Consider the following 57,041-nt stretch of genomic DNA (forward strand, 5'->3'; position numbering starts at 1 on the left):
ATCTCCACCGGCAGTGCACCGATCCGCGCCCGGAACAGCAGGTCGTTCAGGCAGTGCCCGAACTTGCTGACCATGAGCACGATGCGCATCTTCTGGTCGGCCCGGTGGATCTGCCAGGACATGCGGAAGGAGTCGCCGATCGCGGCGAAGCTCGCCCGCAGCTTGTCCACCGTCACCGGCGCCTCGGCCGAGAAGTGGACGCGCATGAAGAACAGTCCCGTGTCGTGGTCGCCGAACTGCTGGCTGTCCTCGATGTTGCAGCCGGTCATGAACAGATAGCTGGACACGGCGTGCACGATGCCCTTTTTGTCCGGGCAGGAGAGCGTGAGGACGTACTGATCGGCCGGCGCGGCGGCGGAAGGGGCGGACTGCTCAGTCATGCACTACAGGGTCCCATACCGGCCACCCGCCGGGGTGCCGGCGTCCGCTACGCGGACCTCGTCAGGATCCGCAGCACGTCCAGGCTCTTCGGCGGCGTGTCCGGGTCCTCCCCGTCGCTGACCGACATCCGTACGTGCGCGTCGCGCGCGGCCTGCACCGCGTCCGGCCAGCCGGCGTGCTCCACGTACGCGGTGACCGGGGCGTCCGGACCGACCTGGTGCATGATCCGCAGCACCCGCAGCACGGCGGTGTCGACGAGCGCCGCCTCCTGCGAGTCGCGGAATATCGTGCCGACGTACTTCTCCGCCGACCAGTTGTCCAGCCAGGTGTCCTCCACCAGCCGGTAGACGGCGTCGGTGACGTCGCCGTAGCCGTCCGCGCCGGCCAGCCAGACGTCCCGCTGGAACACCGGGTCGGAGAGCATGTGCAGCGCCGAGCGCACGTTGCTGCGCCACCGCCACCACGGCATGTCGTTCAGGGGCATGCCGCCCATGGTGGAGGAGCGACGGCCGCGACGGGAAGAGTTCTCCGAACCTTGCACGGTCATCGATCGTACGTTCTTCGCACCACCGCCATCACGGAGCCCCGTAATTCACCTCCATGTCACTTCCCGTTGACCACCAGTCACTCGCCGGTTCGTGGTGTGAGGGAATGGTGCGTGTCCATGACCGGCAGGCGACGCACTCGCGACACCCCTCGCACCACCCTCTCCCGGCCCGTCAGAGCCATCGCCCTCGCCGCGGGCGCCGTGGCCGTCTGTGCGTCGCTCGCAGCCGCATACGGGCTCGTCCCCGGTGCCACGGGGGGCTCCGGGGACGAGCCGGTCAAGGTGATGACCTGGGCCCCGCAGGACACCGACGCCACCAACAAGCCCGGCATGCCCGCGATGGCCCTCGCCTACGCGAAGTGGATCAACGCGCACGGCGGCATCGACGGCCGCGAACTCGAAGTGCTGACCTGCAACGACCACAACGACAGCGTGGGCGCAGCGAAGTGCGCCCGGCGCGCGGCGGACGAGAACGTGGTCGCGGTCGTCGGCTCCTACAGCCAGTTCGGTGACTCCTACCTCGCTCCGCTGGAAGGCGCCGGCATCCCCTACATAGGCGGCTACGGCGTCACCAACGACGAGTTCACCGGCGCCATGTCGTACCCGGTCAACGGCGGCCAGCCCACCCTCCTGGCCGGCCTCGGCAAGGCCCTCGCCTCGGCCGGCTGCGGCCGCGTCACCCTGGTCCGCCCCGACAGCATCGCCGGCGACGAACTGCCCGCGATGCTCGACTCGGGGCTGAGGTCCGGCGGCCACGCGGACGCCGGCGACCAGCTCGCCGCCGAGGACGGTACCGAGTACGGCGACCAGGCCGACCGGGCGCTGCGCCACGCCACCCGGGACGCGGCGCGCACGGGCTGTGTCGTGCCCGCGCTCGGGGACCGCACGGACACCTTCATGGACTCCTTCCGGCGGGCCCGGCAGAGCTACCCGGCCGTGCGCACGGCGACCGTGCTCGGCAGCGTCGACCAGACGGTGATCAACACCACGGGCGGGGCGTCCGGCCCGTACGAGGGGGCGTACATCACCAGCTGGTACCCGGTCGCCTCGGACCCCCGGTGGGACCCGATGAAGAAGGTGATCAACGAGGAGGCCTTCGGCGACAACCGCATCGACCCCGCGGACGCCGGTGTGCAGACCACGTGGATCGCCTACACCGTGCTCAAGGCCGTCCTGGAGAGGATCGGCGACGGCGAGGTGAGCGCCGACTCCGTGCGGCACACCCTCGACGACGGCCTGCGGGTCTCCACCGGCGGCCTCACCCCGCCCCTGCGCTGGCCCTACGAGGGCAAGCTCGCCGGGGTCGGCTTCCCCCGGCTGGTCAACGCCGACGTCACCCTGCAGGTGGTCCAGGACGGCACGCTGGTCGCGGCCCGCAAGGGCATCGGCGGCGACGACGGGATCGCCGACATGACCACCGTCCTGGAGCGCGCGGACGTGCCGTGACGAACCCCGTGGCCGGGGCCCCGCACGGCGGCGCCCGCCGTCACAGCTGGGTCGGCTGGCGCTGGGTCAGTCCGTACTTCTGCGCGATCGCGTTCCACATCGCCGCCGCCTTCGTCTTCTGGGCGCTGGCGGTGCCGCTCTCCCGGTTGCCGGCCTGCGTCTCACCGGTGGTGCGGGCGTGGCCCTTGTGGCAGCCCTTGTGGCCCTTGGCCTGACCGGCCCAGGCCGCGTAGTGGTTGTCCGCCGCGGCGGACGCCTGCCACGCCTTGGTCAGGGCGTCCCTCAGCTGCCCCTGGGCGTGGAGCTTGTCCGTGGTCAGCTTGCCGAGCCGGGCGACCAGCTGGTTGCGCTGCGCGGCCGCGCCCCGCAGGGTGCCCGCGGCCTGGTCCAGCTTGTCGCACTGCTTGACGTCGGCCACCGCCTGGATCACCGAGGCCCGGCTGCTGCCGCTGTCCGCGAGCAGCTTGTCCAGCTCGACCGCCTGCTGCCGGGCGGGGTCGACGGCGGGCGAGGAGGAGCCCTGGGTGGCCGGGGAGGTGGCGGCGACCGTCTGGCCCTTGTCGTCACCGCCCTGGTCCTTGCCGCCGCCGGCGCTGAGGAGGGCGCCCGCGCCGACGCCGACCACGATGAGACCGACGCCGACGGCGGCGATCAGCGGCACCCGCGAGCGGCCACCCCGCCGCCCGCCGCCGTCCGGCTCCGCGTCGTACGACGGCTGCGCCGGGCGGTACGAGGACTGCGCCGGGCCGGGGTAGGCGTCCGGCTGCTGGACGAGCGGCAGCTGCTGGGTGGAGCCCGCCGGGCCGTCGTCGGCCGCCGGGCCACCGCGGAAGAGGTTGTCGAACTCGGCGGGCGGCTGCCGGTCCGCGCCCTGCGCCTGCCCCTGGGCCGCGTAGGGCGGTATGTACTGCGTGGCCTCCGCGTCGGAGGGCGCGGGCGCCGTCTGGCGGGGCACCTGGCCGAGGTACCGCGTCTCCTCGCCTTGCGACTCCGGCGGCAGCGCGCCGGACGCCACCGGCGGGATGTACTGGGTGGCACCGTCGGCCGGAGCGGCCTGCACGGGCGGCAGGTACTGGGTGGCGCCCTCGTGCGCGGGGGCACCGGCGCCGCCGGGCCCGGCCGGGACCGGCGCGATGTACTGCGTCGCGGCGTCGGCCGGCGGGGGCAGCGCGGCACCCGCGGCCGGGTAGGCGTCCGGCAGCGGGGCTCCGGGCTGCGCCGGATACGGCTGCTGGGCGGGCTGCTGGTGCTGCTGGTGGCTCTGGTAGGGGTCCTGTGTGCCGTACGCGGGCGGCTGCGCCGCGCCGTAGCCGCCGGGACCCGCCTGGGCGCCGGGCCCGTGCTCCGGGGCCTGACCGCCGTAGGCGGACGCCTGACCGCCGTAGGCCGGTGCCTGACCGCCGTACGCGGGTGCCTGGCCGCCGTAGGCCGGTGCCTGAGCGCCCTGGGACGGGGTCCCGCCGCCGTAGGCCGGCGTCTGACCGCCGTACGCGGGTGCCTGGCCGCCCTGGGACGGGGCCCCGCCGCCGTAGCCCGGCGCCTGACCGCCGTACGCGGGTGCCTGGCCGCCGTACGACGGGGCCGGGGCGCCCTCCGGCGGCAGCGGGCCGGGGCCCGCGGCCGCCGGGGACTGCTCGGCGCCGGACCACTGCTGGGCCGCCGGGGGCCAGCCCTGACCCTGCTGGGGCGCCTGCTGCTCGGGACCCCAGGTGCCGCCCCATGCCTGGCCGCCGGCCGGACCGGCGGGCGCGGGCGTCGGGGTCGTGCCCGGCAACAGGGGCTCGCCTCCGTCGGAGGGCAGCACGATGCCTTCGCGCGCGGTCCGCGCCGAGGGCTCCTCGCCCTGTCCACTCTGCGTCACCGGGACTCCTACTAATGGGGGACCTTGTGAATCGTCGGCTCACGCTACCGGGTCCCCCGAGCCAGGTGCCACGCAGCTCAGGGCGTGATCTTCCTTCCTGTGACAGCAGTAACAGAACCGCGCCCCCAGGCGCTGTTCTATGGCACCCGGCGCACACCGGGTGCCGTTCCCCGCGCGTTCACCGGGCCGCGGGACCCGTGCCGAGGCGTTCCGCCGTCCCGCGGAACGCCGTTCAGGCGGCCTGCTGGAGGTCGAGGCGCGCCCCGAACTCCCTCACCACCGCCTCGTCCCGGAACGGCTCCAGGCGCTGCTGGAGGTCGTCCAGGTACTCGGCACCCCGGTTGGAGCGCAGTGTCTCCAGCAACTCCACCGCTTTCAGGCCGGTGTTGCAGGCCTGCTCGATCTCGCGTTGCTGCACCTGGGCCGTGGCGAGCAGCACATAGCCGATGGCGCGTCGGCGGGCCCGGGACTCGGGATGCCCGGCCAGCGACTGCTCGGCGTACCGCGCCGCCTCCCCGGCCTGCCCGAGGTCGCGGTGGCAGTGCGCCAACTCGTCGGCGAGGTACGCCTCGTCGAAGTGGGCGATCCACACCGGGTCGGCACCGGAGGCGTCGTCCGCCCGCTCCATCGCCGCGACCGCCCGCCCGCCGGACGCCTGCGCCGCCCGTACGTCGCCGAGCAGGGCGTGCCCGCGCGCCTCGGCGGCGTGGAACATCGCCTCCGCGCGCGGGGTCACATGCCCACGCGCCCCTTCCTGCGCCGCCCGCGCCAACTGGGCGATCTCACGCGGGTTCCCGAGCTGGGCGGCGAGGTGGCTCATGGACGCGGCGAGGATGTAGCCGCCGTAGCCACGGTCCCCGGCGGCCTGCGCGAGCCGCAGCGACTGGATGTAGTACCGCTGGGCCAGGCCCGGTTGGCCGGTGTCGACGGCCATGTACCCGGCCAGTTCGGTCAGCCGGGCGACGGCGGCGAAGAGCTCCCGGCCGACCGCCTCCCGGTAGGAGCCCGCGAGCAGCCCGGAGACGACGCTGTTGAGGTAGTGCACGACGACCGGCCGCACATGCCCGCTGCCGTACTGGTGGTCGAGGTCCACCAGCGCCTGGGTCATGGACCGGACGGCGGCCACGTCGGCCTGCCCCACGCGCGGGCCGGCCTGCCGGGCCACCTGGGCGTCCGGCGCGGAGATCAGCCAGTCGCGGCTCGGTTCGACCAGCGCGGAGGCCGCGACGGAGGAGCCGGACAGGAAGTCCCGGCGTCCCACGTCGCTGCGCCACAGCTCGCAGACCTGCTCGATGGCGCCCAGTACCGTCGGCGAGAACTGGAGGCCGACCCCCGAGGCGAGGTTCTTGCCGTTGGCCATGCCGATCTCGTCGATCGTGACCGTACGGCCGAGCTTGCGCCCGAGCGCCTCGGCGATGATCGCCGGGGCCCGGCCCCGCGGCTGCTGGCCGCGCAGCCAGCGGGCCACGGACGTCTTGTCGTAGCGCAGATCGAGCCCGTGCTCGGCGCCGCACATGTTGACCCGCCGGGCCAGCCCGGCGTTGGAGCACCCCGCTTCCTGGATGAGTGCCTGCAGCCGTTCGTTCGGCTGCCTCGCCACGAGAGGCCTTGCGGCCATGTGCTTACCCCCTGCGTTGCGATCCCCTGGAGCGTGAAATTCCGGTCGGGTGTACCCGGCCGACGATCCGGTCGGGAAGATCACTGCCCAGCTGACATACCGTCAATGCACGACATGTGCGGTTTGCCGGGGTAAAGGCTGATGCCATCCCCAGCCCTGGCTACCCACATCCCGCGCCGCTTCCTCCCGCGCGCCCCCGACCGTGCATCCATGCGCCCCGACTGCCCGGGCGATGCCCCTCCCCCGCGCGCGCCGCGGCCGTAACCCAAGGTGAGTGCGGGAGTTGAGTGAAGCGTGGAAGAGACGATCGCGGGCGCCCAGAACACTCAGATTTCCGGTCAGATTCCGCAGCAGCGCGGGGAATCACTGCTGGAGACCGCCGTACGGTACGCCGAGGAGCGGCACTGGGACGTGTTCCCGGGCACCTGGCTGGAGGCCGCCGACGGGTCGCAGCGCTGCTCGTGCGACGACGCCACCTGCCCTGCGCCGGGCGCGCACCCCGCGCGCCCCGACTGGGCGACCCAGGCCACCGGCAGTGCGACGGTCGCGCGCCGGATGTGGCAGAAGCAGCCGACGGCGTCGATCCTGCTGCCGACGGGGCGGACCTTCGACGCGCTGTCCGTCCCGGAGAGCGCGGGGTTCCTGGCGCTGGCCCGGATGGAGCGGATGGAACTGACGCTCGGGCCGGTCACGTTGACGCCGGACCGGCGCATGCACTTCTTCGTGCTGCCGGGGGCGTCGGCGAAGGTGGCGGATCTGGTGCGCAAGATCGGCTGGTCGCTGTCGTCGCTGGACCTGGTGGCGCTGGGCGAGGGCGGGTACGTGGCGGCTCCGCCCACCCGGTTCGGGTCCCGCGGAGCGGTGCAGTGGGCCTGCCGGCCGACACCGGCGAACCGGTGGCTGCCGGACGCGGAGGAGTTGATCTCACCACTGGCCTACGCGTGCGGCCGGGACCGCTGAGCGCTCCGCCCACCCGTCCGCCCACCCGTCCGCCGGCCCGGCGCACACCGCCGCCCTCAGTCGCCGGGCACCTCGGCACACGCCGATGCCGCAGTCGCAGGACGCCCCGGCACACGCCGACGCCTCAGTCGTCGGACAGCCCGGCGAGGAACGGCGAGACGGCCTCCTGCCAGGCCGCCGGCAGGTCGTAGTGGGCGAGGTGTCCGGCGTCCGGAACCTCCGCGTACCGGCCCCGCGGCAGCACCCGCACCATCTCCTGCGCCTCCGCCCGCCCCAGTTCGCCGTCCACGCCGCGCACCACCAGCGTCGGGCACCGCACCTGGGCCAGTTCCTCCCAGTGGGCGTCGTAGACCCACGTCTCACGGGAGCTGAGCATCTGCTCCGGGTCGAACACGGGCCGCCAGCCGTCCTCGCACTCGTGCATGACCTCGGCGTAGAACGCGCCGCGGGCCGGGCTCGGCCGCTCCACCCAGGGGTCGTCCTCGCCGAACCACTTGCGGACGTCGGCCAGGCCGGCGAAGGGGACGGGCCAGGAGCGGAACCAGTCGGCCCACTCGCGCTGCGAGGCCGCGCCGAGCGCGGAGGCCCGCATGTCACAGATGATCAGGCCGCACACCAGGTCGGGCCGTTTGGCGGCGAGCTGCCAGGCGGTCAGCGCGCCCATGGCGTGGCCGATGAGGAGGGCGGGCCCCAGGCCGAGCTGTTCGACTGCGGCCTCGGCGTCCTCGACGTAGGCGTCGCGGGTGTACGCGTCCCGCGCGGGCTTGTCGCTGCGGCCGTGGCCACGCTGGTCGAGGGCCACGACGCGATGGCGGCCGGCGAGCCAGCGGGCGGTGGCCGTCCAGTGGGAGGCGCGGCCCATCAGTCCGTGCAGTAACAGCACTCCCGGGGCATCGTCCCGCGCCTGCCGTGCCGGGGTGTCCGGAGCCGCTCCCGGAGGGGCCGGCTCCGCCTCCGCTTCCGGCGGCCCGGCGAACTCCCAGGCGGCCAGGCGCACGCCGCCCGCTCCCGTCACATCGATACGCCGTGCCATCGACCTGGCACCCCCCAGCCTCCGCCTGCCTCGTCGTCCAGCTGCCTCAGATTATCGAATGCCCATTCGAAGATTCCGTATCTGCGGACAACACCCCTCATTCGAGTGACACCTCCCCGGGCATGATCGCCGCAGCCGAGGGGATCTCTTCTGGCGGGAGGCGGACCGCTCGGGGAAAAGCCGGTCCGAGGGGAATGACCCTGGGAGCTCGGGGCTCCGGGTCAGCACAGGGGAGGACGGGTCCCGGCGCCGCACGGCGCCGGGACCCTCTCCGTCTCAGCGCTTGGCGACGAACACGTGGGAGGCGACTTCCGCCTCCAGCTCGGCCGCCTCGCCACCGCTGCCCACCAGCACACCGCCGGGCGACTCCGTCACGCTCACCACCGAACCGGGCTGCACACCCGCCCGCCGCAGCGTGTACATCAGCTGGGCGTCCGTCTGGATCGGCTCGCCGATACGGCGGACGACGACCGTCTTGCCGTCGGCCCCCGCGTCCAGGTCGGCCAGCGAGACCATGCCCTCGTCCAGGAACGGGTCGGCCCCGTCCTTCTCGCCCAGCTCCTCCAGGCCCGGGATGGGGTTGCCGTACGGCGACTCGGTGGGGTGCCGCAGCAGTTCCAGCACCCGCCGCTCGACGGCCTCGCTCATCACGTGTTCCCAGCGGCACGCCTCCGCGTGCACCTGCTCCCACTCCAGCCCGATCACGTCCACGAGCAGACACTCGGCCAGGCGGTGCTTGCGCATCACGCGCGTCGCCAGCCGGCGCCCCTCGTCCGTGAGCTCCAGGTGCCGGTCGCTGGCCACGGAGACCAGGCCGTCGCGCTCCATCCGCGCCACCGTCTGGCTCACCGTCGGCCCGCTCTGGTCCAGCCGCTCCGCGATCCGGGCGCGCATGGGGACGACGCCTTCCTCTTCGAGTTCGAGGATGGTGCGGAGATACATCTCCGTGGTGTCGATCAGTCCGGACATACGTGCCCCTCGATTACCTCTGCCGGCCGCCCGGCCGGCGTGCGCTGGCCCTGACATCAATTCTGCCGGATCCCACTGACAAGCGGGCGGTACCGGGAAAACGGAAGACCCCTCGGCAGGACGGGCCGTATTGACACCGTACTGGTCCAGACCGCACCGTGATCCGCGACACAGACGCTGCGAAGGGGCACCGCATGAGCGACGGCACGCCTGCCGACCTGTTCTTCGACGCCGCCATCGGCCTGCTGCAACGGGTCCGTGACGAGGAGGCCGAGGCCATCACCGCGGCTGGCACCCTGCTCGCCGACACCGTCGCGGCCGGCGGCCGCCTGTTCGCCTTCGGCGCCGGGCACTCCTCGCTGGCCGCGCAGGACGTCGTCTACCGCGCCGGCGGCCTGGCCCTGATGAACCTGCTCGCCGTCCCGGGCGTCGTCGGCGTCGACGTCACCCCGGCCACGCTCGGCTCCGCCCTCGAACGGGTGGACGGCCTCGCGGGCGCGGTCCTCGACACCTCGCCGCTGCGCGCCGGCGACGCCCTGGTGATCATCTCCCTGTCCGGCCGCAACGCGCTGCCCGTCGAGATGGCCCTGCACGCCCGCGCCCTCGGCCTGCGCGTCATCGGGGTGACCTCCGTGGCCTACGCCGCCGAGACCACCTCCCGGCACACCACCGGCACCTTCCTCAAGGACCACTGCGACATCGTCCTCGACTCGAAGATCGCCGTCGGCGACGCCGAACTCACCCTGGACACCATCCCGGCGCCCTTCGCCCCGGCCTCCACGGTCGTCACCACCGCCCTGCTCCAGGCCGTCATGGCGACCACCGCCGCCACTCTCGCCGACCGCGGCATCGAACCGCCCCTGCTGCGCTCCGGCAACGTCGACGGCGGGCACGAGTGGAACGGCCGGGTCATGACGGAGTACGGCGACCGGATCTTCTACCGCCACTGAGGCCGCCGAGCCGACGGACCGACGGGACCGACGGGAGCAGCAGGGCCGACGGAAACAGCAGGATCAGCAGGATCAGCAGGATCGACGTAACCGGAACCGACGGGACCACGGAACCGCGGGACCGTCGGCACCACCGGCACACGCTTCGGCCACCGGCACCACCGGCACCACCGGGACACACGGGACCACAGCATCGAAGCCCTGTCCGCAGCCGCACCCGCTGCCGCCCCCCACCCGCTTCGCCCCTCCACTCGGCCCACAGGCCCGCGCACCGGCCCGCACCGGGTCCGGCCCGCGTCCGGCCTGCCTCCCCCGGCCTTCGGCCCTACCGGTTCCGCTCCCCCGGGCTCCCCGGGTTCCCCCGCACCGCCTCGCCGAGGTCCAGGGCCGCCGCGATCCGCAGGGCCACGTCCTCCGCGTGGGCCACGTCGGACCGCTCGAAGCGGCTGCGGCCCGCGGCGCGCAGGAAGGTCACCACACCCAGGGTCCGCCCCCGGCTGCGCAGCACCGCGCACAGCGCGTGCACCGCGTCGCCGGGCCACTGCCGCCGAAGTGCCCACTGCCGCGCCCGCTCGGCCGGCACCGACCCGGCGTCCGCGCGCACGCTCCCGGCCCGCTGCACGCACTGCAGCGCCGGATGCCCCTCCTCGTAGCGCGCGGGCAGCCCCGCCGCTCCCGTGACCAGGCTCGGGCCCGGCGCTCCCGCCGGCGTGGCCGCGAGCCGTACCAGCCGGACCGGGTCCGGGGCCTCCTCGCCCGCCGCGCGCGCCCCGCCCGCCACGACGTCGACGAGGGCGTGGTCGGCGAAGCCGGCGAGCGCGAAGTCCAGGTGGACGGTGGCCGCCTCCACCGGGTCCTCGCACTCGGCCGCGGCCCGGGCCGCACGGTGCAGTTGATTCGTCCGGAACCGCAGCAGCGACGCCTCCTGCTGCTCCTGCCTCGCCTCCGTGACGTCCAGGAACAGCCAGCCGACGCCGAGCGGGACCGGCTCCTCCGCCAGCGGCGAGGCGAGCCGCAGGAACCCGCTCCGCCAGCAGCGCCGCTCCTCGCCCCCCGGCGTCCGCACGGCCACCCACATCTCGGCCGGCGCGGGCGGGGCGCCCTCGGCCAGCACGTGCGTCAGCGCGGCCTCCAGCTCCTCCACGCCCGTCGCCAGCAGCTCACCGAGCGGCCGGCCCAGCACCGACGTCCGGCCCACGCCCAGCGCCCGTGCCGCGTACGCGTTCACCACGGCGGGCCGCAGGTCGGCGTCGACGAGGACGACGCCCCAGGCCGCGTCCTCGAACAGCGCCTCGCTGAGCGCGATGGACCGCTCCAGGTCGATCTGCGCGTGCACCTCGCTGAAGGCGCAGTACAGCCCGGCGGGCTTCCCCTCGGGGCCGCGTACGGCGGCGGACTGGGTGCGTACCAGCACCCGCCCGCCGTCCTTGGTCACCAGCGCGAACTCGTGCACCTGCCGTCCCGGCGCGTGCATCGCCGACATCAGGCGGGCCTGCACCTCCTCGGCGTCGGCGCTGCGCACCGCCCACCCGGCGAAGCCGTGCCGCCCCACGGCCTCGGCGGCCGTCCAGCCGAGGATCCGCTCGGCCTCCCGGTTCCAGTGCGTCACGACCCCGTCGGCGTCGAAGGCGCACAGGGCCGCATCCATCCCGTCGAGCAGGGCGGCGAGCAGCTCGGATCCCCCCGGCTGCTCGGGCTCGTCCGGCCCCAGCTCGTCCGTGGTCCCACTCCGCCGCGAAGCACTCACCTGGACCCCCTGGAGGCTGCGTCCGCGCACGTGGACACGGCGCTCGGTTCGCTCACTGGCCCTTATTCAACTGGAACGTGACACAGCCCACATCCTGTTCCCGCAAGATGGCGTGGATCAATGCCGCGGCCCGCGGAGAACAGGCGGCACGAAAAAACAGTTGAGCGTCTCCCGGAGCCTTCTTAGGGTGTCGGTACACGAGAAGGGAGGTGGTTCGGCAGATGTATGGAAACCGGACGCGTGAGGTGACTGCGGGCTAGCGCCCGTCACCACACCATGTGCGGTGCCGGATCAGCGTGTGCGAACACGCCGCCGGCCCAGTCTCAAGCAGTCACCCGACCCGCGGGCTGCCGGTACGTCCGGCCGGCTCCTCTCCGAGGAACCCAGCCCGCGGGTCGTCTGCGTCGTGCGGCCGCTTCGCACGGGCCCCGGCGTCAGGGGCTGAGGCGTTCGACGTCCCAGGTGCCGTCCGGCCGGGACACGTAACGCAGGCGGTCGTGGAGGCGGTTGTGGCGGCCCTGCCAGAACTCGATCGTCCCGGGGGTGACGCGGAAGCCGCCCCAGTGCGGCGGGACCGGGACCTGTTCGTCCTCGGGGTAGCGGGCTTCCAGGTCGGTGTAGGCCGCGTCGAGTTCGCTGCGGGAGGCGATCACCGTGGACTGGGCGCTGGCCCAGGCGCCCAGCTGGGAGCCGTGCGGGCGGCTGCGGAAGTACGCGGCCGTCTCGTCGCGGCCGGTGCGGCGGGCGGTGCCGGTGACGATGACCTGGCGGGCCAGCGGATGCCAGGGGAAGAGCAGCGAGACGTGCGGGTTCTCCGCGAGGTCGCGGGCCTTGCGGGAGTCGTAGTTGGTGTAGAAGACGAAGCCGTCGGTGTCGAACTGCTTCATCAGGACCGTGCGCGAGCTGGGCCGGCCCGCCGCGTCCGCCGTGGAGACGACCATCGCGTTGGGCTCGTAGAGCGTGCCGTGCAGGGCCGCCCGGGCCGCGTCCTCGAACCAGCGGGCGAACTGGTCCATGGGACGGGTGGCGAGGTCCTCTTCGGCGAGGCCGTCGGCCCGGTACTGCTTACGCATGGCGGCGGGATCGAGGACGGGGTCCAGAAGCGGATCGCGGTCGGTCACGCGGCCATCCTGCCGTATCGAACGGGTATGGCACTCAGTGTCGTGTGGTCTCCCCAACCATGGCACCGGGGGTTATCGTGCTGCTCCCCCCTTGCGGTGGGGTTCACCACGGGTGACCACCGGTGGATCGGGGCATCACCGGGGTGACCGCCGCCCACACATCATTAGGAGCCGCCTGATGTCCGATTTCGTACCCGGGCTCGAAGGTGTCGTCGCGTTCGAGACGGAGATCGCCGAACCGGACAAGGAGGGCGGTGCCCTGCGCTACCGGGGCGTCGACATCGAGGACCTGGTCGGGCACGTCTCGTTCGGGAACGTGTGGGGGCTGCTGGTGGACGGCGCCTTCAATCCCGGCCTGCCGCCCGCCGAGCCGTTCCCGATCCCGGTGCACTCCGGTGACATCCGCGTGGACGTGCAGTCGGCGCTCGCCATGCTGGCGCCGGTGTGGGGGCTGCGGCCCCTGCTGGACATCGACGAGGGGCAGGCGCGGGACGACCTGGCCCGGGCCGCCGTCATGGCCCTGTCGTACGTCGCCCAGTCCGCGCGCGGGCAGGGCCTGCCGATGGTGCCGCAGCGGGAGATCGACAAGGCGAACTCCGTGGTCGAGCGGTTCATGATCCGCTGGCGGGGCGAGCCGGATCCGAAGCACGTCGCGGCCGTCGACGCCTACTGGACGTCCGCCGCCGAGCACGGCATGAACGCGTCCACGTTCACGGCCCGCGTGATCGCCTCCACGGGCGCGGACGTGGCCGCCGCCCTGTCGGGTGCGGTGGGCGCGATGTCCGGGCCGCTGCACGGCGGTGCGCCGTCGCGGGTGCTCGGCATGATCGAGGAGATCGAGCGCACGGGGGACGCGGAGGCGTACGTCCGCCAGGCGCTGGACCGGGGTGAGCGGCTGATGGGCTTCGGGCACCGGGTGTACCGGGCCGAGGACCCCCGCGCGCGCGTGCTGCGCCGCACGGCCCGGGAGCTGGGCGCCCCCCGTTTCGAGATCGCCGAGGCGCTGGAGAAGGCGGCGCTGGAGGAGCTGCACAACCGGCGGCCCGACCGGGTGCTCGCCACCAACGTCGAGTTCTGGGCCGCGATCATGCTGGACTTCGCCGAGGTTCCGGCGCACATGTTCACGTCCATGTTCACGTGTGCGCGGACGGCGGGGTGGTCGGCGCACATCCTGGAACAGAAGCGCACCGGCAGGCTGGTACGGCCCTCCGCCCGGTACGTCGGGCCGGGGGCCCGGCGGCCCCAGGACATCGAGGGGTTCGGGGACATCGCCCACTGACGGGTCCGCCGGCGTCGCCCACTGACGGGTCCGCCGGCGTCGCCCACTGACGGGTCCGCCGGCGTCGCCCACTGACGGGTCCGCCGGCGTCGCCCACTGACGGGTGCGCCGGCGTCGCCCACTGACGGGTGCGCCGGCCTCGCCCGCTCACCGGCGGCGCCGGCACCGGCGTCGCCCGCCCCTGAAGAAGGGCGGGCGCTTCGCGCGCTGTCCTTCACGCGGGCGTGAGCAGGCCGCTGTGGTGCCGTTCCGCCGCGAGCGGGTGGGCCCGGAGCTTGCCCTTCAGCTCGTTGTAGCCGTACTCCGCGTACAGCGGGTTGGAGGGGTCCGTGGTGATGCCGGGGGCCGCGGAGGCGTGCGGGAAGGGCAGCGGGTCCACCTTCGCGTCCAGGCGGGGGTTGTAGAAGAACGGCACCGAGAAGCGTTCGGTGGCGCCGGGCGGGCTGACGACCCGGTGGTTGGTGGCGACCAGGTAGCCGTTGGTCGCCACCTCCAGCAGTTCGCCGAGGTTGACCACGAAGGCGCCCTCGATGGGCGGCACGTCGTGGAAGCGGCCGTCCTCGCGCTGGACCTGGAGGCCGCCGACCGTGTCCTGGAGCAGGAGCGTGAGGAAGCCGTAGTCCTTGTGGGCGCCGACACCCTGGTCGGCGCCGTCGGCCGCGCTGCCCGGGTAACGGACGAGCTTGAGGTGCGGGTGGGCGTGCGCGCCGAAGACCGGGTCGTAGAAGTCGGCGGGGGCGCCGATGGCGGTCAGGAGTTCACGCAGGAGGCGGTCGGCGACCGCGCTGAGCCTGTCGATCCAGGCGAGGGCGGCCGTGCGGAGCCCGGGAAGGGCGGCCGGCCACTGGTTGGGGCCTTGCAGCCACCAGTAAGGCGGTTCGCCGGGACCGGGGATCCGGGCCGGGCGTTCGGCGCCTATGTCGAGCTGGTCGCGCCAGTCGCGGGCGCCGCCGGTGCGTTCGTCGCCGGTGCGGGTGTAGCCGCGGAAGTGCGGGGAGCCGACGTTGTCGAGGGCGAGCCGGTCGGCTTCGGGGAGGGCGAAGAAGGCGCGCATGGCGGTGAGCAGCGCGTCGGTCTCGGCCCGGGTGACGCCGTGTCCGACGAGCTGGAAGAAGCCCACGTCATGGGCGGCGCTGTGCAGTTGGGCGTGGAGCAGACCGCGTGCCTGGGGACCGCGGTCGGCGGCGGACAGGTCGATGATCGGAAGCTGGTGGTACGACGTCGCTGTGCGCGTGGTCATGGTGTGCGTCCGCAGGGTGTACGGGGCACGGGTGGCCGCCGGGGGGTATGGCGGCCCCCGGTGCCGGAAAAGGGAGGAAAAGGGAGATACAGGGGGCTGGGTCAGGCGGAGAAGCGCCGACAGCCCATGCTCGTGACGCGCACGTAGTCCACGTGGCGGCGTCGGACGAGCATCGGAAGCATGGGCCAAGAGTACTGCGCACCCGGGGAACCGGGTGTGACCCGGTTCACAGATCGCGGGGGCACTCAGCCGAGGGCGCCGTCCAGCAGGGCCGCCCACTGGGCGACGACGCGTTCGCGGCGGGCGGTGTCGTCGGTGAGGAGGTTGGCCAGGCCGAGGCCGCGGGCCATGTCCAGGAGTCCCTGGACGGATTCGCGGACCCCGGGGCGGGACTCGTCGGCGCCGAGCAGGTCGACGGCGATGCGGTGGGTCTCGCGGCCGACGCGGGCCTCCAGTTCGGTCACGCGCGGGCGCAGCTGGTCCTCGTCGGAGGCGGCGACCCACAGGTGCAGGGCGGCGCGGAAGAGGGGGCCGGTGTAGAGGTCGACGAGGGCGGCGACGACGGCCTGGCGGTCGGCGGCGCCTTCGGGGAACAGGGCGCGCAGGGCGAGGGAGCGTTCCTCGGAGACGTACTCGACGGCCGCGGTGAAGAGGTCTTCCCGGGTGGGGAAGTGGTGCTGGGCGGCGCCCCGGGAGACACCGGCGCGTTCGGCGACGACGGCGACGGTGGAGCCTGCCCAGCCGTGTTCGGCGAGGCAGGCCACGGCGGCTTCCAGGAGCCGCTGCCGGGTGGCCCGGCTGCGGTCCTGCTTGGGCACGCGCTCGCGTTCGGTCGTACTCACACCACCCATGCCGCCTCACGTCTTTCCAGGAAGGCCGTCATCCCCTCCCGGGCCTGCCCGGAGGAGAACAGCCGGGCCGAGAGGGCGGTCAGGTCCGCCGCGTCCCGGTCGAATGTCTCCAGCACCCTAGCCGTGAGCAGCCTCTTCGTCTCGGCCAGGGCCTGGGGGTCGCTGCGGCGCAGGCCGTCGAGGACGGGGGCGAGGGCCTCGTCCACGTCGTCGGCGGTGGCCGTGAGCAGTCCCAGGCGTACGGCCTCGGCGGGGCCGAAGCGTTCGCCGGTGAGGTAGTAGCGGGCGAGGGCACGGGGGTCGGCGCGCGGGACGACGGGCAGGGAGATGACCGCGGGGGCGACGCCGATGCGTACCTCGGTGAAGGCGAAGGTGGCCGTGCCGGCGGCGGCGGTGATGTCGCAGGCGGCGAGCAGGCCGAGGCCGCCGGCGCGGACGTGTCCGGTGACGCGGGCGACGACGGGTCTGGGCAGTTCGACGATCTGCCGGAGCAGGGCCACCAGGGCGTCCGGGTCGGGCGGGTCGCGCAGGTCGGCGCCGGCGCAGAAGGTGCTGCCGGTGTGGGTGAGGACGACGGCGCGGACACCGGGGTCCTCGCCGCACTCGGTGAGCGCGGCGGCGAGTTCGCCGACGAGGGCCGCCGAGAGGGCGTTGCGGGTCCCGGTGGCGTCCAGGCTGAGGGTCTCCACGGCACGCGCGCGCGTGCGGCCGATCGAGGTCACGTCAGCTCCCGCAGTTCCCGGCGCAGGATCTTGCCGGAGGCGGCGCGCGGCACGGTGTCGATGAAGGTGATCCGGCGGACGCGTTTGTAGGGGGCGACGCGTTCGGCGACGTACAGCAGGATGTCGTTCTCGGCCGGGCCGTCCGCGGCCGCGTGGCGGACGACGAAGGCGTGCGGGACCTCGTTGCCGTCGTCGTCGTAGGTGCCGATGACGGCGGCGTCGGCGATGCCGGGGTGGGTGAGCAGGAGGGCCTCCAGTTCGGCGGGGGCCACCTGGAAGCCCTTGTACTTGATGAGTTCCTTCACCCGGTCGACGACGAACAGCCAGCCGTCGGCGTCGACGTGTCCGACGTCCCCGGTGTGCAGCCAGCCGTCGGTGTCGATCATGTCGGCGGTGGCGTCGGGGCGGCCGAGGTAGCCCTTCATCACCTGGGGGCCGCGGATCAGTATCTCGCCGCTCTCCCCCGTGCCGAGGTCCTTGCCGGGGTCGTCCAGGGAGACGATCCGCATCTCGGTGCCGGCGAAGAGGGTGCCGACGGTGCCGGCGGGGGCGTCGTGCAGGCGGCCCAGGGGGACGACGTGGGTGCCGGGGGACAGTTCCGTCATGCCGTACGCCTGGCCGATCGGGGGCAGGCCGAGCCGCTCGGAGCAGGCGCGGGCGAGCCGGGCGTCCAGCGGGGCGGCGGCGCTGATCACGTACTTCAGGGAGGAGAGGTCGTAGCGGGTGACCGCCGGGTGTTTGGCGAGGGCGAGGACGATCGGCGGGGCGACGTACAGGCCGGTGATGCGGTGGTTCTCGATGGCGGCGAGGAAGGTCTCCAGCTCGAAGCGCGGGAGGACGACGACGGTGGCGCCGTGTCTCAGGGGCGCGTTCATCAGCGCGGTGAGGCCGTAGATGTGGAAGAACGGCAGGACGGCCAGGATGCGGTCGCCGGGCCCGGCCGGCACGGCGGGTTCCAGCTGGGCGAGGTTGGTGGCGATCTGCCGGTGGGTGAGCATGACGCCCTTGGGCGTGCCGGTCGTCCCGGAGGAGTACGGCAGTACGGCGACGTCCCGGGCCGGGTCGATGTCGATCAGCGGTTCGGGCGCGCCGGAGGCGAGCAGCGCGGTCAGCGAGCGGTGTCCCGGCGCGCTGTCACACAGGAATATCTCCCGGACGCCGCCGGCGATCTCGGCGGCCCGGCGGGCGGTCGCCAGCAGGGGGGACACCGTGATGATCCAGCGGGCCGTGCTGTCGCGGAGCTGCCCCGCGAACTCCTCGGCGGTGGCCAGCGGGTGCGCGGTGGTGACGACGGCTCCCGCGCGCGTGGCCGCGTAGAAGGCGGTCGGGAAGGCGATCGTGTTGGGGCTGTGCAGGGCGAGGACGTCGCCCTTGCGGACACCCGCCTCCGCGAGGGCGGCGGCGAGGCGCCGGTGGAACCGGTCCACCTGCGCGTACGAGAGGGTGGTGCCGTCCGTTCCGTCGATGAGGGCCGGCTGGTCGCCGAAGGCGGCGGCACCGCCGAGGACGGCCTCGTGGATGGGCAGTTCTACGAGCGGGACGTCTGCGTACTCGCTGCGGAACACGGTTCCTCCAACTCGGGTGCGCCTAGTACGACTTGGGCAGACCCAGGGTCTGGTGGGAGACGTAGTTGAGAATCATCTCCCGGCTCACCGGCGCGATACGAGCCACGCGCGCGGCCGTTATCAGCGAGGCGAGTCCGTATTCACGGGTGAGCCCGTTGCCGCCGAGGGTGTGCACCGCCTGGTCGACGGCCCTCACACAGGCTTCGCCCGCCGCGTACTTGGCCATGTTGGCGGCCTCGCCCGCGCCGACGTCGTCGCCGGAGTCGTAGAGGTGGGCCGCCTTCTGCATCATCAGCCGGGCCAGCTCCAGGTCGATGTGGGCCTGCGCCAGGGGGTGCGCGATGGCCTGGTGGGCGCCGATGGGGGCCTTCCAGACGGTGCGGTCGCGGGCGTACTCGATCGCCTTGGCGAGGGCGTAGCGGCCCATGCCGATGGCGAACGCGGCCGTCATGATCCGCTCGGGGTTGAGTCCGGCGAACAACTGGAGCAGGCCGGCGTCCTCCGCCTCACCCACCAGTGCGGAGGCGGGCAGCCGTACGTCGTCCAGGACCAGCTCGAACTGCTTCTCGGCGGCGTTCAGTTCCATGTCGATGGGCCGCTTCCGGAAGCCCTCGCTGTCCGTCGGGACGATGAACAGGCAGGGCTTGAGCCTGCCGGTGCGGGCGTCCTCGGTGCGGCCGACGATCAGGACGGCGTCGGCCATGTCGACGCCGGAGATGAACACCTTGCGGCCGGTGAGGAGCCAGTCGGTGCCGTCCCGCCGGGCCGTGGTGGTGATGCGGTGGCTGTTGGAGCCGGCGTCGGGTTCGGTGATGCCGAAGGCCATCAGCCGGGTGCCGTCGGCGAGTCCGGGAAGCCACTCCCTCTTCTGGTCCTCGGTGCCGAAGCGGGCGATCACCGTGCCGCAGATGGCGGGTGAGACGACGAGCATGAGCAGCGGGGAACCGGCCGCGCCCAGTTCCTCCAGGACGATGGAGAGTTCGGATATGCCACCGCCACCGCCGCCGTACGCCTCCGGCAGGTTGACACCGAGGTAGCCGAGTCCGCCCGCGTCCGACCAGAGTTCGGTGAGGGGTCTGCCTTCGGCGACGGTGCGGGTGAGGTAGTCGCGGCCGTAGCGCTTGCCGAGGGCGGCGACGGCCGAGCGCAGGGCCTTGTGTTCTTCGGACTCGATGAGCGTGGTCATGCGATTCCTCCGCTTGCGGCTTGTCCGGTGGCTGGGCGCGCGGTTCCCCGCGCCCCTAGGGGGTTTGCACGACCGCCAGTACCGTGCCCGGCTCCACCTGCTGTCCCGGTTCGGCGTGCAGGCTGGTGAGCGTGCCTTCGGCGGGTGCCGAGATCTGGTGCTGCATCTTCATCGCCTCCAGCCAGACGAGCGGCTGCCCGGCCGTGACGGCCGCCCCCTCCGACAGGCCCTCGGCGACGCGTACGACGGTGCCGGGCATGGGGGCGAGCAGGGAGCCGGGGGCGATCTGGGCCGTGGGGTCGGGGAAGCGGGGCAGGGCGGTGAGGCGGGTGGTGCCGACGTACACCTGGTCGCCGTGGCGCGCGACCTCGAACGTGCGCCGCAGACCCCCGGCTTCGAGGACGACGAGACGCGCGTCGGCGTGCACGACCCGGACACCGTCCGCCGCGAGCCCGTCCCGCGTGTGCCGGTAGCGGACCTCGTGCTCCTCCCCCGCCATCTCGTACCGCTTCACCTGCGGCTGCGCGGGGACGTTGCGCCAGCCGCCGAAGCGGGAGCGGCCGTGGGCGTCGGCGAGGGCCGCGGCCAGGGGCGCGAGGGGGTCGGGGGCGGGCTCGGTGAGTTCGCCGAGGTGGCGGTCGTAGAAGCCGGTGTCCATGCGGGCGGCCGTGAACTCCGCGTGCCGCAGGGAGCGCACCAGCAGGTCCCGGTTGGTGACCGGGCCGTGGATCGCGGCGGACTCCAGCGCGCCCGCGAGCCTGCGCAGCGCCTCCGCGCGCGTGGGGGCGTGGGCGACGACCTTGGCGAGCATCGCGTCGTAGTGGACGCCGATGGTGTCGCCGTCGGTGTAACCGGTGTCCAGGCGGACGCCGGGCGGTACGGCGAGGCGGTGCAGGGTGCCGGCCTGCGGGGCCCAGCCGTGGGCGGGGTCCTCCGCGTACAGGCGGGCCTCGATCGCGTGGCCGCGCGCGCGGGGCGGCTCGCCCTCCAGGGCGCCTCCCTCCGCGACCCGGATCTGCTCGGCGACGAGGTCGAGGCCGAACACCGCCTCCGTGACCGGGTGTTCCACCTGGAGCCGGGTGTTCATCTCCAGGAAGTGGGCGCGGCCGTCGGCGACCAGGAACTCGACCGTGCCGGCGCCGACGTAGGAGACGGCCCGCGCGGCACGCACGGACAGCGCGCGCAGTTCCTCGGCCAGGCCCTCTCCGAGGCCGGGCGCCGGAGCCTCCTCGACGACCTTCTGGTGGCGGCGCTGGAGGGAGCAGTCCCGGGTGCCGAGCGCCCAGACGGTGCCGTGGGTGTCGGCGAGGATCTGCACCTCCACATGGCGGCCGTGCTCGATGTACGGCTCCACGAAGACCTCGCCGTCGCCGAAGGCGCTCGCGGCCTCGGCGCGCGCGCCGTCCAGGGCGGCCGGCAACTCCGCCAGACGGCGCACGATCCGCATGCCGCGGCCCCCGCCGCCGGCCGCCGCCTTCACCAGGACCGGCAGGCCGGCCTCGGTGACCTCGGACGCGTCCAGGGGGGCGAGACCCATCAGCCGCTTGGCGCGGGTCTTGGACGCCATGGCCTCGATGGCCTGCGCAGGCGGGCCGATCCAGGTCAGGCCCGCGTCCGTGACCGCGCGGGCGAAGCCGGCGTTCTCGGAGAGGAAGCCGTAGCCGGGGTGCACGGCGTCCGCGCCGGCCGCCAGGGCCGCCTGCACGATCAGTTCGCCGCGCAGGTACGTCTCGGCGGGAGCCGCGCCCGGCAGCCGTACCGCCGTGTCGGCCACGCGCGCGTGGAGCGCGTCCGCGTCGGCGTCGGAGTACACCGCGACCGTCCGGATCCCCAGCTCACGGCAGGTGCGGAAGATCCGGCAGGCGATCTCGCCCCGGTTGGCGACGAGCACACTCGAAATCACGTGATCCCTCACATCCGGAAGACGCCGAAGCCGCCGCGCGCGCCCTCGTAGGGCGCGGTGTGCAGGGCGGACAGGCACAGGCCGAGGACGGTGCGGGTGTCGCGCGGGTCGATGACGCCGTCGTCGTACAGCCGCCCGGACAGGAACATGGGCAGCGACTCGGACTCGATCTGCTGCTCCACCATGGTGCGCAGGGCCGCGTCCGCGTCCTCGTCGTACGGCTGCCCCTTCGCCGCCGCCGACTGCCGGGCCACGATCGACAGCACGCCGGCGAGCTGCTGCGGGCCCATGACGGCCGACTTGGCGCTGGGCCAGGCGAACAGGAAGCGCGGGTCGTAGGCCCGGCCGCACATGCCGTAGTGCCCGGCGCCGTACGAGGCGCCCATGAGGACCGACAGATGCGGGACCCGGCTGTTGCTGACCGCGTTGATCATCATCGCGCCGTGTTTGATGATGCCGCCCTGTTCGTACTCCTTGCCGACCATGTAGCCGGTGGTGTTGTGCAGGAACAGCAGCGGGATGTCGCGCTGGTTGGCGAGCTGGATGAACTGGGCGGCCTTCTGGGACTCGGCGCTGAAGAGCACGCCCTGCGCGTTGGCCAGGATGCCGACCGGGTAGCCGTGCAGGGCGGCCCAGCCGGTGACCAGGCTGGTGCCGTACAGCGGTTTGAACTCGTCGAAGTCGGAGCCGTCCACGATCCGGGCGATCACCTCGCGCGGGTCGAACGGGATCTTCAGATCGCCCGGCACGACACCCAGCAGTTCCTCCGGGTCGTACGCGGGCGGCTCGGCCGGGCCGGGATCCGGACGGGCCTTGCGGTGGTTGAGGCGGGCCACGACCCGGCGGGCCTGGCGCAGCGCGTCCGGCTCGTCCAGCGCGAAGTAGTCGGCGAGGCCGGACACGCGCGCGTGCATCTCGGCGCCGCCGAGTGACTCGTCGTCGCTCTCCTCACCGGTCGCCATCTTCACCAGCGGCGGCCCGCCGAGGAAGACCTTCGCCCGCTCCTTGACCATGATCACGTGGTCGGACATGCCCGGGACGTAGGCGCCGCCGGCGGTGGAGTTGCCGAAGACGACGGCCACGGTCGGGATGCCGGCGGCGGAGAGCCTCGTCAGGTCCCGGAAGATGGCGCCGCCCGGGATGAAGATCTCCTTCTGGGACGGCAGGTCGGCGCCCCCCGACTCCACCAGGCTGATGCAGGGCAGCCGGTTGGCGAGGGCGATGTCGTTCGCCCGCAGGGCCTTCTTCAGACTCCAGGGGTTGCTGGCACCGCCGCGCACGGTCGGGTCGTTCGCGGTGATCAGGCACTCCACGCCCTCGACCACGCCGATACCGGTGACCAGGGAGGCGCCGACGGGGTGTTCGCTGCCCCAGGCGGCCAGCGGGGACAGCTCCAGGAAGGGCGTGTCGGGGTCGAGGAGCAGCTCGATCCGCTCGCGGGCGAGCAGCTTGCCGCGCCCCCGGTGCCGGGCGACGTACTTCTCGCCGCCGCCCGCGAGCGCCTTGGCGTGCTCGGTCTCCAGCTCGCCGAGTCTGGCGAGCATGGCCTCGCGGTGGGCCTGGTAGTCGGGGGCGGTGGGGTCGAGAGAGGTCTGCAGAACCGTCACAGCAGGGTCTCCGGGATGTCCAGGTGGCGGGAGCGCAGCCATTCGCCGAGGGCCTTGGCCTGCGGGTCGAAGCGGGCCTGCGAGGCGACACCGGCGCCGAGGATGCCCTCGACGACGAAGTTCAGGGCGCGCAGGTTCGGCAGGAGGTGCCGGGTGACCGTCAGGTCGCGGCTCTCCGGGATCAGCTGCCGGAACCGGTCGGTGGTCAGCTCGTGGGCGAGCCAGCGCCAGGCGTCGTCGGTGCGCGCCCACACGCCGACGTTGGCGTCGCCTCCCTTGTCCCCGCTGCGCGCCCCGGCGACCAGACCGAGCGGCGCCCGGCGGGTCGGGCCGGCGGGCAGGGGCTCGGGCAGCGGCGGCGGGACCACCTCCCTCAGCGGCCGGGTGTCCTCGGGCGGCGGCACCGGAACACGGCGTCCGTCGTGGAGGACGGCCACATGGTCGACATCTCCATGGGGGACGTACACATCCTCGAAGACCCCGTAGGGGGCGCCCTTGCCCGGTGGGGACAGCACATGGAAACCCGGGTAGCTGGCCAGCGCCAGCTCGACGGCCGCACCGCCGAGCGCCCGCCCGACGAGCCGCTCGTCCGCGTCCCGGACGACGAGCCGCAGCAGCGCGCCGGCCGTCTCCTCGCTGTCGGCGTCGGCCCGGTCGGTGCGCACCAGGTCCCAGCGGGCCTCGGCCGGCGGTGCCTTGGCGAGGGCGTCGGTGAGCTGGGCCCGCACGAGTTCGGCCTTGGCCTCGATGTCGAGTCCGGTGAGGACGAAGACCACCTCGTTGCGGAACCCGCCGAGCCGGTTGAGCCCGGCCTTCAGGGTGGGCGGTGGCGCCTCCCCGCGCACGCCCTCGATCCGTACCCGGTCCGGACCGTCCTGGCTCAGCCGTACGGTGTCCAGCCGGGCGGTGACGTCGGGCCCGGCGTACCGGCCGCCGCCGGTCTCGTACAGCAGCTGGGCGGTGACCGTGCCGACGTCGACCAGACCGCCGGTGCCGGGGTGCTTGGTGACGACACTGCTGCCGTCGGCGTGGATCTCGGCGAGCGGGAAGCCGGGCCTGCGGACGTCGCCCTCGCGGAAGAACGCGTAGTTCCCGCCGGTGGCCTGCGCGCCGCACTCCAGCACGTGTCCGGCGACGACGGCGCCCGCGAGCCGGTCGTACTCCCCGGGCCGCCAGCCGAAGTGGGCAGCGGCGGGTCCGGTGACGAGGGCCGCGTCGGTCACGCGCCCGGTGACGACCACGTCGGCGCCGGCCCGCAGGCACTCGGCGATGCCGAAGCCGCCGAGGTAGGCGTGGGCGGCCAGGGTGCCCGGGTGGCGGTCGGCGAGGTCGTCACCCTCGACATGGGCGACCCGGACGGGCAGCCCGAGCCGGCCGGCCAACTCCCGGACGGCCGCCGCCAGTCCCGCCGGATTGAGCCCGCCCGCGTTGGTGACGATCTTCACCCCGCGCTCGTGGGCGAGGCCGAGGCACTCCTCCAGCTGGCGCGGGAAGGTGCGGGCGTACCCGGCGGAGGGGTCCTTCAGCCGGTCCCGGCCGAGGATCAGCATGGTCAGCTCGGCGAGGTAGTCGCCGGTGAGGACGTCGACCTCGCCGCCGGTGAGCATCTCGCGCAGGGCGTCGAAGCGGTCGCCGTAGAAGCCGGAGAAGTTGCCTGTGCGCAACGGCCTCACCGGCCGGCTCCGTCCGGCGCGCGGCCGGCGCCGGGCGGACCCGCGAAGGCCTGGGCGATGTCCAGCCAGCGGTCGGCGTCCGGCCCGGTGGCGGTCAGCGCGAGGTCGGCGCGGTGCGCCCGCCGGGTCACCAGCAGGCAGAAGTCCAGGACGGGGCCGGTGACGCGCTGGGCGGCCCCTTCGGGTCCGTGGACCCACACCTTCCCCGAGGGCGTGGTGAGTTCCACCCGGAACTCCTCGGCGGGCGGGGTGAGACCGTGGACGGTGTAGGCGAAGTCACGGGTCCGGACCCCGAGTCGGGCCACGTGCCCCAGCCGCTCGGTGGGTGGGCGCGCCACGCCCAGCGCATCGGCGACGTCCAGGCCGTGGGCCCAGGTCTCCATGAGACGGGCCGTGGCCATGGAGGCCGCCGACATGGGCGGCCCGTACCAGGGGAAGCGGGCCCCGGCCGGTGCGGTGCGCAGCGCCCGGTCGAGAGCGGCCCGTCCCGCTCGCCAGGCCGCCAGGAGTTCGGCGGGCGGGAGCCGGGCGCCTTCGTCCGCGCCCTCGTCCACGAACGAGTCGGGGGCGGTGAGCGCCTTCTCGACCAGGGCCTGGAAGGCGTCCGCGTCGGTGACCGCCAGCAGCGCCGAGCGGTCGGTCCAGGCGAGGTGGGCGATCTGGTGGGCGAGGGTCCAGCCGGGCGCGGGAGTCGGGAGCGTCCACCGCTCCGGGCTCAACTCGGCTACCAGCAGGTCCAGTTCATCGCTCTCGGCACGCAGGTCGTCGATGACGGGCGTCGGGTCGGCCATGAGGGGAGCATGTCAGCGGCAGGGGAAACAATCAAGCATGCTTGCATGAATTCATCCGGGGTGTGGTGGGCGGGCACGGCGTCCGTGCGGCCGGCGACGCGCAGCCGGCCGCACCCGGCCGCCGCTAGCGCACCAGCGCCGTCAGGGTCTCGGTGAAGGCGGTCGCCGAGTGGTCGGCGTGGTCGCGGATGCGGGCCGCGACGGCGTGCGCCCCGCCGCCCTCCACCAGGCGGACGAGCCGGTCGGCGCGCTGCTCGTACGCCTCCGGGGTGTCCCTCAGGGTGGTCAGGTAGAAGTCCGTCGCGTCGTACGCCATGTGGAACACGTGCTTCTTCACGTCGCTCAGGGTCAGGTAGTCGTCGTCGGTCGTCGGCCTCGGTTCCGGCGCGCCGACGCAGACCACCGGGGTGCCGGCGCCCCAGGCGTTGACACACAGGTGGTACGTGTCCGTGATGACCAGGCGGTAGCGGGGCAGGACCCGCACCAGGTCGCCGACGGTGCGCTCACCCGGGCGGGTGGGGATGTGACCGACCTGGGCCGGGATGTCCCGGTCGAACCACGGCAGCCATTCGAGGGGCGCGCCGAAGCGGTCGGAGAGGCGCCGGCAGAACGCCGGCAGCCAGTCGGGGACCGGTGTACGGGCGCCGAGGAACACACCGATCGCCCCGCCCGGCGTGAGATCCCGCGACCACCCGGTGTCCGGGAGGTGGTCGAGGTCGCCCGGGCGGGACAGCAGGGCCGCGTCCGAACCGAAGTGGTCGGTCGTACGGTCCCGGCGCAGGTGCGCGAGCTTCGCCGCCGAGAGCGGGTCGCGCACCCAGACCCGGTGGCTGCCGGTCATCAGACGGGCGAAGAGGGGGCCGTACTCCTTGTCCTCGTAGTCGGACTGCGTGTTGTGCAGGATCGTTCCGCCGTAGCTGAGGGTGCGGGCGAGGAGTTCGTCGGGCTGGTCGGCCAGCAGCAGGGTGCGGTTGAGCAGGGTGCGGGCGGCTTCGCGGTCGGGTGCGATGCCGAAGTCGAGCAGGCGGTTCGTCGCGTCCTGGGCCAGGTAGTGCCGGGTGTGCAGGAAGTCGCCCCAGAAGACGACCGCGTCGTGGTCGCGGAGGCCGTCGAGGTGCTCGGTCAACGGCTGGAAGCGGAAGGGGAGATCGGCCCCGCGCACGCCCGCGCGCAGCGGCACGGTCTCCGGCAGGTGGAGGGTGTACCAGCTCGCGTCGATCTCGCCGCCCATGCGTCGCCGCAGGGACTCGAAGGCCAGGTCGACGGTCAGCATCCCCGTGTTGCGGTAGCCGATGTTGGGTGCGGTGATGACGGCGACGCGTGCCATGTGCTCGTTTGTCCCCTAGCTGTTCCCGGCGCCTCGACGTGTGGCGCGGACCATCACCGCCAACGTACACATCGACGGCGGCCGGGGGACGGCCCGCCCCTGACCGGCGGGAACATGTGGCTCGAACCGACCGCCCGCCGGCGTCGCACGGACGCTCGGACCGGTCACCCGGGCCGACCGTGCAGACCGATCGCCCAGGCCGACCGCACAGACCGCTCACCCAGCCCGACCGCTCGGACCGGTCGTCCAGGCCGACCGCTCGGACCGACCACGGACCGGTCCGCTCAGACCGCTTCCACCGGTGGGTAGGCCGGCTCCCAGCGGGCCGCGCGCACGGCGGACGCGGCGTCGCCGACGTCGGCCCGGGCGACACCCTCCTCCACCGCCGTGCGGACGACGGCCACGGCGACCGCCTCCGAGGTGCCGCGCAGGTCGCGGATGGGCGGCAGGACGGGCGCGTTCAGCCGGGCGACGTCCGTGTCGTCCGTCCGGCGGGCCACGGCGTCGGCCGCCGCGCGGAGCATGCGGTCGGTGATCCGGGAGGCGCGGGCGACGATCGCGCCGAGGCCGAGGCCGGGGAAGACCAGGGCGTTGTTGGCCTGGCCGATCTCGTACGTCGTCCCGTCCCGCTCCACGGGCCGGAAGGGGCTGCCGGTGGCGACCAGGGCCTTGCCGTCGGTCCAGTCGAGCAGGTCGGCGGGGGTGGCCTCGGCGAGGTCGGTGGGGTTGGACATGGGCAGGATGATCGGCCGCTCGGTGTGGCCGGCCAGCTCGCGGACGATCTCCTCGGTGAAGGCGCCGCCCTGGCCGGAGGTGCCGATCAGGATGGTGGGGCGCACGCGCCGGACCACCTCGCCGAGCGGGACGCCGGGCAGGCTGTCGTCCCGCCGCCAGTCGTGGACCTCGCCGGCCCGGCGGGCGTAGGGGGCCTGGAAGTCGCGGAGCCTGTCGCCCTGGTCGTCGGTGAGCAGGCCGTACCGGTCCACGCACCAGAAGCGGGCGGTGGCCTCGTCACGGGTCATCCCCTCGGCGACCAGCGCGTCCCGGAGCTGGTCGGCGACGCCGATCCCCGCCGTGCCGGCGCCGAAGACGACGATCCGGTGCTCGCGCAGGGGCACCCCGGCGGCGCGCACGCCCGACAGGACGGCGGCGAGGTTGACGGCTCCCGTCCCCTGGATGTCGTCGTTGAAGGTGCAGACCCGGTCGCGGTAGCGGTCGAGGATGCGGCGCGCGTTGGCGGTCCCGAAGTCCTCCCAGTGCAGCAGGGCGCCCGGAAAGAGCCTGGTCGCGGTGGTGACGTAGGCGTCGATGAAGGCGTCGTAGGTGTCGCGGCCGGCGCGGGGGTGCCGGTTGCCGAGGTAGAGGGGGTCGTCGAGGAGGTCCTGGCGGTTGGTGCCGACGTCCAGCATGACGGGGAGGGTGCGGCGGGGGTCGATGCCGGCGGCGGCGGTGTAGACGGCGAGCTTGCCGACGGCGATGTCGATGCCGCCGACGCCCCAGTCGCCGATGCCGAGGATGCCCTCGCCGTCGGTGGCCACGATCAGGTCTACGTCGTCCGCGCCGAGGCCGCTCGCGCGCAGGGAGCGCTCGATGTCCTCGGGGGAGTCCACGGAGAGGTAGATGCCGCGCGGGCGGCGGTACTCGTAGCTGTAGCGCTCGATCGCCGTGCCCACGGTGGGTGTGTAGACGATGGGCAGCATCTCTTCGAGGTGATCGCCGACGAGCCGGTAGAACAGCGTCTCGTTGCGGTCGTGCAGGTTGGTCAGGTTGACGCTTTTGGCCAGGTCGCTGGGTTGTTCCCGGAACTGGGCGTAGGCGCGCTCGGCCTGCTCGTCCTGCGTGAGCACGTGCGGGGGGACCAGTCCCACGATGTCCAGGGCGCGGCGTTCCGCCTCGGTGAACGCCGTACCGCGGTTGAGCCGGGGATCGGCGAGGACGGCCCGGCCCCGGGCGCTGACCTTCAGCGGGGCCGGGGCACGGCGGTTCACGTCACGAGCGTCGGCCACGAGATCCACCTTCCGTCCGCCTGCATCCCTTCAGGGAGTGTGCAGGAGCGCCGGGGGTTCCGCAGGCGGAGCGGCACGCGTAACCGCGGACCGGGCGCCGGACTGATCCCGACTGATCCCGATGGCCCTGGCCCGGGCCGGGCCGGGCGGCGGGGGGATCCGCGGCTCGGGCGCCGGACGGTTGGTTCCCGGTTCCCCGGGCCTGCCCGAGCGGGCGGCGCCGGGTCTCAGGCCTCCGGTGCCGGTTCCACCCGGGCCTTGCCGCGGCCCACCTGGGTGCGGACCGCGCCGATGCTGGCCGCGATGACCAGGGCGATGGCGGCTGCTTCCGTCGCCGACAGGGACTGGTCGAGGATCAGGAAGCCGGCCGTCGCCGCGATGGCCGGTTCGAGGCTCATCAGGATCGCGAACGTGGACGCGGGCAGGCGGCGCAGGGCCAGGAGTTCGAGGGTGTACGGCAGGACCGAGGACAGGAGGGCGACCGCGGAGCCCAGGGCGATGGTGGTGGGGTTCAGCAGGCGGGTGCCCGCCGAGGCTATGCCGATCGGGAGGAAGAGGAGCGCCGCCACCGCCATGGCCAGGGCCAGGCCGTCCGCCTGAGGGAAACGGCGGCCCGTACGGGCGCTGAAGACTATGTACGCCGCCCACATGGCGCCGGCGCCCAGGGCGAAGGCGACTCCCGTGGGGTCCAGGTCGCCGAAGCCTCCGCCGCCGAGCAGGAAGACTCCCGCGAGGGCCAGTCCGGCCCAGACCGCGTTGATCGCGCGGCGGGAGGCCAGGACCGACAGCGCCAGCGGCCCGAGGACCTCGAGGGTGACGGCCGGACCCAGCGGGATGCGGGAGACCGCTTCGTAGAACAGGCCGTTCATCGCGCCCATGGCGACACCGAAGACGACGACCGTGCCCCAGTCGGCGCGCGAGTGGCCGCGCAGTCGGGGTCGGCACACCAGGAGGAGCACGATCGCCGCGGCGAGGAGGCGCAGCGTCACCACGCCCGGCGCACCCGCCCGGGGCATCAGGGTCACGGCCAGCGCGCCGCCGAACTGCACCGAGACGCAGCCGGCCAGCACCAGCCCGACCGGGCCGAACGAGCCGAGGCGCTGCTGTCCGCCGCTTCCGCCGGCGGCGACCGGTGCTTGCGTGGTGGTGCTGGGTGTGGCGGTCACGGGCGGTCCTGGTGTCGGTCGGATGCGTTCATCGCGATGTACTGCCAAGTCCAGGGTAGTGGACTCCGACAGGAGCGTGAAGCCCTGAAGCAACTGTCCCGGATGCTGGGACACCCGGGGTCCGGACAGCGACCGACGGAACCTGCCGGCGGCGGCGCGGGTGTTCGCCGCTCCTGGCCGTGGCCCGGTCGGTCACTTCGCCGCGCCGCCTCACTTCGCCGCGCCGCCCTCACTTCGCCGCGCCGCCCTCCCCCAGCGCCTCCGCGAGCACCTCCGCGAGGTGCCGGCCCCGGACCCCGGCGAGTTGTTCCAGCTGGGTGCGGCAGGAGAAGCCGTCCGCCAGGATCACCGCGCCCTCGGGGGCCTGCCGCACCGACGGCAGGAGCTGCTCCTCCGCACAGGCCCGGGAGACCTCGAAATGGCCTTTCTCGAAGCCGAAGTTGCCCGCCAGGCCGCAGCAGCCCCCGCTGAGGTCGCCGGTGAGGCCGGCCGCGTCGCGCAGCCGGCGGTCGGGGGCGTCGCCGAGCACCGCGTGCTGGTGGCAGTGGGTCTGGCCGGCGACCGGACGGCCGACGGCGGGCGGCGACCAGTGCGGGGCGTGCCGCTCCAGGACCTCGGCGAACGTGAGGACCGCGGAGGACAGCCGGGCGGCCCGCGGATCGTCGGACAGCAGCTCCGGCAGATCGGTGCGGAGCGCGGCCGCGCAGCTCGGCTCCAGGACGACGACGGGCACGCCGGCCCGCACCACCGGTTCCATCAGGTCCAGGGTGCGGCGCAGCACCGTACGGGCCCGGTCGAGCTGGCCGGTGGAGATGTAGGTCAGGCCGCAGCAGACCCGGGCCCGGCGCGCCGCGAGCAGCGCGGTCACCGCCCGCGTCCCCCCGCCCCCGGTCGCTCCGTCCCCGATCGCTCCCCCGCGTGGCAGCAGGGTCGGCGGGAGGGCCACTCGCAGTCCGGCGGCCTCCAGTACGCGGACGGCGGCCCGGCCGACGGCAGGGGAGAGGTGCTCGGTGAAGGTGTCCGGCCACAGGACGACCAGGTCGCCGGTGCCCCCGGCGGGCTTCCGCCGGCGCCACCACCCGGTGAACGTCCGCGTCGCCAGCCGTGGGATCGCCCGCTCCGGCGCGATCCCGCCCAGCCGTTTGCCGAGGGCGGCCAGGGGCCCCACCGCCGTGAGCGCGTTGACCACCGGCGCCGTGCGGGTGCGGGCGGCCCAGCGGAGCCACCGCGGCAGCCGGCCCATGCTGTGGTGGGCGGCGGGGCGGCGGCGGCCCGCGTAGTGATGGTGCAGGAACTCGGCCTTGTAGGTGGCCATGTCCACACCGACCGGGCAGTCCGAGCGGCAGCCCTTGCAGGACAGGCAGAGGTCGAGGGCGTCCCGGACCTCCGTGGACCGCCAGCCGTCCGTGACCACCTCGCCCGCCAGCATCTCGTGCAGCAGCCGGGCCCGGCCGCGCGTGGAGTGCTCCTCCTCGCCGGTGGCCCGGAAGGACGGGCACATCACGGTGGGACCGGCCGCCGTGGCGGTGCGGCACTTGGCGACGCCGACGCAGCGGCGGACGGCCGCGCCGAAGTCGCCGCCGTCCGCCGGATAGCCGAAGGCCACGTCGACCGGGCGGCGGGGCAGGACGGAGAAGCGGAGGTTCTCGTCCAGCCGGGCCGGGCGGACCAGGATCCCGGGGTTGAGCAGGTCGTCCGGGTCCCACACCGCCTTGGCCCGCTCGAACAGGGCCACCGTCCCGGCTCCGTACATCCGGGGCAGCAGTTCCGCGCGGGCCTGCCCGTCGCCGTGCTCTCCCGACAGCGAGCCGCCGTGCGCCGCCACCAGGTCCGCCAGGTCCTCGGAGAAGCGGCGGAAGCGGCCGACACCGGGCGCGGTGAGCAGGTCGAAGTCGATGCGGACGTGGATGCAGCCGTCGCCGAAGTGGCCGTACGGCGTGCCGCGCAGTCCGTGGGACGACAGCAGGGCGCGGAACTCGCGGAGGTACCCGCCGAGCCGGGCGGGCGGCACCGCGCAGTCCTCCCAGCCGGGCCACGCCTCCGTGCCGTCCGGCATCCGGGTGGCCGTGCCGGCCGCGTCCTCACGGATGCGCCACAGCGCGCGCTGGGCCGCCGCGTCGGTGACGACCAGCGCGTCCACCACGTCGGCCGCGCGGACGATCTCCTCCGCGCGCGCCCGCGCCTGTGCCGCCGTGTCCCCGCCGGTCTCCACGAACAGCCAGGCACCGCCTCGGGGCAGCCCGGCCCCGGCCGGCACCAGATCGGCGGCCATGCCCTCCACCGTGAGCGGCCGCAGCGGCAGCAGGCCCGCCGCGGCCTCGGCGGCGGCGCTCTCGTCGGCGTACGCCAGCACGGCCAGGGCACACGCGCGCGGGTTCTCGACCAGGCCGACGACGGCCTCGGTGAGGATGCCGAGCGTGCCCTCGGAGCCGCAGAAGGAGCGGGCGACGTCCGCTCCCTTCTCGGGCAGCAGCGCGTCCAGCGCGTAACCGGAGATGCGGCGGGGCAGCTCGGGGAAGCCCGTGCGCAGCCGGGACAGTTCTCCCTCGGCCAGCTCCCGCAGTCCCTCCGGCGCGCCTGCCCAGTCCCGGCCCGGCCGCAGCCGGCGCCCGCGTGCGGTGATCACGGAAAGCTCCCGCACGCTGTCCGCGGTCGTGCCCCAGGCGACCGAGTGGGAGCCGCACGAGTTGTTGCCGATCATGCCGCCGAGCGTGCATCTGCCGTGTGTGGAGGGATCGGGGCCGAACCGCAGTCCGTGCGGCGCCGCGGCCTCCTGGAGCCGGTCGAGGACGAGCCCCGGCTGCACGACCGCCGTACGGCTGCCGGGGTCCAGCTCCAGCAGGCCGGCCATGTGCCGCGTGAAGTCCAGCACCACGCCGGTGCCGGTCGCCTGCCCGGCGATCGACGTGCCGCCACCGCGCGCCACCACCGGGACTCCGCGCTCCCGGCACGCCTCCAGCACGGCCTCCACGTCGTCGGCGTCGCGCGGTGCCACCACGCCCAGGGGGACCCGCCGGTAGTTGGAGGCGTCCATGGTGGCCAGCGCCCGGGCGGTGGCGTCGAAGCCGACCTCTCCACGGACCGTCCTGCGCAGTGCGTCCCCGAGATCCGCAAGATCTGTCATGCGTCCAGGATGCATCCCCTCACGGACAGTCACCGCGAGTTTTCCACAGCCCCGTGCCGAACGTCGTACGACATGACAAGTCCACGTCCCGGTGATCTCGTCTCATCGGACGGACATGTCTCCTCCCGGCTTTCCTCCAGCGGTTAACCTCCTTCCGTGGCCGACATCCAGATTCCCGCTGACATCAAGCCCGCCGACGGACGCTTCGGCGCGGGCCCCTCCAAGGTGCGGACCGAGGCGCTGGACGCCCTCGCCGCCACCGGTACGTCCCTGCTGGGCACCTCCCACCGCCAGGCGCCGGTCAAGAACCTGGTCGGCAAGGTCCGCGAGGGCATCTCCGAGCTGTTCTCCCTGCCCGAGGGGTACGAGGTCGTCCTCGGCAACGGTGGCTCCACCGCGTTCTGGGACATCGCCACGCACGGCCTGATCGACGGCAAGTCGCAGCACCTGAACTTCGGTGAGTTCTCCTCCAAGTTCGCCAAGGCGGCCAAGCTGGCCCCCTGGCTCGCCGAGCCGACCGTCATCGCCGCCGACCCCGGCACCCACCCGGAGCCCGAGGCCGAGGCGGGCGTCGACGTCTACGCGTTCACCCACAACGAGACCTCCACCGGTGTCGCCATGCCGATCAGGCGGGTGGCCGGTGCCGACGAGGGCGCGCTCGTCCTGGTCGACGCCACGTCCGGCGCGGGCGGCCTCCCGGTCGACGTCGCCGAGACGGACGTCTACTACTTCGCCCCGCAGAAGTCCTTCGCCTCCGACGGCGGCCTGTGGATCGGCGTCTTCTCCCCGGCCGCGATCGAGCGCGCCGAGCGGATCCACGCCTCCGGCCGCCACATCCCGGAGTTCTTCTCGCTGCCCACGGCGATCGACAACTCCCGCAAGAACCAGACGTACAACACCCCGGCGCTGGCCACCCTCTTCCTCCTCAACGAGCAGCTGGAGTGGCTCAACGGCCAAGGCGGTCTCGCCTGGTCCACGGCCCGTACGAAGGACTCCTCGACGCGCCTGTACACCTGGGCGGAGGAGTCGAAGTACGCCACCCCGTTCGTCACCGACCCGGCCAAGCGGTCGCAGGTCATCGGCACGATCGACTTCTCCGACGAGATCGACGCGTCCGCCGTCGCCAAGGTGCTGCGCGCGAACGGTGTCGTGGACACCGAGCCGTACCGCAAGCTCGGCCGCAACCAGCTGCGCGTCGCGATGTTCCCGGCGATCGACCCGGCGGACGTCGAGGCGCTGACGAAGTGCGTCGACTACGTCATCGAGAAGCTGTAGCCGTTCCGCACACAGCGGCGAAGGGGTGCCCGGCGACGACCTGCCGGGCACCCCTTCGCGTCGCCTGCACGAACTGCCGCAGGAACTCCTGCCAGTTCTCGCGAGAAACGGTCCGGAGGAGGCCGCCGATATGGCGCTTGCTGTCGCGGACGGCTCGGCCGTGGCCGGCGGTGCGCGCCACCTCCACGCAGGCCGACGACGACGTCGTACGCCCCTGCGTCCTCAGACCTTGAGGCTCCGCCGGACCCGGGCGATCACCTGCTGGGCTTCGGTTCCGAAGACGGCCGACTCGGCGAAGGTGTCCCAGACGCGACGGTAGAGGGCGATCGTTTCTGCGTCGTCCAGCCAGAGTTCGGCGTGCCATTCCTCCACCGCGACGAGTCGATCGTCGAGGATGGTGAAGGAGTTACCCAGCGTCAGGGAGATGTCGGCGTCGAGCGGCAGGATGCCCATACGCAGCGTATCCATGCCCACCACACCGAGCAGACGATCCAATTGGGCCGCCAGTACCTCCGGTGGGCAGATGCGAGCCCACAGCACACTCTCGTGCATAAGCAGGTCCAGTCGCTTGCCGGGACGATAGAGCCACTCCTGCCGCTTCATTCGAGCCCGCACCGCGGCATCCGTGTCCCGCGGGGCACCCTGGAGCGCGGCGTGCGCCTGGAACACGTACCGGGCGTAGTCGGCGGTTTGCAGCAGACCACTGACAGCGGCGCTGCTCATGCTCCGCTTGATCTCGGCACCGGACGTGAGCGTGTTCCACATCTCCTGCACAGGGGCGTGTCCCCCCGCCAACTGGCGTCTCCAGGAACGGATGTGGCTTTCAAACCCCTTCAGCCGGGCACGGAGTTCGGGGTAGGCGGACGGTTGCCCCACCGCCTCGGCCCACGCCAGCAAGTCGCCGTCCGTGGGCGTCTGGCGGCCGTTCTCCAGCTTGCTGACCTTGGACTGCGGCCAGCCGAGCACCTGAGCGAGATCCGTACCGGTGAGCCGACCACCAGGGCATTCGTCGCGTAACTCCCTGAGCCTACGGCCCAGCTCAACTCGCGCCCTCTGGTAGTCCGTGCTCACCGGTCCCCGCTCCCGCTCTACACGTCGCCGCCCACCTCGGCCGTGAACTGCTGCCACGGTACGGCGTGATGCCACGCAGCATCGCGCACCATGCAGCAGCGCACCACCTCTGCAGGCTCGGTGATCAGGTCCACGTGCGTGAGCTGGTCGTCGTCATCGAATCGCAGGAGCGCGATGAACCGACTGTCGAACAGCCAGAAGTCCTCGGCGGGGAGCTGGAGTCGATCCGCGTCAGCGCGCCACATGTTCCGGATGTCTTCACCCATGCCGCTGTTCCGCTTGGCGTTGTCAAGGAGGTAGAGCTGCCCTGTGGTCGGCGGTTGATCCACGATGCGCACACGCTCGACACGCTTCCCCTGAGCGGTCTGCTCACGGATCGTCCGGCAGTAGGGATGGTCGTACGTCCAGTTCACCTGACCGGTCTCCACGAACTGCCGGTAGGTGTCGGTGGCTTCGTCACTCGCGTATCGCTGACGGGTCTCCAGCCGCCACGCGGTGTGCTCGAACTTGCCGAACAGGGCCCCGAACTCGTCCAGGCCGATCGTCCGGACCTTCCTCGTCCGCTCTTTCGGGCCCCAGTCGACCAGCAGGTCTCGGGGCACCACGATCGCGACTTCGCCCTCCGAGAGGTGGCGGAGTTGCTCGACATCCCCGGGGTCGGTGAGCGGTGGACCGTGCACGATCACTTCCCCGCTGTCCACGTCCTCATGGACGGACGGGCACCCGTCGTCCCCGCTCCCCGTCCCGTTGAACCGTAACCTGCGTGCCACGTGCGCCCCCTCGGGCTCGGCGATGTCGACTTCCACAGCATGTCGGTACCTCTGAGTGAATGTCCATGCATCCAGAGTGACCGCGCGAGAATAACGGAGAATATTCGCGCCCACGTCGGCACCTTCCCGCCTACGGTCCCCCCGAGACCAACCACCCGGCCCTGACCAGGCCCGACGGGAAGGCACAGGCATGCCCAAGCCGAACGATCTCTACGAACTCGACCTCACCGCCGTCACCTTCGTGCAGGCATGCGGCGGCCCCTGCACCGAGGGGTGCGTGGTGCTCGCCCGCATCGGGGAGGACGCCTGGGCCCTCGGGGACGGCAAGCGGCCCGACCTCGAACCGCTGCGGTTCACCTCGGAGGAGCTGAGCGCGGCCGGCATCGATCCGACGCGGTTCGGCCTCGCCCTCTGAGCCGGCCGCTCCCCCGGCCGGTCCCGACTCCGGGACCGGCCGCCGCACCACCCCCGGACAGGACCCTTCCGTGCACCACCACGGCTACCTCTGGCACGGCCCCAAGTCCCGCTTCGACCAGGACGCCCTCCGCCGTCCGCCCCACCCGCAACCGCCCCCCGCCGAGAGCCCGCCGGAGCTGGTACAGCGGTACCGGGAGGTGGCCGCCGCGTTCCCGGCCTCCGACCTGCCGCCGCTGGAGACGGCGTACTGGCTCCTCAAGCCGCGCTCGCTGGTGCGGGGCACCTGGTCCGAGGCGGCGGGCGCCGGGGGCTGGCTCGGGGACAGGCTGGCCGAGTTCGCCGGGCGCTTCGCCGACGAGGAGCAACGTGACGGCCGGCACCTCGCCGTCGTCGTCGGTGCGGCGGTCGAACGGCTGGCGGCGGGCGGCGACGTCTCGCTCGGCTTCTATCTGGAGCGGCCCGCGTTCGTCTCCCTGGCGCTGGTGACCTGCGCCCCCAACCGCACGCGACCCGAACTGCCCTGTCCACTCGCCGAGTACCCGGCTTCCGCCACCGCGCCGGAGACCGGCGGTCCGTCCGCTGTCGGCATCTCATGACCCCGCGGCGCCGGGTCCGGCGCCCGCATCGTGAACCCGTCCGGGCCGGCGCCCAAGCGCCTGACCGTCATGGAGGGCGGCGGCCACCCCGCGAGCACGACCGTCTTTCCGGTGCCCGGCCGGACACCGTCCTTCCGGTGCCCAGCTGCCGAATACCGTCCTTCCGGTGCCCGGCTGCCGGAAGCGGCTCGCGGTGCCGCCCCGGCCGTGCGCCTCAGCGCCGCCGCAGCCGCCGCAGCCCGAACAGGGCCACCAGGCCGGCCGCGACCACCACCGCGCCCACCTTGAAGCTCCCGCCGTCCCCCTTGTCCGCGGAGGAACCTGAACCCGACTCCCCTGCGGGCGACTTGCCCGCCGGGCGGTCGGGGGCGTCCTTCGCCGTCACGGCGCTCTGCGCGCCCTCGCTGCCGTACATCAGCCGGGTGCCGTCGGCGGAGTACGACACGGACTCGCCCTGGCCCTGCAGGGGCACGTCCAGGGCCGCCCGGCGCCTGATCCGGCCGCCGTCCCAGTCGTAGTAGATGCCGCCGAGGTAGCCGCGCACGGCGAGGTGACGTCCGTCCGGGGAGAAGGCGGCGTCGGTGGCCCACAGGTCGACGGGCGCGACGGGCTTGAAGACGTTCGCGCCGGACGTGGAGAGCGTGGCCGGACCCTCGTACAGGTGCCCGCCGTCCTGCTTCTTGTCGATGATGTAGACGCGCCCGGTCTTCGGGTGGACGAGCAGCGACTCGGCGTCCCGGGGGCCGTTCTCGTACTTGACGACGTACTGCGTGGCCGTGACCGTCTGGTCCGTCAGCTGCTTCGGCTCGGGCAGCCGGTAGATCCACACGTACGGCCACTTGCCGCCGAAGTTGTCGCCGATGTCGCCGACGTACATCTCGTCGTGCGGTCCGATGGAGATCGCCTCGACGTCCCGCGGTGAGCCGATGCCCCGCAGGGTGACCCGGGCGACGGTCCGGCCGGTCGCGCTGTCCACGGCGTACAGGTACGGCCCGTCGTCACTGTCGTTGTGCGTCCAGTAGATGCCGGGGTGCAGCCGGGAGGCGGCGAGCCCGCTGGACTCGGTGATCCGCGGGTCCTTGATGGTGAACCCCTGGTCGCCGGGCGTGCCGGCGGCGGAGGCGGGCAGCGCGCAGGCACCGGCGAGCAGCAACCCGGCGAGAACGGCGAACGGTCGACGCATGCCCCAAGCCTGCCATTCCCGGCGGCGGTCCGGTCGACGTGGTCCGCCTCACAGACCCCCCGATCCCGGGAGCGGCGGCGATCGTCCATCATGAGCGCATGCTTAGGTTCATGCCCGTGGGCGACTCCATGACGATCGGGAGCGCGGGCGAACACACCTGGCGTCACCAGCTGTGGCGGCATCTGTGCGGGACGTACGACGGCCCGTTCACCTTCGTCGGCCCGCGCGAGACGCTGTACGACAAGCAGACCGACGCCCCGACGTCCCTCGCCTACGCCGACCCCGACTTCCCGCGCGCCCACCTGGCGGGCTGGGGCGAGGGCTGGCTGCACATGGCCCCGCTGATCGGCGACGCGGTACGGGCCCACCGACCCGACGTCCTCCTGGTCTCCCTGGGCCTGATCGACCTGGGCTTCTACACGAACCCCGAGCAGACGGCGGAGAACGTCCGGGCCTTCGTCACCAACGCCCGGGAGGCGGACCCCCGCATCCGGATGGTGCTGCTCCCGGTCATCCCCAACATCCGGGCCGCGGCCGACGAGTCCTTCGCCGAGCAGGTGGACCTCTTCAACGTCCTGCTCGCCAAGACGGTGGCCGACCTGGACGAACCCCGCTCCCCGCTGCTGTCCGCCTCGGCGCCGGAGTCGTACGACATCCACACCGACACCTACGACGGCACGCATCCCAACGCGCGCGGGGAACACCTGATCGCGGAGGCGTTCGCGGGGGCGATGCGGGCGGCGTGGGGGTGGGGCGTCGGACGGGCGTACGTGGCTGGAACGAACTGACCGGGATCCGGCGTCACGTCCCCGCGGTGCCTATCGTTGTACCGCGCGGCTGCACTCGTCCGTGGGGCAGCCGGGGAGGAGCGCCACGATGACCGTCCTCGAAGACAGGATCGCCATGGCCGACGCCGACGACGAGACCGAGCGCCTGGACGAGTGGTTCGAGCGCCTGGAGCGGATGCCCGTCCCCGAAGGATTCAGGGCCGAGATTGTCGAGGGCAGCCTGTTCATGACGCCGCAGCGGGACATCCACTGGGAGATCATTCGCGAGTTCCTCTGGGCGATCGAGGACAAATTCGGCAGGGGGGCCAGGGTCTTCTCCGACGTCCGCATCGACTTCCCGGGACACGAGAACGGCTTCTGCCCTGACGTCGCCCTGCTCAAGGACTCCGCGGAGAAGGACGACACCGGCCACTGGCGGTACCAGGACGTCGAGTTCGTCGCCGAGGTCATCTCCAAGGCCACCGCCCAGAACGACTACGGCCCGAAGAAGACCGCCTACGCGGTCGCCGAGGTCCCCCTCTACGTCGTCGCCGACCCCTACCAGGGCCGCTGCTCCGTCTACACGCACCCCAAGGACGGCGACTACGCCACGCGGACGACCGTGGACTTCGGCACCGACGTCGACCTGACCGGCACCGTCGTCGATCTCGTCCTCAGGACCGACTCCTTCCCCCGCGACTAGGGCCCTCCTGAAGGATCTCCGTGGGTGAAGGAGCGGCGTCCGGTGCGTGCGCTCGGCCCCCGCGTCCGGAGCCGGGCAGGGCGCGCTCGCGGCGCCGGGCCGGGAGCGCTTGCCTGGAGCGCACTCCAAGCCGTTGGCTGGTGACCATGGAGTACACGCAGCTCGGACGCACGGGACTCAAGGTCAGCCGGCTCGTCCTCGGGACGATGAACTTCGGCCCGCAGACCGACGAGGCCGACAGTCACGCGATCATGGACGCGGCGCTGGCCGCGGGCATCAACTTCTTCGACACCGCCAACGTGTACGGCTGGGGCGAGAACAAGGGCCGGACCGAGTCGATCATCGGCGACTGGTTCGCCCAGGGCGGCGGGCGGCGCGACAAGGTCGTCATCGCCACCAAGGTGTACGGCAACATGTCCGCCGACGGCACACCCGCCTGGCCCAACAGCGACAAGCTCTCCGCGCTGAACATCCGGCGCGCGGTGGACGCCAGCCTGAAGCGGCTGCGGACGGACCACATCGACCTGTACCAGTTCCACCACGTCGACCGGGACACCCCGTTCGAGGAGATCTGGCAGGCGATCGACGTCCTCGTCCAGCAGGGCAAGATCCTCTACGCCGGCTCCTCCAACTTCCCCGGCTACAAGATCGCCCAGGCCAACGAGACCGCGGCGCGCCGCGGCGGCACCATCGGCCTGGTCAGCGAGCAGTGCCTGTACAACCTCGCCGAGCGCCGCGCCGAGATGGAGGTCATCCCGGCCGCGCGGGAGTACGGCCTCGGTGTCATCCCGTGGTCCCCGCTGCACGGCGGTCTGCTGGGCGGGATCATCAGGAAGGAGGTCCAGGGCGGTCGCCGTGCCTCGGGCCGGGCCGCCGACACCCTGAACGACGCGACGGCCCGCGCGCGCATCCAGGCGTACGAGGACCTGCTCGACAAGCACGGTCTGGAGCCCGGCGAGGTGGCACTGGCCTGGCTGCTGACCCGTCCCGGCGTGACCGGCCCGATCGTCGGCCCGCGCACCGCCGGACAGCTGGAGTCGGCGCTCAGGGCCGTGGAGCTGGAGCTGAGCGAGGAGCTGCTGACCGGCCTGGACGAGATCTTCCCCGGCCCGGGGCCGTCCCCGGAGGCGTTCGCCTGGTAGGCGCCCCGCAGAGTGCGGGGCCGCACCGACGTGCGGCCCCGCCGGGCGGGCGTGGCCGGGCGCGGACGGCTCGCGGCCGAACGGCGACCGCGCGCCCGCCGCTCCCGGCTCAGCGCATCGCTGAGGCCACGGCCACCACGACGAACAGCAACACAAGCGCACCGGCCATGATCCGGTTCCGGGTTTTCGGGTCCACGTATTCGAGACTAACCGCCCGCGCCGAGTGCCCAGCGGGCGACCACCTCGTAGCGCGGCTGTTCCCCGGGCACCCCGGACGCCGGCAGACGGCTGCGCACCAGCGCCACGTCGGCGACGCTCCAGCTCCGGCCGGCGAACTCGTGGAGCAGGCCGACGCAGGGCCGCACGTCCACCGCGTCCCGGCTGCGGGCCAGCGTCAAGTGGGCCTGGTAGCGCCGGTGTTCGCCCATCGGCACACCGGCCTTGCGCGCCGCCGCCTCGGCCCGGTCGGCCAGCAGCCGCAGCTCCTCCACGTCCCCCCGGGCGCCCGCCCACAGCACGCTTCCCCGGCCGAACTGGCCGCCGCCCGCGACGGCGAGCGTGAACGGTGCGGTACGCCGTGCCGCGCGGGCCAGGCGGTCCGACAGGCCGGGGACCAGGTCGTCGGCGACCTCGCCGTAGAAGGCGAGGGTGAAGTGCCAGCCGGGGCGGCCGGTCCAGCGCAGCCGGTCCGCGCCCGGCAGCTGCCTCAACCGGGCGACCTCCGCGGCGAGTTCGTCCGCGATGTCCTCCGGGGGCAGTACGGCGGCGAAGAGTCTCATGGACCTCACGATCCCAGACCCCGGACGGGCATGATGGGGCGATGACGATCACCATTCGTGAAGGCGGCCCCGACGACCTGCCCGCCGTGCTCGGCATGCTCGACAGCAGCGTGGAGTGGCTGGTCTCACAGGGGCGCACCGTCCAGTGGGGCACCGAGCCGCTGTCGCGGCACGAGAAGACGGTGGCGGCGGTCGTCCGGGCCATGGGCGAGGGCACGACGTACATCGCCGAGGTCGACGGCGTGCCCGCCGCCACGCTCACCCTCACCGACGGGCCCGGCTCCTACCTGTCACACCTTCCGGCGCCCGGGGAGGCCGAGCGGTACGTCCACTGGCTCGCCTCCGACCGCCGCTTCAAGGGGCGGGGCGCGGGCCGTGCGCTGCTGGAGCACGCCGCCCGGGTGACCCGGGAGGCCGGTGTGGGCCTGCTGCGCGTGGACTGCTACGCGGGCGGGGACGGCGCGCTGGTCGCCTACTACGAGGCCAACGGCTTCACCCCGACGCACCCCTACACCCACGGCCCGAACGACTGGCCGGGACAGGTGCTCGCCAGGAGGGTCGACTAACACCCTCCGGCCCGGGGCCCGGGGCCGCAGCTCACCGGGGCGGAATCCGCCGCGGCCCGGGGCCACGCCTCACCGGGCCGGAAACCGCCGGGGCCCGGGGCCACGCCTCACCGGGCCGGAAACCGCCGGGGCCCGGGGCCACGGCGCACCGGGCCGCAGGCCCCGGGGCCCGGGAGGGTCAGGCGGCCGTCGCCAGTTCCTCCCGCTCGCGCGGGACGAAGCGGACCCGCGGGTGGCCGCGGTGCCAGCCCACCGACAGCCGCAGACCGCCGATACGGGCCAGGACCAGGCCGATCGCGCCGGCCGCGAGCGCCGACACCGCGCCGCCGGCCGCGAAGCCGACCCGGGCGCCGTAGGTGTCGGTGATCCAGCCGACCACCGGCGCACCCAGCGGCGTGCCGCCCATGAACACCATCATGAACAGGGCCATCACCCGGCCGCGCATGGCCGGGTCGGTGCCCATCTGCACGGCGGTGTTCGCGGTGACGTTCACCGTCAGGCCGAAGATCCCGATCGGCACCATGAGCAGCGCGAACAGCCAGTACGACGGCACCACCGCGGCGACGATCTCCAGCGCGCCGAAGGCCAGCGCGGCGGCGATCAGGATGCGCAGCCGGGCCGTGCCGCGCCGGGCGGCCAGCAGCGCGCCGACCAGCGAGCCGACGGCCATCAGGGTGTTGAAGAGGCTGTAGCCGCCGGCTCCGGCGTCGAAGACGTCGTCCGCGTAGGCGGACAGCCAGACCGGGAAGTTGAAGCCGAAGGTGCCGATGAAGCCGACCAGGACGATCGGCCAGATCAGCTCCGGCCGCTTCGCCACATAGCTGAGCCCCTCCCGCAGCTGGCCCTTGCCGCGCGGCGCGCGCCGCACCACGTGCAGTTCACGGGCGCGCATCAGCAGCAGGCCGGTGATCGGCGCGGCGAAGGACAGGCCGTTGGCGAGGAACGCCCAGCCGGTGCCCACACCGGTGATCATCAGGCCGGCCACGGCGGGGCCGACGAGCCGGGCGGACTGGAAGTTCGCCGAGTTCAGGCTGACCGCGTTCTGCAGCTGGTCGGGGCCGACCATCTCCGAGACGAAGGACTGGCGGGCCGGGTTGTCGACCACCGTGGCGAGTCCGACGGCGAAGGCGGCGACGTAGACGTGCCAGACCTGGACATGGCCGGTGAGGGTCAGCGCGGCGAGCGCGAGTCCGGCGACGGCCATCGACGCCTGGGTGACCAGCAGCGCGGGCCGCTTGGGCAGGCGGTCCACGAGAACGCCGCCGTAGAGGCCGAACAGCAGCATCGGCAGGAACTGCAGGGCCGTCGTGATGCCGACGGCCGCGGAGGAGCCGGTGAGGCTGAGGACCAGCCAGTCCTGGGCGATGCGCTGCATCCAGGTGCCGGTGTTGGAGACGACCTGGCCGATGAAGAAGAGGCGGTAGTTCCGGATCTTCAGCGAGCTGAACATCGAGGACTTGCGGGAAACGGGGGTGGTGGTGGTCGGTGCGGGGGCGGAAGGTATTCCGGATCCCGTACTCAAAAGGGTCGCCTCCTCGATCGGCGGGTCTACAGGTGTGCGAGCTTCTCCAGCACGGGGGCGGCGGCGCGCAGGGCGGCCCACTCGTCCTCGTCGAGGCCCTCGACCAGGCCGGCCAGGAACGCGTTGCGCTTGCGGCGGCTCTCCTCGAGCATCGCCTCGGCCTGCTCGGTCTGGGTGACGACCTTCTGGCGCCGGTCCTCGGGGTGCGGCTCCAGCCGGACCAGCCCCTTGGCTTCGAGCAGCGCGACGATGCGGGTCATCGACGGCGGCTGGACGTGCTCCTTGCGGGCGAGTTCGCCCGGGGTGGCCGAGCCGCAGCGGAAGAGGGTGCCGAGCACCGACATCTCGGTGGGGCTCAGCGACTCGTCGACCCGCTGGTGCTTGAGGCGACGGGACAACCGCATCACGGCGGAGCGGAGGGAGTTCACGGCGGCAGCGTCGTCGCCATGGGTAAGGTCCGGCATGTTCGTTAGGGTAACTCATTACCCTGACTAAAGACCACTCGGGCGCGCCCGCGGTGCCCGTGACGACCGCCACTGAATCCTCTGATCACCCGTACGGGTGAGCCGGGTCCGGAAAGTCACGCGTCGGGCGGCCGGATGTGGCGACCCTCGTACGCATGGGGACCAGCGTGCTCAGCCTGCGGATAGACGGGGAGCTGCTCGAAAGGCTCCGGCACCACGCGGCGATAAGAGGAATGAGCGTCCAGGACTATGTCGTCCGGACGCTCATTCGGGGTGACTTCGACGAACGGTTCAGGACCGCCGTCGAGGAGACGGAGAAGTTCTACGGGGTGACGTGACAGCTCACGCGCGGGGGCGGATCAGGTCAGGCCCAGCGCCGGCATCAGGTAGTAGAAGGCGAAGACGGCCGAGACGACGTACATCGGCACCGGGATCTGCCGGGCCCGTCCGGCGACCAGGCGCAGGACCGTGAAGGTGATGAAGCCCATGCCGATGCCGTTCGTGATCGAGTAGGTGAACGGCATCATCAGCATCGTCACGAAGGCCGGGATCGCGATGGTGTGGTCCGCCCAGTCGATCTCCTTGATGGAGTTCGACAGGATCAGGAAGCCGACCGCGATCAGCGCCGGGGTGGCCGCCTGGGAGGGGACCATGGTGGCGATCGGGGTGAGGAAGAGCGCCACGGCGAACAGGCCGCCCGTGACGACGTTCGCGAGACCGGTACGGGCGCCCTCACCGACGCCGGCGGTGGACTCCACGAAGGCGGTGGTGGCCGAGGAGGAGCTGGCACCGCCCGCGGCGACCGCGAGGCCGTCGACCAGGAGGACCTTGTTGATGCCGGGCATGTAGCCCTCGGCGTCGGTCAGCTTGGCCTCGTCGCTGACGCCCATGATCGTGCCCATCGCGTCGAAGAAGCACGACAGCAGGACGGTGAAGACGAAGAGGATGCCGGTCAGCACACCGACCTTGGAGAAGCCGCCGAACAGGCTGACCTGGCCGACCAGGCCGAAGTCGGGGGTGGAGACGGGGTTGCCCGGCCACTTCGGCACCGTCAGGCCCCAGGAGGGGATGGTGGCGACCGCGTTGACGACCACCGCGAGGACGGTCATGCCGACGATGGAGATGAGGATCGCGCCCGGCACCTTGCGGACGATCAGCGCGAAGGTGAGCAGCGCGCCCAGGATGAAGACGAGCACCGGCCAGCCGGTGAGGTGACCGCCCGTGCCCAGCTGGAGCGGGACGGTGGTCTGGGCGGCGTCCGGCATACGGGTGACGAAGCCGGAGTCCACCAGGCCGATCAGCATGATGAACAGGCCGATACCGATCGAGATCGCCTTGCGCAGCCCGAACGGCACGGCGTTCATCACGCGCTCACGCAGTCCCGTGGCGACCAGCAGCATGACCACGAAGCCGGCCAGGACGACCATGCCCATGGCGTCGGGCCAGGACATGCGCGGCGCCAGCTGGAGCGCGACGACCGAGTTCACGCCGAGGCCGGCGGCGAGCGCGATCGGCACGTTGCCGATGACACCCATGAGCAGCGTGGAGAACGCGGCCGTCAGCGCGGTCGCCGTCACCAGCTGGCCGTTGTCCAGGTGATGCCCGTACATGTCCTTCGCGCTGCCGAGGATGATCGGGTTCAGCACGATGATGTAGGCCATCGCGAAGAAGGTGGCGAGACCGCCGCGGATCTCACGGGCCAGGGAGCTGCCGCGCTCGGAGATCCTGAAGTAGCGGTCGAGGGCGCCGAAGGCGGGCGAACCGCCCGGCTTTTCGGGGGTGGGGACCTTGGCGGGTGCCGAGGTGGACATGCGAGACCTCCACCAGCGGGGTTCCCCCGAGCCCCGTTGGAGTTTCGTACGAGCGGAAGTGGTCAAAGACAAACGGTTTCAGTATGAAGATATAAGGGAGAGATCGCCATCTCCGCGCGTAGACCTGATCGGCCCGTCGCCCGCCCCGGCGTGGCCCATAAGCTGTTCCCCATGGCCAAGTGGACCCCCAAGCACGAGGCGCCCGAGCCCCTGGAGGGCCCCGTGGTCGCCACCATCACCGGCGGCACGATCGTGTGGTTCGTGCTCTTCCTCCTCCAGCTGCCCTTCTACGGCTGGTTCGACGACCACGGGCACCTGTGGTGGCTCTGGACCTGCCTGGCCGGGGGCGGGCTGGGACTGATCGGCGTCTGGTACGTCCGCAGGCGGGACGCGGCGATCAAGCGGGACGCCGCGCCGCGCCCGGCAACGGCGGAGTAGCCACCCGGCCCGACGGCCGGACCGCGGGCAGGCCCCGGACACCTCCGCCCACGGCCTCGGCCGGCCGGCGAGCGGGCACATGCGGACATCCCCACGTACCGTCGAATGCATGAGCCATATAGACGCGGGTGCCGAACTCGATCCCGTGCATCCGGTGGCCCTTCCCGCGAGTCCGTCGGCCGGACTGACCGGCGCCCAGGTGGCGGACCGGGTCGCACGCGGACTCGTCAACGACGTGCCGGCGCGCAGCAGCCGGTCGCTGGGCGAGATCGTCCGGGCCAACGTCTTCACCCGGTTCAACGCGGTCATCGGCGTGCTCTGGGTCATCATGCTGTGCGTCGCGCCGATCCAGGACAGCTTCTTCGGCTTCGTGATCCTCGCCAACACCGGCATCGGCATCGTCCAGGAATGGCGGGCCAAGCAGACGCTGGACTCCCTCGCCGTGATCGGCGAGTCCCGGCCGACGGTACGGCGGGACGGGGTCGCCACCGAGATCCCCACCGCCGGGATCGTCCTCGACGACGTCATCGAGATCGGCCCCGGCGACAAGATCGTGGTCGACGGCGTGTGCGCGGAGGCGGACGGACTGGAGATCGACGAGTCGCTGCTCACCGGTGAGGCCGACCCGGTCGTCAAACGCCCCGGGGACCCGGTCCTGTCCGGCAGCTTCGTGGTCGCGGGCGGCGGCGCCTTCCGGGCCACCAAGGTCGGTCGCGAGGCGTACGCCGCCCAGCTCGCCGAGGAGGCGTCCCGCTTCACGCTCGTCCACTCCGAGCTGCGCAGCGGTATCTCCACGATCCTGAAGTACGTCACCTGGATGATGGTCCCGGCGGCCGTCGGACTCGTCATCACCCAGCTCGTCGTCAAGAACGACCACCTCAAGGAGGCCGTGGCCCGCACGGTCGGCGGGATCGTGCCGATGGTGCCCGAGGGCCTGGTGCTGCTCACCTCCGTCGCCTTCGCGATCGGCGTCATCCGGCTGGGCCGCAAGCAGTGCCTGGTGCAGGAGCTGCCGGCCATCGAGGGCCTGGCCCGCGTCGACACCGTCTGCCTGGACAAGACCGGCACCCTCACCGAGGGCGGCATGGACGTCACCGAGCTGCGTCCGCTGGACGGGGCCGACGAGGACTACGTCCGCAAGGTCCTCGGCGCGCTCGGCGAGTCCGACCCGCGCCCGAACGCCTCCCTCCAGGCGATCATCGACGCCTACCCCGACAGCGTGGACTGGCGCTGTGTGGAGTCGCTCCCGTTCTCCTCGGCCCGCAAGTACAGCGGGGCCGCGTTCAGCGAGGGCGACGGCGAGACCAGCACCTGGCTGCTGGGCGCCCCGGACGTCCTCCTCGCCGAAGGCGACCCGGCGCTGGCCGAGACCGAGCGGCTCAACGAGCAGGGCCTGCGGGTACTGCTGCTGGCCCGCGCCCGCCGCGACCTGGACGACGCCGAGCCGGCCCGGGGCGCCCGTCCCACCGCCCTGGTGGTGCTGGAACAGCGGCTGCGGCCCGACGCCTCCGACACGCTGCGCTACTTCGCCGACCAGGACGTCCGTGCCAAGGTCATCTCCGGGGACAACGCGGTGTCCGTCGGCGCCGTCGCCACCAAGCTGGGGCTGGAGGGCGCGGCGGTGGACGCGCGGCAGCTGCCCGCAGAGCAGCCGGCGATGGCGCGGGCCCTGGACTCGGCCACCGTCTTCGGACGGGTCTCCCCGCAGCAGAAGCGGGACATGGTCGGCGCGCTCCAGTCGAGCGGCCACACGGTCGCGATGACCGGGGACGGCGTGAACGACGTGCTGGCCCTGAAGGACGCGGACATCGGGGTCGCCATGGGCTCCGGCTCGGAGGCCACGCGGGCGGTGGCGCAGATCGTGCTGATGGACAACAGCTTCGCAAGCCTGCCGTCGGTGGTCGGCGAGGGCCGCCGGGTGATCGGCAACATCACGCGCGTGGCGACGCTGTTCCTGGTGAAGACCGTCTACTCGGTGCTGCTGGCGCTGCTGGTGGTGTGCTGGCAGGTGGAGTACCCCTTCCTGCCCCGCCACCTGACGCTGCTGTCCACGCTCACCATCGGCGTCCCGGCCTTCTTCCTGGCGCTCGCCCCCAACAACGAGCGGGCCAGACCCCATTTCGTGCGCCGGGTGATGCGGTACGCGGTCCCCGGCGGCGTGCTGGCGGCGGTGGCGACCTTCGTGACGTACCTGCTCGCGCGGCACCACTACACCGGTGCCGGTGCCCTGGACGCGGAGACCAGCGCGGCCACCCTGACCCTGTTCCTGATCTCCATGTGGGTGCTGGCGATCATCGCCCGCCCCTACACGTGGTGGCGGGTGGTCCTGGTGGCCGCGATGGGCGCGGCCTTCCTGCTGGTCCTCGCCGTCCCCGCGCTGCAGGACTTCTTCGCGCTGCGGCTGGTCGGCATGGCGATGCCGTGGACGGCGGTCGGCGTGGCCGTGGTGGCGGCGGCCGTCCTGGAGTACCTGTGGAGACGGATCGACCGCCGCTTCCCGGACTGACCCTCACACGGCGGGCCACATCCCCTTGCCGGCCGCCAGGCCGCCCTTGCCATCACCCGCGTACCAGCGCAGATCGCCGCTGGCGGTCAGCGCGGCGAGGTCGGCGTTGCCGTCACCGTTGAAGTCGCCGCCCAGCACCGCCCGGTTCGTGGCCCAGGACTTGCCGGACGACATCGAACGGCCCTTGTCGAAGGTGCCGTCGGCCTTGCCCGGGTACAGGCTCAGCGATCCGTCGGCCGCGACGGCGGCGATGTCGTCACGGCCGTCGCCGGTGAAGTCACCGGTGGCGATGAACTTCTTCTTCCAGGACTTGTCCGGCCACATCGACTTCTTCTGGTTCACGAGATTGCCGTCGGCATCCCTCTTGTAGGTGTAGAGGGAGCCGTCGGGCCACTGGAACAGCAGGGTGTCGTGCCCCGGAGTCTTGCTGTGCAGGGTGGCGGCGGGCAGACCGTCCTTCCACGCGGTGTCGTTCCACAGGCCGGGCCGCGTCCACAGGTTGGGAATCATGGAGTGCCGGCCGCCGAGGGAGAGCTCCCCCTTGCTCTCGACGGTGACGACCTCCAGCCCCGCCCCCTCCTGGAAGTCGCCCGCGACGAGCTGCCGTTCCTCGGTGGTGCCGAGGCCGGAGAGGCCGGCCCCGTACTGCAGCGTGCCGTCGGGGCGGCCGTAGAAGACGTGAACGACTCCGCGGACCAGGACGGCCGCGATGTCCGTGCGGCCGTCGCCGTTGAAGTCGCCCGCCGTCACGGCGTCGGTGACGTAGTCCTTCCGGCTCGTCAGCCGGACCCGCTGCACCCAGTCCGCGATGTCGTCGACACGGGTGGCGACGGCACCCGTGCGGGTCTCGTCGCTGCCGAAGCAGCCGCCGTTCCAGGAGGCGGTGACCACACCGATCACCTGGCCCCGCGCGTTCAGGACCGGACCGCCGGCGTCACCCTGGCACAGAGCGCCACCGCCGCCGGCCGGTGAGAGGGCCAAGGTGGAACTGTCGACGGTGTCCACGTCGAACGAGCCGGTGTGGGCACGCCCCGGGACCCATTCGTCCTTGGTACGGCCGAACCCGACCGCCCTGAGCTCGTCACCCGTGGCCGGGACGGCCGTACCGACGGTGGCCTCCGGGTGGTCCTTGAAGGGGCCGTCCAGCGGGTTGTCGATGGTGGCGGGGTCGCTGAGCCGGGCCATGACCAGGTCGCGGTCGGGGTGCGGGACGATCTCCTGCACCTGCTGCTTGAAGACCGCTTCCGCGGAGGGATGGTTGTCGCCGTCGAGGGTCACCACCGTCGTGTACGGCGGCTTCCCTGTGGCGAGCTTGGTGGCGTGTCGGGGGTCGGCCATGAAGCAGCTGGCCGAGGTGAGCACCCACTGGCTGTCGACGAGGGTCCCGGAGCAACTGCGCTCGTCGTCGCTGCCGTAGGCGATGTGGAGCTTCACCGCGTACTGGTCGGTGCCGTCCGGTACCTGGTCACCGACGACAGACTGGGCCGGCGTCGCTCCCATGAGTCCGGTCGTCAGGCCGACCGTCAGGATCCCGGCGGTCCACGCCGTGCGCTTCCCGCGCGAACGGGGCTGTGTCACGTTTCCCTCATCACAGGCTTGTTCTGCGTAGGCAGAAGATGTGCGGGTCCGCGCGCCGTCTGGGGCGCGGACGTGGGGCAGGGGCTGCGCTGCGGCAACAGTCGGGTCAGCCGGTCACGCGGAGTTCGACCAGCACGGACCTGGCGCCGCCGACGGTGCCTTCGCCGACGGACTCGAAGCCGCCCTTGGGCACGTCGACCGTCGTCGTCCTGCCGTCTGCGGTCAGGTCCGCACTCACCGGGTGGTCGGTGGTCTCGACCGCGAAGATGCGCGGGAGTTCGAGCGTGAGGCGGCCGGCCTTGGCCGTCGCCTTGAAGCAGTAGGAGCCCTTCCGGCCGACGGAGTCGTCCTGCACCGTGAGCACACGGATCTGCTGGGCTGCCTGGTCGCAGTCGACGAGCAGGATGTGGCCGTCGCCCTTCTTCAGCTTGATCCCCTTCTCGGTCAGGATCCGGTCGGCTCGCGGATATCCGTAGTCCTCGACCGCGACGGGGGGAGCGGACGGGGCCGGTGCGGGAGGCGGGTCGTCCGCGACGGCCACGGAGACTCCGGCCAGCGTGGCGAGGGAGAGCACGACTGCGGACACGATGATTTTTCGGGCAGGGAAAGACACCGAGGATTCCCTTCAGGCAGCGTTGCACGAAATGGCGATAACCTCACACCGAGGCGAATCAAGGCACCACAAAATTAACCCCCGTAAAAAAAATAAAAGGCCCCCGGAGTCGCGTCCACAGACATAGGAGACGCCGACTAAACAGCCTTGGAGTAGACACGCTGCTGGTCAGGCAGCGGTAAAGGCAGGCCACAGGTTAGTCAAAGCGTCGCGGTCACGTCAACGCCCCACCCGCACAACCTTCACCTCACCACCTCAATTACGTCATCTTTTGTGCTCCTATAGGGCCTCATAGAGGACGCCCTTCCGCGACGGGCCTCACAGTGGGTTCCACGACTGGAAACCGGGTTTTCCCTCAAGATCGATCGCGTTAAGCTGCCTCCTCCACAATTCGGCGACTCGCATTCGGGGGCGTCGCCGAGGACCGAGACAGGTGCTCAGTGAATCGAAGAACTGACCAGTTCGATGGCACGAGGAGAACCCCGCGGTTGATACGCCGTGCGGCATTGGGTCTATTGCCTCTGGCACTCACCGCCGGCCTCTTGGGCGCGGCCCCCGCCGCGGGAGCCGCGCCGGCCGGAGCAGGCGTCCGGGCGGCCGTGCAGCAGGTGACCGGTACCGAACGGCGCGGCCTCGTCGTCGACTACTGGAAGAGCGGCGGTCCCGGTGTCAAGGCGGCCGCCGAGGCGGCGCTCACGGGCAGCGACGCGGACGTCCAGGCGTTCCTGGACGTCGCCGAAAATCTGAACCTCCAGGACGAACGGGTCAGCGCCGCCCAGCTCGCCTCCCTCGGCGGCACGGAGCTGTTGGGCGCGGCACGCGCGGCGCTGAACGGCACCCAGGAGGAGCTGGAGACCTTCCTCAGCTGGGGCTGGGAAGCCCCAGCCGAGCAGGACAGCCGCGTCCGCGTGGCCCAGATCATCGACACGAGCGGTCCCAACGTGCAGAGCGCCGGCCGCGCCGCGCTCGCCGGAACCGCCGACGACGTGCAGAAGTTCCTCTCCGAAGGCCAGTACACCCAGCAGCAGCAGGACGAGCGGGTCCAGCTCGTGCAGATCATCAGTGTGGGTGGCACCAACGTACGGGCCGCCGGCCGCATAGCCCTTGACGGAACCCCCGCGGACATCCACGAGTTCCTGACCGTCGGGCAGTTCACCGCCCGGGCCAAGGACGAGGAACACGCCTCGGTCGCCGAACTCGCTGAACAGGCGACGGAGGCCGGACGGCAGGCGGCCAAGGAGACCACGGCAGCCAAGGCCGAGTCCGCCAAGGCGGTCAAGGCGGCGGAACTGGCCAAGGAAGCCGCGCTGGAGGCGCAGGCCGAGGCGAAGGCCGCCAAGAACGACACCGACCGGGCAGGGCGCGCCGCCATGCGGGCTGCCACAGCGGCATCCCAGGCGGCTGCCTCCGCGCAGCGGGCGATCGAGGCGGCCAACGCGGCGAACAACTCCGCTCGCGTAGCCGCGAACGCCGCGGCACAGGCGGCGGCCGCGGCCGCGGGTGCCTCGCAGGCCGCGTCGCGCGCCCGCGGAGCCGCTGCCGACGCGGCGGTGGACGCAAAGAACGCGGACGCGGCCCGCAAAGCCGCCGAAGCCGCCGACAAGGCGGCGCAGGGCGCCGACAAGGCTTCCCAGGCCGCCGACCAGGCCGCCAAGGCCGCCGATGCCGCCGGTGACGCCGCGCACTCGGCCGCGAGCGCGGGCGCCAACGCCAAGGCCGCCGCAGCCGCCGCCGACGAGGCGGGCAGCTATGCCGACCAGTCCAGTGCCGAGGCCGCCACGGCACGCGCCGCCGCGGCAGCCGCCCGACGGCACGCCGCGGAGGCAGACCGGGCCGCAGCCGACGCCGAGGCCCTCGCCCGCAAGTCAGCCGTCGCCGCCCGGGAAGCCCGGGACGCCGCGACGTCCGCCGCCACCCATGCGCGCAACGCCGGCAAGGCCGCCCGGGAGGCGGCGGAGCAGGCCGGCAATTCGGCGCAGGCGGCGGCCAGATCCACGCAGCACGCCAATGCCGCGACCGAAGCGGCCAACGATGCCACGGCCGCCGTGGCCAAGGCCCAGCAGATCTACAAGCTCTCCCGCGAGGTGGAGTCCGCTGAGCTGCTGGCCCGGACCAACGCCGGCATCGAGCGCGCGCGGGACGACAAGGAGCACGACGACACCCGTACCGCGGCGCAGACGGCGCTGGAGAAGGAGGCCACGGACCAGCGGACCGAACGGGACCTGCTGGTGGCCAAGGCCGCCGCAGCCGGCGCCGACCTGGGCGCTGTGGCCAGGCAGGGCCGTGCCCTCGCCGTGCGTGTCATGAAGAAGGGCGGTACGGCGTGGGGCCGTGCCGCCGCCGAAGCCGCTCTCGGCGGTACCGACGAGACGGTCCTCGACTACCTGCGCACCGGCTGGCAGACGGCCGAGGAGCAGGACCAGCGAGCGTACGTCGCGCGTCTCGCCGAGGAGAGCGAGAGCAAGACGGTCCGGGACGCGGCCGAGCAGGCGCTGGACGGTGACGCGGCCACCGTCGCCGCGTTCGTGGACAAGGGCCAGTACCAGGTGGCGGCCGAGGACATGCGCGTCGCGATCGCCCAGACGCTCGACGGCGCCGGTCCCGTCCTCACGGACGCCGGCCGCAAGGCGCTGAACACCGGTGACCCGAAGCAGTACAGCGCGTTCCTGACCAGGACGCAGGACACCGCGCGGACACAGGACGAACGCGTCCGGGCGGCACAGCTGATCGACGGCGGCACACCCGAGGTGAAGGCAGCCGCCCGGATCGCCCTGGAGGGCTCGCCGCAGGCGCTGCACGCGTTCATCGTCGCCGGCCAGTACCAGGCGCTGCGCAGGGACCACCTGACCGCCACCCACGTGGCCCAGGTGCAGAAGATGATCGCGGACGCCGGGAAGGTGGCGGCCACCGCACGGAAGGACGCCGCCACGGCCCAGCAGGTGGCCGCGACCGCCCGCAAGGCCAAGGACGACGCCAAGGACTGGGCGACGAAGGCGAACACGGCGTACGGCGACGCGCAGGCGTACGCCAAACAGGCCGACCAGTACGCCAAGGACGCCGAGGCGTCCGCGGCCAAGGCGGCGGCATCCGCGAAGACAGCCCGGGACGCGGCGAACCGGGCGGACGCCTCCGCGGCGGACGCGGCCAGGTCCGCGGCGGACGCCACGCTGTCCTCCGAGGTCGCCCAGGCATCGGCGTCGGAGGCGTCGTACTACGCCGACCAGGCGTGGAAGTCCGCCGTCGAGGCGGGCAAGGACTCCGATGCGGCGCTGAAGGCGCTGAACGACGCCTACCAGGTCGCGCTGAAGAAGTACGAACAGGAGGAGAAGGCCCGGCGCAAGGCCGCCGTACAGGCCAAGGAGAAGGCGAAGAACGACCCCGGGGCGCGGGCCCGGGAGATGTACCGCTGCGGGCAGGGCTACATCCCCTGCGACCCGCAGGGCTTCGCCCGCTGGTGCCAGCACAAGGAGACCTACTGCGACGTTCTCGCGCACTCCAAGGAGCTGAGCGACGCGGCGGACACGCTCTGGAACCTGGAGAAGGAGCTGCTCGGCCTCGGTCAGTACGAGGAGTGCATGCAGAACAAGGACTTCGACTCCTGCAAGGGTCTGGCGGTCGACGTCCTGCTCAGCGGCAAGCTGAAGCTCCTGGACCGGCTGTACGACAAGGTCAAGGTCCTGAAGAAGGGCTGCCGCATCCTGGACAAGGCGCCCCTGCGGTCGGCGTCCTCGGTCCGTCCCGCGTCGGTCCGTCCCGCGTCGGCGGGGCTCGCCGCCGCCTCGGGCGGCGTCCCGTGCGGGGAGCACAAGGTCCCGGGTCTGCCCCGGCCCACCAGCAAGATCCCGGACAGTTCGGACTGCCGGGCGTGCGCCGAGCGCATCCGGGAGAGCCTCGGCGGCGGTGAGCTGAAGGTGATCAGGCCCATGCGCCCCTTCAACTCCCTCCCGCAGTACCGCGGCCAGGACACGTTCTGGGGTGAGCACGTCGTCCTGGTGTACAACGGCCGTGTCTACGACGGCTTCGGCCCAAAGGGCGGGGAGACCATCTCCGAGTTCAAGGGCAAGTGGCAGTACAACGACGTCATCGACTTCGGCTTCTGAGGTGTGCCGTGACTGACGCAGAGCTGATCGGGAGCATCCGCGACCGGCCGGGCATGTACGCCCTGGACGGCACCTACTACGCGGCGGCCATGCTCGTCACGGGCATCGACCTCGGCACGTCGGGGCGGCTGCTCGACGGGTGGCGGGACTGGCTGCTCGCCCGCAAGGGCGAGGAGAGCAGTTTCATGTGGATCCCGCTGGTCCTGGAGGACGCCTTCCCCGGCTCGGAGATCCGGCACTGGAGCCAGCTGACCGAAGGGCAGCAGCGCCGGGCCGTGGACCACCTCTTCACCCTGCTGCTCGCGTTCCTGTCCGAACGGGACGCGGCATAGCGCGACGGCCGCGCCGCCGGTGTGGCTCCGGGGGCGCGGCCGTGCGTGTGCGGGCCGGGATCTACTGCACGTCGACGTAGTCACCCGCGGCGCTGACGGGCGCCGAGGGGGTGGATCCGGCGTAGGTGAAGCGGTAGTAGCCGTCGTAGCCGGCCGTGACCGTCGTCTTCAGGGCGCCCGTGGAGGACGAGGTGACGGTCTTGACGGTGGTGTAGGCGGTGGCGCCGGCCTTGCGGAACTGGAGCTGGACGGACTGGCTGCTGAAGACGCCGTACGTGCCGCGCTCCCAGTCGGCGCGGGTCAGCTTGCCGGTGACGGTGAGGATCTTGCCCTTCTTCACCGGCTCCGGGGCGGCGTCGGTGGTGAGCTTGGTGGCGCGGCGGATCGGCAGAGTACCGAGGTCGCTCTGCCGCTTCTCGGCGCGGGTCTTATTGTCCTGGGCGATGCCGCCCTGCTTCCAGGTGCCGGCGTCCGAGTTCCAGAGTTCGTCGGCGGGGATGGTGATCGTGGCCGAGCAGTTCACGGTGGTCGTGTCGACCGTGGTGCAGGTGCCCGGGGCGTCGCTGCCGACCAGGGTGTCGGGGTCCGCCGCCGAGGTCCCGCGGTAGAGCAGCGGGCCGGTGTCGACGTTCGCCATGGAGACCGTGGTGGGGTGCGTGACGGTGTACGTCGCCGAGACCCTGACCGTCGAGCCGGCGCCGATGGAGAGCGCCTTGCCGCTGTTGATCTTCACGTTGGAGAAGGTGACGTTCGGGGCGACGGGCGCCGCGTGGGCGGCGGGCACGGCGAAGGCGGAGAGGGCCAGGGCGCCGGTGACGGCGGCCACGGTGGCTCGAATGCGCATGTGCGTTCCCTAGGAGGGAGAAGTGATCGTGGAGTCGGTCGACTCGGGCGATCAGATCCGCGGGGCACGCGAAGGGTTGTACGGCAAGGGTGCTTCCCGGCCAGAATTGGCAGGGGCATTACCTGCACATGACATAAGTGAGAAGAAACGTTCCGGCCCCGGGATGGACGCACCCCCGGGGGCCGGACCGGTGCCGCCTACTTCACGTCGACGAAGTCACCCGCGGCGCTGACCGCCGCCGTGGTCGTGGTGCCCGCGAAGGAGAAGCGGTAGTAGCCGTCGGCCGTGGCCTTGGCCGTCGTCTTCAGGCTGCCCGCGGAGTTCGTCCTGACGGTCTTCAGCGTGGTGTAGGCGCTGGAGCCCTTCTTGCGGAACTGGAGCTTCACGGGCTGGCCGCTGTAGCCGTGGTACTTGTGGTCCTGCCAGTCGGCCCGGGTGAGCCTGCCCGTGACGGTGAGGGTCCTGCCCTTCTTCACCGGCTCCGGGGCCGC

At 72.5% G+C, this 57,041-nt stretch carries 48 protein-coding genes and 1 pseudogene; 16 read left to right on the forward strand and 33 right to left on the reverse strand.

Annotation, left to right across the window (positions count from 1 at the left end):
* Nucleotides 1–380 (reverse strand): ACT domain-containing protein (locus tag GT045_RS21375; protein WP_161335111.1); only part of this gene is annotated, 380 nt, incomplete at its 3' end.
* A 47-nt stretch (nucleotides 381–427) separates the two neighbouring features.
* Nucleotides 428–928, reverse strand: coding sequence for a hypothetical protein (locus tag GT045_RS21380; RefSeq protein ID WP_161295341.1), 501 nt, complete (start codon nucleotides 926–928; stop codon nucleotides 428–430).
* A gap of 117 nt (nucleotides 929–1,045) precedes the next feature.
* Here GT045_RS21380 and GT045_RS21385 point away from each other — a divergent pair, with 117 nt between their 5' ends.
* Nucleotides 1,046–2,374 (forward strand): ABC transporter substrate-binding protein, encoded by a 1,329-nt coding sequence (locus GT045_RS21385; RefSeq protein WP_202528633.1) that lies wholly within the window; start codon nucleotides 1,046–1,048, stop codon nucleotides 2,372–2,374.
* A gap of 40 nt (nucleotides 2,375–2,414) precedes the next feature.
* Here the strand turns inward: GT045_RS21385 and GT045_RS21390 are convergent, their stop codons facing one another.
* Nucleotides 2,415–4,235 carry a hypothetical protein gene (locus GT045_RS21390; protein WP_161335112.1) on the reverse strand — a complete coding sequence of 607 codons (1,821 nt, stop codon included), beginning with the start codon at nucleotides 4,233–4,235 and terminating at the stop codon, nucleotides 2,415–2,417.
* Nucleotides 4,236–4,467: 232 nt separating this feature from the next.
* Complete coding sequence (locus tag GT045_RS21395) at nucleotides 4,468–5,853, reverse strand: transcriptional regulator (protein WP_161335113.1); 1,386 nt, start codon at nucleotides 5,851–5,853, stop codon at nucleotides 4,468–4,470.
* A 294-nt stretch (nucleotides 5,854–6,147) separates the two neighbouring features.
* On the opposite strand from GT045_RS21395, the gene GT045_RS21400 reads away from it, so the two are divergent.
* Nucleotides 6,148–6,813 carry a bifunctional DNA primase/polymerase gene (locus tag GT045_RS21400; protein ID WP_161288430.1) on the forward strand — a complete coding sequence of 222 codons (666 nt, stop codon included), beginning with the start codon at nucleotides 6,148–6,150 and terminating at the stop codon, nucleotides 6,811–6,813.
* A 124-nt stretch (nucleotides 6,814–6,937) separates the two neighbouring features.
* Here GT045_RS21400 and GT045_RS21405 read toward each other — a convergent pair whose 3' ends face one another.
* The gene (locus tag GT045_RS21405; protein WP_202515260.1) at nucleotides 6,938–7,846 is read right to left on the reverse strand and encodes an alpha/beta hydrolase; all 909 of its coding nucleotides are present in this window, start codon (nucleotides 7,844–7,846) and stop codon (nucleotides 6,938–6,940) included.
* A 276-nt stretch (nucleotides 7,847–8,122) separates the two neighbouring features.
* Nucleotides 8,123–8,815, reverse strand: a complete 693-nt coding sequence (locus GT045_RS21410; RefSeq protein ID WP_161288432.1) for a metal-dependent transcriptional regulator — start codon at nucleotides 8,813–8,815, stop codon at nucleotides 8,123–8,125.
* A gap of 194 nt (nucleotides 8,816–9,009) precedes the next feature.
* Here GT045_RS21410 and GT045_RS21415 point away from each other — a divergent pair, with 194 nt between their 5' ends.
* A complete protein-coding gene (locus GT045_RS21415; protein ID WP_161335114.1) occupies nucleotides 9,010–9,765 on the forward strand; it encodes an SIS domain-containing protein in 756 nt (251 codons plus the stop codon).
* A gap of 325 nt (nucleotides 9,766–10,090) precedes the next feature.
* Here GT045_RS21415 and GT045_RS21420 read toward each other — a convergent pair whose 3' ends face one another.
* Nucleotides 10,091–11,512, reverse strand: a complete 1,422-nt coding sequence (locus GT045_RS21420) for a PAS domain-containing protein (RefSeq protein WP_161335115.1) — start codon at nucleotides 11,510–11,512, stop codon at nucleotides 10,091–10,093.
* A gap of 434 nt (nucleotides 11,513–11,946) precedes the next feature.
* Nucleotides 11,947–12,633 carry a pyridoxamine 5'-phosphate oxidase gene (gene pdxH, locus GT045_RS21425; RefSeq protein WP_161294602.1) on the reverse strand — a complete coding sequence of 229 codons (687 nt, stop codon included), beginning with the start codon at nucleotides 12,631–12,633 and terminating at the stop codon, nucleotides 11,947–11,949.
* Nucleotides 12,634–12,811: 178 nt separating this feature from the next.
* Here pdxH and GT045_RS21430 point away from each other — a divergent pair, with 178 nt between their 5' ends.
* Nucleotides 12,812–13,912 carry a citrate synthase 2 gene (locus GT045_RS21430; RefSeq protein WP_202528635.1) on the forward strand — a complete coding sequence of 367 codons (1,101 nt, stop codon included), beginning with the start codon at nucleotides 12,812–12,814 and terminating at the stop codon, nucleotides 13,910–13,912.
* A gap of 214 nt (nucleotides 13,913–14,126) precedes the next feature.
* On the opposite strand, the gene GT045_RS21435 is transcribed toward GT045_RS21430, so the two are convergent.
* The 13 genes from GT045_RS21435 to GT045_RS21495 all read right to left on the reverse strand — a co-directional run bounded on the left by GT045_RS21435 (nucleotide 14,127) and on the right by GT045_RS21495 (nucleotide 33,073).
* A complete protein-coding gene (locus tag GT045_RS21435) occupies nucleotides 14,127–15,152 on the reverse strand; it encodes an isopenicillin N synthase family oxygenase (protein ID WP_161292144.1) in 1,026 nt (341 codons plus the stop codon).
* A gap of 245 nt (nucleotides 15,153–15,397) precedes the next feature.
* Nucleotides 15,398–16,003: a TetR/AcrR family transcriptional regulator gene (locus GT045_RS21440; protein ID WP_161292142.1), complete on the reverse strand. Its 606-nt coding sequence runs from the start codon at nucleotides 16,001–16,003 to the stop codon at nucleotides 15,398–15,400.
* The gene (locus GT045_RS21445) at nucleotides 15,991–16,725 is read right to left on the reverse strand and encodes an enoyl-CoA hydratase family protein (protein WP_161335116.1); all 735 of its coding nucleotides are present in this window, start codon (nucleotides 16,723–16,725) and stop codon (nucleotides 15,991–15,993) included. Before GT045_RS21445 ends, GT045_RS21440 begins: the two co-directional genes overlap by 13 nt.
* Complete coding sequence (locus GT045_RS21450; RefSeq protein ID WP_161335117.1) at nucleotides 16,722–18,290, reverse strand: 4-coumarate--CoA ligase family protein; 1,569 nt, start codon at nucleotides 18,288–18,290, stop codon at nucleotides 16,722–16,724. Before GT045_RS21450 ends, GT045_RS21445 begins: the two co-directional genes overlap by 4 nt.
* A gap of 22 nt (nucleotides 18,291–18,312) precedes the next feature.
* On the reverse strand, nucleotides 18,313–19,476 hold the full coding sequence (locus tag GT045_RS21455; RefSeq protein ID WP_161335118.1) for an acyl-CoA dehydrogenase family protein: 1,164 nt from the start codon (nucleotides 19,474–19,476) through the stop codon (nucleotides 18,313–18,315).
* 55 nt (nucleotides 19,477–19,531) lie between these two features.
* Nucleotides 19,532–21,379, reverse strand: coding sequence for a biotin carboxylase N-terminal domain-containing protein (locus tag GT045_RS21460; protein ID WP_161292134.1), 1,848 nt, complete (start codon nucleotides 21,377–21,379; stop codon nucleotides 19,532–19,534).
* Nucleotides 21,380–21,387: 8 nt separating this feature from the next.
* The gene (locus tag GT045_RS21465; RefSeq protein ID WP_161292132.1) at nucleotides 21,388–22,986 is read right to left on the reverse strand and encodes a carboxyl transferase domain-containing protein; all 1,599 of its coding nucleotides are present in this window, start codon (nucleotides 22,984–22,986) and stop codon (nucleotides 21,388–21,390) included.
* On the reverse strand, nucleotides 22,983–24,659 hold the full coding sequence (locus GT045_RS21470; RefSeq protein WP_161335119.1) for an acyclic terpene utilization AtuA family protein: 1,677 nt from the start codon (nucleotides 24,657–24,659) through the stop codon (nucleotides 22,983–22,985). The genes GT045_RS21465 and GT045_RS21470 overlap by 4 nt, the downstream gene beginning before the upstream one ends.
* Nucleotides 24,656–25,450 (reverse strand): TIGR03084 family metal-binding protein, encoded by a 795-nt coding sequence (locus GT045_RS21475; RefSeq protein ID WP_161335120.1) that lies wholly within the window; start codon nucleotides 25,448–25,450, stop codon nucleotides 24,656–24,658. Before GT045_RS21475 ends, GT045_RS21470 begins: the two co-directional genes overlap by 4 nt.
* A gap of 124 nt (nucleotides 25,451–25,574) precedes the next feature.
* Nucleotides 25,575–26,777, reverse strand: coding sequence for a polysaccharide pyruvyl transferase family protein (locus GT045_RS21480; protein ID WP_161335121.1), 1,203 nt, complete (start codon nucleotides 26,775–26,777; stop codon nucleotides 25,575–25,577).
* 284 nt (nucleotides 26,778–27,061) lie between these two features.
* The gene (locus GT045_RS21485; RefSeq protein ID WP_345942707.1) at nucleotides 27,062–28,783 is read right to left on the reverse strand and encodes an NAD-dependent malic enzyme; all 1,722 of its coding nucleotides are present in this window, start codon (nucleotides 28,781–28,783) and stop codon (nucleotides 27,062–27,064) included.
* A 227-nt stretch (nucleotides 28,784–29,010) separates the two neighbouring features.
* Entirely contained in the window at nucleotides 29,011–29,949 is a 939-nt protein-coding gene (locus GT045_RS21490; protein WP_161335122.1) for an EamA family transporter, read from the reverse strand.
* Between the two features lie 229 nt (nucleotides 29,950–30,178).
* A complete protein-coding gene (locus tag GT045_RS21495; protein WP_161335123.1) occupies nucleotides 30,179–33,073 on the reverse strand; it encodes an FAD-binding and (Fe-S)-binding domain-containing protein in 2,895 nt (964 codons plus the stop codon).
* Between the two features lie 156 nt (nucleotides 33,074–33,229).
* Between GT045_RS21495 and serC the strand changes: the two genes are divergently transcribed.
* Nucleotides 33,230–34,348, forward strand: a complete 1,119-nt coding sequence (gene serC, locus GT045_RS21500) for a phosphoserine transaminase (RefSeq protein WP_161292935.1) — start codon at nucleotides 33,230–33,232, stop codon at nucleotides 34,346–34,348.
* Here serC and GT045_RS21505 read toward each other — a convergent pair.
* The 3 genes from GT045_RS21505 to GT045_RS21515 are packed head-to-tail and all read right to left on the reverse strand — an operon-like array spanning nucleotide 34,332 to nucleotide 36,189.
* Nucleotides 34,332–34,655, reverse strand: coding sequence for a DUF397 domain-containing protein (locus GT045_RS21505; RefSeq protein ID WP_237538759.1), 324 nt, complete (start codon nucleotides 34,653–34,655; stop codon nucleotides 34,332–34,334). The two genes, serC and GT045_RS21505, sit on opposite strands and share 17 nt — an antisense overlap.
* Nucleotides 34,571–35,419: a helix-turn-helix transcriptional regulator gene (locus tag GT045_RS21510; RefSeq protein WP_161335124.1), complete on the reverse strand. Its 849-nt coding sequence runs from the start codon at nucleotides 35,417–35,419 to the stop codon at nucleotides 34,571–34,573. Before GT045_RS21510 ends, GT045_RS21505 begins: the two co-directional genes overlap by 85 nt.
* Before the next feature lie 17 nt (nucleotides 35,420–35,436).
* Complete coding sequence (locus GT045_RS21515) at nucleotides 35,437–36,189, reverse strand: DUF6879 family protein (RefSeq protein ID WP_161292952.1); 753 nt, start codon at nucleotides 36,187–36,189, stop codon at nucleotides 35,437–35,439.
* A 190-nt stretch (nucleotides 36,190–36,379) separates the two neighbouring features.
* On the opposite strand from GT045_RS21515, the gene GT045_RS21520 reads away from it, so the two are divergent.
* Together GT045_RS21520 and GT045_RS21525 are read left to right on the forward strand one after the other, a co-directional pair.
* Entirely contained in the window at nucleotides 36,380–36,604 is a 225-nt protein-coding gene (locus GT045_RS21520; protein WP_161335125.1) for a DUF397 domain-containing protein, read from the forward strand.
* Between the two features lie 70 nt (nucleotides 36,605–36,674).
* Nucleotides 36,675–37,202 (forward strand): hypothetical protein, encoded by a 528-nt coding sequence (locus tag GT045_RS21525; RefSeq protein WP_161335126.1) that lies wholly within the window; start codon nucleotides 36,675–36,677, stop codon nucleotides 37,200–37,202.
* A 214-nt stretch (nucleotides 37,203–37,416) separates the two neighbouring features.
* On the opposite strand, the gene GT045_RS21530 is transcribed toward GT045_RS21525, so the two are convergent.
* Nucleotides 37,417–38,385 carry a WD40 repeat domain-containing protein gene (locus tag GT045_RS21530; RefSeq protein ID WP_161292943.1) on the reverse strand — a complete coding sequence of 323 codons (969 nt, stop codon included), beginning with the start codon at nucleotides 38,383–38,385 and terminating at the stop codon, nucleotides 37,417–37,419.
* Between the two features lie 98 nt (nucleotides 38,386–38,483).
* On the opposite strand from GT045_RS21530, the gene GT045_RS21535 reads away from it, so the two are divergent.
* From GT045_RS21535 to GT045_RS21545, 3 genes are all read left to right on the forward strand, one after another.
* Nucleotides 38,484–39,173, forward strand: coding sequence for a GDSL-type esterase/lipase family protein (locus GT045_RS21535; protein WP_161335127.1), 690 nt, complete (start codon nucleotides 38,484–38,486; stop codon nucleotides 39,171–39,173).
* A gap of 88 nt (nucleotides 39,174–39,261) precedes the next feature.
* The gene (locus GT045_RS21540; protein WP_161335128.1) at nucleotides 39,262–39,855 is read left to right on the forward strand and encodes a Uma2 family endonuclease; all 594 of its coding nucleotides are present in this window, start codon (nucleotides 39,262–39,264) and stop codon (nucleotides 39,853–39,855) included.
* A 146-nt stretch (nucleotides 39,856–40,001) separates the two neighbouring features.
* Nucleotides 40,002–40,997, forward strand: a complete 996-nt coding sequence (locus tag GT045_RS21545) for an aldo/keto reductase (protein ID WP_161335129.1) — start codon at nucleotides 40,002–40,004, stop codon at nucleotides 40,995–40,997.
* A 206-nt stretch (nucleotides 40,998–41,203) separates the two neighbouring features.
* On the opposite strand, the gene thpR is transcribed toward GT045_RS21545, so the two are convergent.
* Nucleotides 41,204–41,776, reverse strand: a complete 573-nt coding sequence (gene thpR, locus GT045_RS21550; protein ID WP_161335130.1) for an RNA 2',3'-cyclic phosphodiesterase — start codon at nucleotides 41,774–41,776, stop codon at nucleotides 41,204–41,206.
* Nucleotides 41,777–41,817: 41 nt separating this feature from the next.
* Between thpR and GT045_RS21555 the strand changes: the two genes are divergently transcribed.
* Complete coding sequence (locus GT045_RS21555) at nucleotides 41,818–42,342, forward strand: GNAT family N-acetyltransferase (protein ID WP_161295275.1); 525 nt, start codon at nucleotides 41,818–41,820, stop codon at nucleotides 42,340–42,342.
* A 178-nt stretch (nucleotides 42,343–42,520) separates the two neighbouring features.
* Here GT045_RS21555 and GT045_RS21560 read toward each other — a convergent pair whose 3' ends face one another.
* A complete protein-coding gene (locus GT045_RS21560; RefSeq protein WP_237538755.1) occupies nucleotides 42,521–43,864 on the reverse strand; it encodes an MFS transporter in 1,344 nt (447 codons plus the stop codon).
* 26 nt (nucleotides 43,865–43,890) lie between these two features.
* Nucleotides 43,891–44,328: a MarR family transcriptional regulator gene (locus tag GT045_RS21565; RefSeq protein WP_076087155.1), complete on the reverse strand. Its 438-nt coding sequence runs from the start codon at nucleotides 44,326–44,328 to the stop codon at nucleotides 43,891–43,893.
* A gap of 155 nt (nucleotides 44,329–44,483) precedes the next feature.
* On the opposite strand from GT045_RS21565, the gene GT045_RS21570 reads away from it, so the two are divergent.
* On the forward strand, nucleotides 44,484–44,666 hold the full coding sequence (locus GT045_RS21570) for a ribbon-helix-helix protein, CopG family (protein ID WP_161295277.1): 183 nt from the start codon (nucleotides 44,484–44,486) through the stop codon (nucleotides 44,664–44,666).
* Nucleotides 44,667–44,687: 21 nt separating this feature from the next.
* On the opposite strand, the gene GT045_RS21575 is transcribed toward GT045_RS21570, so the two are convergent.
* Nucleotides 44,688–46,139: an NCS2 family permease gene (locus GT045_RS21575; RefSeq protein WP_161295279.1), complete on the reverse strand. Its 1,452-nt coding sequence runs from the start codon at nucleotides 46,137–46,139 to the stop codon at nucleotides 44,688–44,690.
* Between the two features lie 171 nt (nucleotides 46,140–46,310).
* Between GT045_RS21575 and GT045_RS21580 the strand changes: the two genes are divergently transcribed.
* Nucleotides 46,311–46,577: a DUF2530 domain-containing protein gene (locus GT045_RS21580; RefSeq protein WP_161335131.1), complete on the forward strand. Its 267-nt coding sequence runs from the start codon at nucleotides 46,311–46,313 to the stop codon at nucleotides 46,575–46,577.
* A 109-nt stretch (nucleotides 46,578–46,686) separates the two neighbouring features.
* Nucleotides 46,687–49,083 (forward strand): HAD-IC family P-type ATPase, encoded by a 2,397-nt coding sequence (locus GT045_RS21585; RefSeq protein WP_161335132.1) that lies wholly within the window; start codon nucleotides 46,687–46,689, stop codon nucleotides 49,081–49,083.
* Between the two features lie 3 nt (nucleotides 49,084–49,086).
* Here GT045_RS21585 and GT045_RS21590 read toward each other — a convergent pair whose 3' ends face one another.
* Nucleotides 49,087–50,661, reverse strand: a complete 1,575-nt coding sequence (locus GT045_RS21590) for a trypsin-like serine protease (RefSeq protein WP_161335133.1) — start codon at nucleotides 50,659–50,661, stop codon at nucleotides 49,087–49,089.
* A 106-nt stretch (nucleotides 50,662–50,767) separates the two neighbouring features.
* On the reverse strand, nucleotides 50,768–51,247 hold the full coding sequence (locus GT045_RS21595) for a hypothetical protein (RefSeq protein ID WP_345942708.1): 480 nt from the start codon (nucleotides 51,245–51,247) through the stop codon (nucleotides 50,768–50,770).
* A 626-nt stretch (nucleotides 51,248–51,873) separates the two neighbouring features.
* Here GT045_RS21595 and GT045_RS21600 point away from each other — a divergent pair.
* Complete coding sequence (locus GT045_RS21600; protein ID WP_161335134.1) at nucleotides 51,874–55,374, forward strand: ALF repeat-containing protein; 3,501 nt, start codon at nucleotides 51,874–51,876, stop codon at nucleotides 55,372–55,374.
* Between the two features lie 8 nt (nucleotides 55,375–55,382).
* Complete coding sequence (locus tag GT045_RS21605) at nucleotides 55,383–55,706, forward strand: hypothetical protein (protein ID WP_161335135.1); 324 nt, start codon at nucleotides 55,383–55,385, stop codon at nucleotides 55,704–55,706.
* Between the two features lie 61 nt (nucleotides 55,707–55,767).
* On the opposite strand, the gene GT045_RS21610 is transcribed toward GT045_RS21605, so the two are convergent.
* Together GT045_RS21610 and GT045_RS21615 are read right to left on the reverse strand one after the other, a co-directional pair.
* On the reverse strand, nucleotides 55,768–56,550 hold the full coding sequence (locus GT045_RS21610) for a hypothetical protein (protein WP_161335136.1): 783 nt from the start codon (nucleotides 56,548–56,550) through the stop codon (nucleotides 55,768–55,770).
* 197 nt (nucleotides 56,551–56,747) lie between these two features.
* Nucleotides 56,748–57,041: pseudogene (locus GT045_RS21615) on the reverse strand (hypothetical protein); the annotation flags it as partial.

The organism is Streptomyces sp. SID486, assembly GCF_009865385.1.
In the GTDB taxonomy this organism is placed as follows: domain Bacteria; phylum Actinomycetota; class Actinomycetes; order Streptomycetales; family Streptomycetaceae; genus Streptomyces.

Coding starts and splice junctions, on each gene's coding strand:
- GT045_RS21530 (WP_161292943.1), bottom strand. CDS start 38,385: ATGCGTCGACCGTTCGCCGTTCTCGCCGGGTTGCTGCTCGCCGGTGCC.
- GT045_RS21520 (WP_161335125.1), top strand. CDS start 36,380: ATGCCCAAGCCGAACGATCTCTACGAACTCGACCTCACCGCCGTCACC.
- GT045_RS21440 (WP_161292142.1), bottom strand. CDS start 16,003: ATGGGTGGTGTGAGTACGACCGAACGCGAGCGCGTGCCCAAGCAGGAC.
- GT045_RS21580 (WP_161335131.1), top strand. CDS start 46,311: ATGGCCAAGTGGACCCCCAAGCACGAGGCGCCCGAGCCCCTGGAGGGC.
- GT045_RS21410 (WP_161288432.1), bottom strand. CDS start 8,815: ATGTCCGGACTGATCGACACCACGGAGATGTATCTCCGCACCATCCTC.
- GT045_RS21430 (WP_202528635.1), top strand. CDS start 12,812: ATGTCCGATTTCGTACCCGGGCTCGAAGGTGTCGTCGCGTTCGAGACG.
- GT045_RS21610 (WP_161335136.1), bottom strand. CDS start 56,550: ATGCGCATTCGAGCCACCGTGGCCGCCGTCACCGGCGCCCTGGCCCTC.
- GT045_RS21380 (WP_161295341.1), bottom strand. CDS start 928: ATGACCGTGCAAGGTTCGGAGAACTCTTCCCGTCGCGGCCGTCGCTCC.
- GT045_RS21540 (WP_161335128.1), top strand. CDS start 39,262: ATGACCGTCCTCGAAGACAGGATCGCCATGGCCGACGCCGACGACGAG.
- GT045_RS21405 (WP_202515260.1), bottom strand. CDS start 7,846: ATGGCACGGCGTATCGATGTGACGGGAGCGGGCGGCGTGCGCCTGGCC.
- thpR (WP_161335130.1), bottom strand. CDS start 41,776: ATGAGACTCTTCGCCGCCGTACTGCCCCCGGAGGACATCGCGGACGAA.
- GT045_RS21565 (WP_076087155.1), bottom strand. CDS start 44,328: ATGCCGGACCTTACCCATGGCGACGACGCTGCCGCCGTGAACTCCCTC.
- GT045_RS21555 (WP_161295275.1), top strand. CDS start 41,818: ATGACGATCACCATTCGTGAAGGCGGCCCCGACGACCTGCCCGCCGTG.
- GT045_RS21575 (WP_161295279.1), bottom strand. CDS start 46,139: ATGTCCACCTCGGCACCCGCCAAGGTCCCCACCCCCGAAAAGCCGGGC.
- GT045_RS21535 (WP_161335127.1), top strand. CDS start 38,484: ATGCTTAGGTTCATGCCCGTGGGCGACTCCATGACGATCGGGAGCGCG.
- GT045_RS21495 (WP_161335123.1), bottom strand. CDS start 33,073: ATGACAGATCTTGCGGATCTCGGGGACGCACTGCGCAGGACGGTCCGT.
- GT045_RS21475 (WP_161335120.1), bottom strand. CDS start 25,450: ATGGCCGACCCGACGCCCGTCATCGACGACCTGCGTGCCGAGAGCGAT.
- GT045_RS21395 (WP_161335113.1), bottom strand. CDS start 5,853: ATGGCCGCAAGGCCTCTCGTGGCGAGGCAGCCGAACGAACGGCTGCAG.
- GT045_RS21480 (WP_161335121.1), bottom strand. CDS start 26,777: ATGGCACGCGTCGCCGTCATCACCGCACCCAACATCGGCTACCGCAAC.
- GT045_RS21585 (WP_161335132.1), top strand. CDS start 46,687: ATGAGCCATATAGACGCGGGTGCCGAACTCGATCCCGTGCATCCGGTG.
- GT045_RS21570 (WP_161295277.1), top strand. CDS start 44,484: ATGGGGACCAGCGTGCTCAGCCTGCGGATAGACGGGGAGCTGCTCGAA.
- GT045_RS21435 (WP_161292144.1), bottom strand. CDS start 15,152: ATGACCACGCGCACAGCGACGTCGTACCACCAGCTTCCGATCATCGAC.
- GT045_RS21545 (WP_161335129.1), top strand. CDS start 40,002: ATGGAGTACACGCAGCTCGGACGCACGGGACTCAAGGTCAGCCGGCTC.
- GT045_RS21385 (WP_202528633.1), top strand. CDS start 1,046: ATGACCGGCAGGCGACGCACTCGCGACACCCCTCGCACCACCCTCTCC.
- GT045_RS21455 (WP_161335118.1), bottom strand. CDS start 19,476: ATGACCACGCTCATCGAGTCCGAAGAACACAAGGCCCTGCGCTCGGCC.
- GT045_RS21415 (WP_161335114.1), top strand. CDS start 9,010: ATGAGCGACGGCACGCCTGCCGACCTGTTCTTCGACGCCGCCATCGGC.